Origin of the sequence: Streptomyces sp. ISL-36, assembly GCF_018614205.1 — a bacterium.
GTDB lineage: Bacteria > Actinomycetota > Actinomycetes > Streptomycetales > Streptomycetaceae > Streptomyces.
This window is the reverse complement of record NZ_JAGGOS010000139.1, coordinates 1-55,116: the sequence shown is the minus strand read 5'-3', so window position 1 is coordinate 55,116 and position 55,116 is coordinate 1. Positions and strand designations below refer to the sequence as shown.

At 70.4% G+C, this 55,116-nt stretch carries 56 protein-coding genes and 1 pseudogene (1 of these 57 only partly in view); 17 read left to right on the top strand and 40 right to left on the bottom strand.

Annotation, left to right across the window (positions count from 1 at the left end):
* The 6 genes in view from J7E93_RS31225 to glyA are tightly spaced (at most 22 nt apart) and all read right to left on the bottom strand, a layout consistent with a single transcriptional unit that may run on beyond the window.
* Positions 1–35, bottom strand: the beginning of a protein-coding gene (locus J7E93_RS31225; RefSeq protein ID WP_215073384.1) for an L-serine ammonia-lyase. The gene continues 1,345 nt to the left of window position 1, outside the view; the window shows 35 of its 1,380 coding nt (coding positions 1–35); it begins with the start codon at positions 33–35; its stop codon lies off the left edge, out of view.
* Positions 35–724 carry a sarcosine oxidase subunit gamma gene (locus J7E93_RS31220; RefSeq protein WP_215073383.1) on the bottom strand — a complete coding sequence of 230 codons (690 nt, stop codon included), beginning with the start codon at positions 722–724 and terminating at the stop codon, positions 35–37. Before J7E93_RS31220 ends, J7E93_RS31225 begins: the two co-directional genes overlap by 1 nt.
* Positions 717–3,767, bottom strand: coding sequence for a 2Fe-2S iron-sulfur cluster-binding protein (locus tag J7E93_RS31215; protein ID WP_215073382.1), 3,051 nt, complete (start codon positions 3,765–3,767; stop codon positions 717–719). The genes J7E93_RS31220 and J7E93_RS31215 overlap by 8 nt, the downstream gene beginning before the upstream one ends.
* A complete protein-coding gene (locus tag J7E93_RS31210) occupies positions 3,764–4,060 on the bottom strand; it encodes a sarcosine oxidase subunit delta (RefSeq protein WP_215073381.1) in 297 nt (98 codons plus the stop codon). The genes J7E93_RS31215 and J7E93_RS31210 overlap by 4 nt, the downstream gene beginning before the upstream one ends.
* 22 nt (positions 4,061–4,082) lie before the next feature.
* Positions 4,083–5,303: a sarcosine oxidase subunit beta family protein gene (locus J7E93_RS31205; RefSeq protein WP_215073380.1), complete on the bottom strand. Its 1,221-nt coding sequence runs from the start codon at positions 5,301–5,303 to the stop codon at positions 4,083–4,085.
* Complete coding sequence (glyA, locus tag J7E93_RS31200; protein ID WP_215073379.1) at positions 5,300–6,631, bottom strand: serine hydroxymethyltransferase; 1,332 nt, start codon at positions 6,629–6,631, stop codon at positions 5,300–5,302. Before glyA ends, J7E93_RS31205 begins: the two co-directional genes overlap by 4 nt.
* 94 nt (positions 6,632–6,725) lie before the next feature.
* On the opposite strand from glyA, the gene J7E93_RS31195 reads away from it, so the two are divergent.
* Positions 6,726–7,391, top strand: coding sequence for a GntR family transcriptional regulator (locus J7E93_RS31195; protein ID WP_215073378.1), 666 nt, complete (start codon positions 6,726–6,728; stop codon positions 7,389–7,391).
* 150 nt (positions 7,392–7,541) lie between these two features.
* On the opposite strand, the pseudogene J7E93_RS31190 reads toward J7E93_RS31195, so the two are convergent.
* The 6 genes and pseudogenes from J7E93_RS31190 to J7E93_RS31165 form a co-directional block, all read right to left on the bottom strand.
* Positions 7,542–7,808: pseudogene (locus J7E93_RS31190) on the bottom strand (S1 family peptidase); the annotation flags it as partial.
* Positions 7,809–7,987: 179 nt separating this feature from the next.
* On the bottom strand, positions 7,988–8,167 hold the full coding sequence (locus J7E93_RS31185; RefSeq protein WP_215073377.1) for a hypothetical protein: 180 nt from the start codon (positions 8,165–8,167) through the stop codon (positions 7,988–7,990).
* A gap of 136 nt (positions 8,168–8,303) precedes the next feature.
* Positions 8,304–8,639 carry a DUF3140 domain-containing protein gene (locus J7E93_RS31180; protein ID WP_215073376.1) on the bottom strand — a complete coding sequence of 112 codons (336 nt, stop codon included), beginning with the start codon at positions 8,637–8,639 and terminating at the stop codon, positions 8,304–8,306.
* 45 nt (positions 8,640–8,684) lie between these two features.
* The gene (locus tag J7E93_RS31175) at positions 8,685–8,891 is read right to left on the bottom strand and encodes a hypothetical protein (RefSeq protein ID WP_215073375.1); all 207 of its coding nucleotides are present in this window, start codon (positions 8,889–8,891) and stop codon (positions 8,685–8,687) included.
* Positions 8,892–9,059: 168 nt separating this feature from the next.
* Positions 9,060–9,731, bottom strand: coding sequence for a class F sortase (locus tag J7E93_RS31170; RefSeq protein WP_215073374.1), 672 nt, complete (start codon positions 9,729–9,731; stop codon positions 9,060–9,062).
* 4 nt (positions 9,732–9,735) lie between these two features.
* Entirely contained in the window at positions 9,736–10,431 is a 696-nt protein-coding gene (locus J7E93_RS31165) for a DUF4142 domain-containing protein (RefSeq protein ID WP_251067339.1), read from the bottom strand.
* A 442-nt stretch (positions 10,432–10,873) separates the two neighbouring features.
* Between J7E93_RS31165 and J7E93_RS31160 the strand changes: the two genes are divergently transcribed.
* Positions 10,874–13,360 carry a molybdopterin oxidoreductase family protein gene (locus J7E93_RS31160; protein ID WP_215073373.1) on the top strand — a complete coding sequence of 829 codons (2,487 nt, stop codon included), beginning with the start codon at positions 10,874–10,876 and terminating at the stop codon, positions 13,358–13,360.
* Entirely contained in the window at positions 13,357–13,869 is a 513-nt protein-coding gene (locus J7E93_RS31155) for a hypothetical protein (RefSeq protein WP_215073372.1), read from the top strand. Before J7E93_RS31160 ends, J7E93_RS31155 begins: the two co-directional genes overlap by 4 nt.
* 43 nt (positions 13,870–13,912) lie before the next feature.
* Here J7E93_RS31155 and J7E93_RS31150 read toward each other — a convergent pair whose 3' ends face one another.
* Genes J7E93_RS31150 through J7E93_RS31135 form a run of 4 tightly spaced genes read right to left on the bottom strand, consistent with a single transcriptional unit; the run spans position 13,913 to position 17,832 of the window.
* Positions 13,913–14,740 carry a sugar phosphate isomerase/epimerase gene (locus J7E93_RS31150; RefSeq protein WP_215073371.1) on the bottom strand — a complete coding sequence of 276 codons (828 nt, stop codon included), beginning with the start codon at positions 14,738–14,740 and terminating at the stop codon, positions 13,913–13,915.
* Positions 14,741–14,767: 27 nt separating this feature from the next.
* Complete coding sequence (locus J7E93_RS31145; protein WP_215073370.1) at positions 14,768–15,604, bottom strand: carbohydrate ABC transporter permease; 837 nt, start codon at positions 15,602–15,604, stop codon at positions 14,768–14,770.
* A complete protein-coding gene (locus J7E93_RS31140) occupies positions 15,598–16,476 on the bottom strand; it encodes a carbohydrate ABC transporter permease (RefSeq protein ID WP_215073369.1) in 879 nt (292 codons plus the stop codon). Before J7E93_RS31140 ends, J7E93_RS31145 begins: the two co-directional genes overlap by 7 nt.
* A gap of 36 nt (positions 16,477–16,512) precedes the next feature.
* Entirely contained in the window at positions 16,513–17,832 is a 1,320-nt protein-coding gene (locus tag J7E93_RS31135; RefSeq protein WP_215073368.1) for an ABC transporter substrate-binding protein, read from the bottom strand.
* 358 nt (positions 17,833–18,190) lie between these two features.
* Between J7E93_RS31135 and J7E93_RS31130 the strand changes: the two genes are divergently transcribed.
* The 4 genes from J7E93_RS31130 (at position 18,191) to J7E93_RS31115 (ending at position 22,121) form a co-directional block, all read left to right on the top strand.
* A complete protein-coding gene (locus J7E93_RS31130; protein WP_215073367.1) occupies positions 18,191–19,192 on the top strand; it encodes an SIS domain-containing protein in 1,002 nt (333 codons plus the stop codon).
* A 174-nt stretch (positions 19,193–19,366) separates the two neighbouring features.
* Positions 19,367–20,233 carry a PfkB family carbohydrate kinase gene (locus tag J7E93_RS31125; protein ID WP_215073366.1) on the top strand — a complete coding sequence of 289 codons (867 nt, stop codon included), beginning with the start codon at positions 19,367–19,369 and terminating at the stop codon, positions 20,231–20,233.
* A 57-nt stretch (positions 20,234–20,290) separates the two neighbouring features.
* Positions 20,291–21,388 (top strand): LacI family DNA-binding transcriptional regulator, encoded by a 1,098-nt coding sequence (locus J7E93_RS31120; protein ID WP_215073365.1) that lies wholly within the window; start codon positions 20,291–20,293, stop codon positions 21,386–21,388.
* A 187-nt stretch (positions 21,389–21,575) separates the two neighbouring features.
* Positions 21,576–22,121, top strand: coding sequence for an HAD domain-containing protein (locus J7E93_RS31115; protein ID WP_215073364.1), 546 nt, complete (start codon positions 21,576–21,578; stop codon positions 22,119–22,121).
* Positions 22,122–22,230: 109 nt separating this feature from the next.
* On the opposite strand, the gene J7E93_RS31110 is transcribed toward J7E93_RS31115, so the two are convergent.
* The 6 genes from J7E93_RS31110 to J7E93_RS31085 all read right to left on the bottom strand — a co-directional run bounded on the left by J7E93_RS31110 (position 22,231) and on the right by J7E93_RS31085 (position 27,613).
* Positions 22,231–23,088: an amidohydrolase gene (locus J7E93_RS31110; protein ID WP_215073363.1), complete on the bottom strand. Its 858-nt coding sequence runs from the start codon at positions 23,086–23,088 to the stop codon at positions 22,231–22,233.
* Positions 23,085–23,396, bottom strand: a complete 312-nt coding sequence (locus J7E93_RS31105) for an L-rhamnose mutarotase (RefSeq protein ID WP_215073362.1) — start codon at positions 23,394–23,396, stop codon at positions 23,085–23,087. Before J7E93_RS31105 ends, J7E93_RS31110 begins: the two co-directional genes overlap by 4 nt.
* An 84-nt stretch (positions 23,397–23,480) precedes the next feature.
* Positions 23,481–24,482: an aldo/keto reductase gene (locus J7E93_RS31100; protein WP_215073361.1), complete on the bottom strand. Its 1,002-nt coding sequence runs from the start codon at positions 24,480–24,482 to the stop codon at positions 23,481–23,483.
* Positions 24,479–25,240 (bottom strand): SDR family NAD(P)-dependent oxidoreductase, encoded by a 762-nt coding sequence (locus tag J7E93_RS31095; protein ID WP_215073360.1) that lies wholly within the window; start codon positions 25,238–25,240, stop codon positions 24,479–24,481. The genes J7E93_RS31100 and J7E93_RS31095 overlap by 4 nt, the downstream gene beginning before the upstream one ends.
* Positions 25,237–26,640 carry an enolase C-terminal domain-like protein gene (locus tag J7E93_RS31090; protein WP_251067343.1) on the bottom strand — a complete coding sequence of 468 codons (1,404 nt, stop codon included), beginning with the start codon at positions 26,638–26,640 and terminating at the stop codon, positions 25,237–25,239. The genes J7E93_RS31095 and J7E93_RS31090 overlap by 4 nt, the downstream gene beginning before the upstream one ends.
* Before the next feature lie 301 nt (positions 26,641–26,941).
* Entirely contained in the window at positions 26,942–27,613 is a 672-nt protein-coding gene (locus tag J7E93_RS31085) for a FadR/GntR family transcriptional regulator (protein WP_215073359.1), read from the bottom strand.
* Positions 27,614–27,646: 33 nt separating this feature from the next.
* Here J7E93_RS31085 and J7E93_RS31080 point away from each other — a divergent pair, with 33 nt between their 5' ends.
* Positions 27,647–27,796: a hypothetical protein gene (locus J7E93_RS31080; protein ID WP_215073358.1), complete on the top strand. Its 150-nt coding sequence runs from the start codon at positions 27,647–27,649 to the stop codon at positions 27,794–27,796.
* Here J7E93_RS31080 and J7E93_RS31075 read toward each other — a convergent pair whose 3' ends face one another.
* From J7E93_RS31075 to J7E93_RS31050, 6 genes are all read right to left on the bottom strand, one after another.
* Positions 27,797–29,257, bottom strand: a complete 1,461-nt coding sequence (locus J7E93_RS31075; RefSeq protein WP_215073357.1) for a polysaccharide lyase 6 family protein — start codon at positions 29,255–29,257, stop codon at positions 27,797–27,799.
* Positions 29,258–29,322: 65 nt separating this feature from the next.
* Positions 29,323–30,639: an alpha-L-fucosidase gene (locus tag J7E93_RS31070; protein WP_215073399.1), complete on the bottom strand. Its 1,317-nt coding sequence runs from the start codon at positions 30,637–30,639 to the stop codon at positions 29,323–29,325.
* 253 nt (positions 30,640–30,892) lie between these two features.
* Positions 30,893–31,759 carry a carbohydrate ABC transporter permease gene (locus J7E93_RS31065; protein ID WP_215073356.1) on the bottom strand — a complete coding sequence of 289 codons (867 nt, stop codon included), beginning with the start codon at positions 31,757–31,759 and terminating at the stop codon, positions 30,893–30,895.
* Complete coding sequence (locus tag J7E93_RS31060; RefSeq protein ID WP_215073355.1) at positions 31,756–32,751, bottom strand: carbohydrate ABC transporter permease; 996 nt, start codon at positions 32,749–32,751, stop codon at positions 31,756–31,758. Before J7E93_RS31060 ends, J7E93_RS31065 begins: the two co-directional genes overlap by 4 nt.
* The gene (locus tag J7E93_RS31055) at positions 32,748–34,073 is read right to left on the bottom strand and encodes a sugar ABC transporter substrate-binding protein (RefSeq protein WP_215073354.1); all 1,326 of its coding nucleotides are present in this window, start codon (positions 34,071–34,073) and stop codon (positions 32,748–32,750) included. The genes J7E93_RS31060 and J7E93_RS31055 overlap by 4 nt, the downstream gene beginning before the upstream one ends.
* Positions 34,074–34,483: 410 nt before the next feature.
* The gene (locus tag J7E93_RS31050; RefSeq protein ID WP_215073353.1) at positions 34,484–35,494 is read right to left on the bottom strand and encodes a hydroxyacid dehydrogenase; all 1,011 of its coding nucleotides are present in this window, start codon (positions 35,492–35,494) and stop codon (positions 34,484–34,486) included.
* Positions 35,495–35,767: 273 nt separating this feature from the next.
* Here J7E93_RS31050 and J7E93_RS31045 point away from each other — a divergent pair, with 273 nt between their 5' ends.
* The 3 genes from J7E93_RS31045 (at position 35,768) to J7E93_RS31035 (ending at position 37,983) form a co-directional block, all read left to right on the top strand.
* Entirely contained in the window at positions 35,768–36,628 is an 861-nt protein-coding gene (locus J7E93_RS31045) for a fumarylacetoacetate hydrolase family protein (protein WP_215073352.1), read from the top strand.
* A gap of 162 nt (positions 36,629–36,790) precedes the next feature.
* Positions 36,791–37,318, top strand: a complete 528-nt coding sequence (locus tag J7E93_RS31040) for a GDSL-type esterase/lipase family protein (protein ID WP_251067338.1) — start codon at positions 36,791–36,793, stop codon at positions 37,316–37,318.
* A gap of 203 nt (positions 37,319–37,521) precedes the next feature.
* Positions 37,522–37,983 carry a hypothetical protein gene (locus J7E93_RS31035; RefSeq protein ID WP_374105454.1) on the top strand — a complete coding sequence of 154 codons (462 nt, stop codon included), beginning with the start codon at positions 37,522–37,524 and terminating at the stop codon, positions 37,981–37,983.
* Between the two features lie 121 nt (positions 37,984–38,104).
* On the opposite strand, the gene J7E93_RS31030 is transcribed toward J7E93_RS31035, so the two are convergent.
* On the bottom strand, positions 38,105–38,716 hold the full coding sequence (locus J7E93_RS31030) for a DUF998 domain-containing protein (protein ID WP_215073351.1): 612 nt from the start codon (positions 38,714–38,716) through the stop codon (positions 38,105–38,107).
* A gap of 239 nt (positions 38,717–38,955) precedes the next feature.
* Between J7E93_RS31030 and J7E93_RS31025 the strand changes: the two genes are divergently transcribed.
* Entirely contained in the window at positions 38,956–40,302 is a 1,347-nt protein-coding gene (locus J7E93_RS31025; protein ID WP_251067337.1) for an NAD(P)/FAD-dependent oxidoreductase, read from the top strand.
* A 24-nt stretch (positions 40,303–40,326) separates the two neighbouring features.
* Here J7E93_RS31025 and J7E93_RS31020 read toward each other — a convergent pair whose 3' ends face one another.
* From J7E93_RS31020 to J7E93_RS30995, 6 genes are all read right to left on the bottom strand, one after another.
* Positions 40,327–41,664, bottom strand: a complete 1,338-nt coding sequence (locus tag J7E93_RS31020; RefSeq protein WP_308368845.1) for a tryptophan dimethylallyltransferase family protein — start codon at positions 41,662–41,664, stop codon at positions 40,327–40,329.
* A gap of 104 nt (positions 41,665–41,768) precedes the next feature.
* Positions 41,769–43,118, bottom strand: a complete 1,350-nt coding sequence (locus J7E93_RS31015; RefSeq protein WP_215073349.1) for a cytochrome P450 — start codon at positions 43,116–43,118, stop codon at positions 41,769–41,771.
* Positions 43,119–43,126: 8 nt separating this feature from the next.
* Positions 43,127–43,720 (bottom strand): ATP/GTP-binding protein, encoded by a 594-nt coding sequence (locus tag J7E93_RS31010; RefSeq protein WP_215073348.1) that lies wholly within the window; start codon positions 43,718–43,720, stop codon positions 43,127–43,129.
* Positions 43,695–44,078, bottom strand: coding sequence for a DUF742 domain-containing protein (locus J7E93_RS31005; protein WP_215073347.1), 384 nt, complete (start codon positions 44,076–44,078; stop codon positions 43,695–43,697). The genes J7E93_RS31010 and J7E93_RS31005 overlap by 26 nt, the downstream gene beginning before the upstream one ends.
* On the bottom strand, positions 44,075–44,476 hold the full coding sequence (locus tag J7E93_RS31000) for a roadblock/LC7 domain-containing protein (protein WP_215073346.1): 402 nt from the start codon (positions 44,474–44,476) through the stop codon (positions 44,075–44,077). Before J7E93_RS31000 ends, J7E93_RS31005 begins: the two co-directional genes overlap by 4 nt.
* The gene (locus J7E93_RS30995) at positions 44,473–45,648 is read right to left on the bottom strand and encodes an ATP-binding protein (RefSeq protein ID WP_215073345.1); all 1,176 of its coding nucleotides are present in this window, start codon (positions 45,646–45,648) and stop codon (positions 44,473–44,475) included. The genes J7E93_RS31000 and J7E93_RS30995 overlap by 4 nt, the downstream gene beginning before the upstream one ends.
* Positions 45,649–46,058: 410 nt before the next feature.
* On the opposite strand from J7E93_RS30995, the gene J7E93_RS30990 reads away from it, so the two are divergent.
* Entirely contained in the window at positions 46,059–46,388 is a 330-nt protein-coding gene (locus tag J7E93_RS30990) for an antibiotic biosynthesis monooxygenase (protein ID WP_215073344.1), read from the top strand.
* A gap of 809 nt (positions 46,389–47,197) precedes the next feature.
* Positions 47,198–47,638, top strand: a complete 441-nt coding sequence (locus J7E93_RS30985; protein WP_215073343.1) for a hypothetical protein — start codon at positions 47,198–47,200, stop codon at positions 47,636–47,638.
* A gap of 238 nt (positions 47,639–47,876) precedes the next feature.
* Here J7E93_RS30985 and J7E93_RS30980 read toward each other — a convergent pair whose 3' ends face one another.
* Complete coding sequence (locus J7E93_RS30980) at positions 47,877–48,287, bottom strand: Fur family transcriptional regulator (protein WP_215073342.1); 411 nt, start codon at positions 48,285–48,287, stop codon at positions 47,877–47,879.
* A gap of 254 nt (positions 48,288–48,541) precedes the next feature.
* On the opposite strand from J7E93_RS30980, the gene katG reads away from it, so the two are divergent.
* Positions 48,542–50,773: a catalase/peroxidase HPI gene (gene katG, locus J7E93_RS30975; RefSeq protein WP_215073341.1), complete on the top strand. Its 2,232-nt coding sequence runs from the start codon at positions 48,542–48,544 to the stop codon at positions 50,771–50,773.
* Between the two features lie 134 nt (positions 50,774–50,907).
* On the opposite strand, the gene J7E93_RS30970 is transcribed toward katG, so the two are convergent.
* Positions 50,908–51,336, bottom strand: a complete 429-nt coding sequence (locus J7E93_RS30970; RefSeq protein ID WP_215073340.1) for an ATP-binding protein — start codon at positions 51,334–51,336, stop codon at positions 50,908–50,910.
* A 108-nt stretch (positions 51,337–51,444) separates the two neighbouring features.
* On the opposite strand from J7E93_RS30970, the gene J7E93_RS30965 reads away from it, so the two are divergent.
* The gene (locus tag J7E93_RS30965; RefSeq protein WP_215073339.1) at positions 51,445–51,621 is read left to right on the top strand and encodes a hypothetical protein; all 177 of its coding nucleotides are present in this window, start codon (positions 51,445–51,447) and stop codon (positions 51,619–51,621) included.
* Between the two features lie 47 nt (positions 51,622–51,668).
* On the opposite strand, the gene J7E93_RS30960 is transcribed toward J7E93_RS30965, so the two are convergent.
* On the bottom strand, positions 51,669–51,968 hold the full coding sequence (locus tag J7E93_RS30960; RefSeq protein ID WP_215073338.1) for a hypothetical protein: 300 nt from the start codon (positions 51,966–51,968) through the stop codon (positions 51,669–51,671).
* A gap of 256 nt (positions 51,969–52,224) precedes the next feature.
* On the opposite strand from J7E93_RS30960, the gene J7E93_RS30955 reads away from it, so the two are divergent.
* Entirely contained in the window at positions 52,225–53,241 is a 1,017-nt protein-coding gene (locus J7E93_RS30955; RefSeq protein WP_215073337.1) for a LacI family DNA-binding transcriptional regulator, read from the top strand.
* A 44-nt stretch (positions 53,242–53,285) separates the two neighbouring features.
* Here the strand turns inward: J7E93_RS30955 and J7E93_RS30950 are convergent, their stop codons facing one another.
* Both J7E93_RS30950 and J7E93_RS30945 read right to left on the bottom strand, forming a co-directional pair.
* A complete protein-coding gene (locus J7E93_RS30950; RefSeq protein WP_215073336.1) occupies positions 53,286–54,137 on the bottom strand; it encodes a carbohydrate ABC transporter permease in 852 nt (283 codons plus the stop codon).
* A complete protein-coding gene (locus J7E93_RS30945) occupies positions 54,134–55,099 on the bottom strand; it encodes a carbohydrate ABC transporter permease (protein ID WP_215073396.1) in 966 nt (321 codons plus the stop codon). Before J7E93_RS30945 ends, J7E93_RS30950 begins: the two co-directional genes overlap by 4 nt.
* Positions 55,100–55,116: the final 17 nt, after the last annotated feature.

Below are 55,116 nucleotides of genomic sequence, written 5' to 3'. Positions count from 1 at the left end.
CCGACCGAGTACAGATCGAACGCGCTCAACGCCATCAGGGGACCTCCGGGGCGCGATACTCGCTCATGGCGTCGATGAGCCAGCGCGCCAGGTAGTCGGCGAACGAAGAGCGAGGGAACAGCCGGTACGTCGGTACGTCGTCGACCTGCCAGAGCAGCACGGCAACAGGTCCCACCGTGGTCGACACCGCCTGGCCGGGGCCGAAGGCCCGGGGATGCAGGTCCAGCGGGCAGCCCTTCTCCAGCACCGCCCGGGCGGCCGGGCCGCTCAGTTCCAGCGTGGTGCGGTTCGCCGAGACGTCCACCACCGAGCCCGGGTCTGCGCCGAGCGCCTCCCGCAACTCCGCGGCGACGGCGGCATTGTCGGCCTGGGACAGCACGAGCCACTCGTCGGGGCCGAGCCAGAGGACCGTTTGCGGACCCCACGTGGTGGTGTGGCCGCACTGGCGCGGGAGCGGGGCGCCCAGGGTCTTCTCGATGCGGTCGGCCGCTTCGGAAGCGGGATCGACGCGCAGGTTCACCATGGTGAGGAACGGCCACTCGGTGAGCGTGACGCCGCGGGCGCCGGTGACGCCGGCGGCGCGCATCCGCTCCGCCAGATGGGCCAGGGGGCTGGTGCGCAGGGCCACCGCGTCCGCGCCCGTCCCGGCGCCCCGGCCCGCGCCCGCGCCCGTCCCTGCGCCTGCGCCTGCGCCTGCGCCTGCGTCGATCGTCGGCTCAGCCATCTCGCTTGGTCCCTTCGGGGTCGTAGAGGACGAAGTCGGCGACTTCGACGGGCACCAGGTCCTCGCCCACCGGAGCGAGCAGGGTCTCGCCGATCCGGGCGCGCCCGTCGGCCACGAGGGCGAGGGCGAAGGGGCGGCCGAGGGCCGGGCTGTGGTAGCTGGAGGTGACGTGCCCGAGCATCGGCACCGGTCCGGCCTCGGGGGTGAGGGGCACGCCCGGCGCGATGAGCTGCGTGCCCTCCGGCAGCCGGGTGGTGCGATCGCTCGGCAGCAGGCCGACCAGCTGCTTGCGGTCGGCGCGGGACGTGTCGGCGCGGGAGTGGGACCGCTTTCCGATGAAGTCCTTCTGCTTGGAGACCACCCAGGACATGCCCGCGTCCTGTGGGGTGACGGTGCCGTCGGTGTCCTGGCCGACGATGATGTAGCCCTTCTCGGCGCGCAGGACGTGCATGGTCTCGGTGCCGTACGGGGTGATGCCGTACGGCTGCCCGGCCTCGTACACCTGCTCCCAGACGGCCAGGCCGTACCAGGCCGAGACATTGATCTCGTAGGCGAGTTCGCCGGAGAAGGAGATCCGGCAGATGCGGGCCGGGACACCGGAGGCCAGGGTGGTCTCGCGGAAGGCCATGAAGGGGAACGCCTCGGCGGACAGGTCGAGGTCGGGCGCGAGCCGGCCGACGACCTGGCGCGACCTGGGACCGACGACGGCGATCGTCGTCCACTGCTCGGTCACCGAGGTGCAGCGGACGTCGAGTTCGGGCCACTCGGTCTGCAGCCACTCCTCCAGCCAGTCCAGGACGCCGGCCGCGCCGCCGGTCGTGGTGGTCATGAAGTAGCGGTTGTCGTCGAGGCGCAGCGTCACACCGTCGTCGAAGATCATCCCGTCCGGCTTGCACATCACGCCGTAGCGGGCGAGGCCGGGCTTGAGCTTCTTGAACGCGTTGGTGTAGACGCGGTTGAGGAACTCGCCCGCGTCCGCGCCCCAGATCTCGATCTTGCCGAGGGTGGAGGCGTCCATGAACGCCACTCCGTCACGGGCCGCACGGCACTCGCGGGCCACTGCGGTGTCCATGTCCTCGCCGGGCCGGGGGTAGTGCCGAGGGCGCTTCCACTGCCCGACGTCCTCGAACTCCGCGCCGTGCGCCACGTGCCAGCTGTGGACGGAGGTCGTGCGCTCGGGATCGAACAGCTCGCCGCGCTCGCGCCCGGCCAGGGCGGCGAACGCCACCGGCGTGTACGGCGCGCGGTAGGCCGTGGTGCCGATCTCGCCGGGGGATGCTCCCGCGCCGAGCGCCTCGGCGATCACACCGATCGCGTTGACGCCGGACGTCTTGCCCTGATCGTTGGCGGTGCCGAGGGAGGTGTAGCGCTTGACGTGCTCGACACCGCGCATGCCGGCGCCGGTGGACCGCCAGACATCGGCGACCGTGACGTCGCGCTGCAGGTCGACGAAGTGAGTGTCCCAGCCGCCGGGACCGCTGCCGGGACTGCCGCCGGATTCGCTGCCGGGACCGCCGTCGGATTCGCTGCCGGGTTCGCCGTCGGATTCGCTGCCGGGTTCGCCGTCGGATTCGCTGCCGGGTTCGCCGTCGGATTCGCCGCCCGGGCTGGTGCCCGGGCTGATGCCGGGGCTTGTGCCGGGCGCGGGCACCAGCCACAGTGCGCGCACCAGGCCGGCTCCGGACCGCGCGTCGCCGGACGGCGGTACGGGAACCGGGAACCCGGCGTCCGTCGCGGCCAGCGCACCGGCCCGCGCCCCCTCGGCGAGACAGCCGTCGAGGTCGTAGGTCCCGCGGGCAGCGCCGACGACGTGCTGGTTCCGTACGGTGCCTTCGGGGACGAAGGCGACCAGGTCCTCGTCCCAGCGCAGTCGCCCCTGGCGCTGGCTGTGCAGGTGCACCACCGGGCTCCACCCGCCGGAGACGGCGAGCAGGTCGCAGCCGAAGGACTCCGGTTCGCCGGTGAGTCGACCGTTCTCGTCGAGGGCCTGGACGGTGACGCCGGTGAGGCGGCCGACGCCCGCGGTGTCGACCACGGCACTGCCCGTCAGGACCCGCGCGCCAGTCGCCGCGGCGACCTCGGCGGCCCGGGGGGAAAGCTCGGGGCGCGCGTCCACGACGCCGGCGATGTCGATGCCGGCGGCGTGGAGGTCGGCGACCGTGTCGTAGGCGCTGTCGTTGGTCGTGCTCACCACGGCCCGCGAGCCCGGAGCCACGGCGTACCGGTTGAGGTACGAGCGCACGGCCGCGGCGAGCATCACGCCGGGCCGGTCGTTGCCGGCGAAGACCAGCGGACGCTCGTGCGCGCCGGTCGCCAGGACCACCTGGCGGGCCCGGATGTGCCACAGGCGCTGGCGGGAGACGCCTGCGGACGGTGCGGGGGCGTCGGCTCCGAGGTGGTCGGTACGCCGCTGCAGGGCCAGCACATAGTTGTCGTCGTAGCTGCCGAAGGCCGTGGTGCGCTGCAGGACGACGGCCTCGGGGGCGGCGTCGAGCACCGCGCGGGCTTCGGCGACCCACGCGAGGGCGGTCTGCGCGCCGGCCCTCTCGGTACGGCAGGAGAGCAGTGAACCGCCCGGCTCGGGCTGGTCGTCGAGGAGGATCACCCGGGCGCCGGAACCGGCGGCAGCGGCGGCGGCGGCGAGGCCGGCCGGGCCCGCGCCGACGACCAGGACGTCGGTGTGGACGTACTTCTTGTCGTAGACGGCGGGATCGGGGGTCGGGTCGAGTCGGCCCATCCCGGACAGCGTCGTGGCGCAGAGGCCGTCGTACAGCTCCACCGTCGTCGCCGGGAGCATGCCCTCCGAGCACGGGCCGTCGATCTGCAGCAGGGCGTTGGGCTCCTCGACGCCTGCGGCGACGATGCCGCGCGGGCGGCCGCGGTAGAGCGAGGGGGCGGCCTCGGTGATCCCGTTCGCCAGCAGGGCCGAGGCGACGGTGTCTCCGGGGTGGCCGGTCAGTTCCCGCCCGTCGACAGTGAACCGCAGCACGGTGCCGCGGTCGATGCGGCCTCCTTGCCGGAGCCGGAATTGCTGGTCGGTCATCGGTTCCCTCCGGCCTGGGGCAGTTCGGGGCGCGGCTCGTCGAGCCGGTAGGCGGCGAGCACCTCGTTGGTGACGGTGTCGCGCAGGACGTTGAACCAGCGGCGGCAGCCGGTGCTGTGCATCCACCGCTCCGCGAAGGGGCCCTTGGCGTTGTCGCGGTAGAAGACGTACTCGGCCCATTGCCGGTCGTCGAGGTCCGAGGGGGTCTCGGGGTAGGGGACGTGGGCCTGTCCCCCGTAGTGGTACTCGGTCTCGTCACGGGGACCGCACCATGGGCAGCTGATCAGCAGCACGTGTCCTTCTCTCCACAGGCTCTCAGTGGGCCACGGCTGCGGCGCCGTGTTCGTCGATCAACGCACCCGTCGCGAAACGGTCGAGGGCGAAGGGGGCGTTCAGCGGATGCGGCTCGCCCGTGGCGATGGTGTGGGCGAAGGTCCAGCCGGCGGCCGGGGTGGCCTTGAATCCGCCGGTGCCCCAGCCGCAGTTGACGTACAGGTTCTCGACGGGGGTGGCGCCGATGATCGGGGAGGCGTCCGGGGTGACGTCGACGATGCCGCCCCAGGTGCGCAGCACGTGCGCGCGGGCGAAGACCGGGAACAGCTCGACGGCGGCGGCCATCTGCTGCTCGATCACATGGAACGAGCCGCGCTGCCCGTAGCCGTTGTAGGAGTCGACCCCCGCGCCCATCACCAGTTCGCCCTTGTGCGCCTGGGAGACGTAGACGTGCACGTGGTTCGACATCACCACGGTGGGGTGCACCGGCTCGTGCAGCTCGGAGACCAGCGCCTGCAGCGGATGGGACTGCACCGGGAGCCGGACGCCGGCCCGCTCGGCCAGCACGCTGCTGTGTCCTGCGGCCGCGAGGCCGACCCTCCCGGCGAGGATGCGCCCGCGGTTGGTCTCGACACCCACGACCCGGTCGCCGTCCTTGAGGAAGCCGGTGACCTCGCAGCCCTGGATCAGGTCGACGCCCATCTCGTCGGCCCGGCGGGCCAGTGCCCAGGCGACATGATCGTGCTTGGCGATGCCGGCCCGGGGCTGGAAGGTGCCGCCGAGGACCGGATAGCGGGTGCGGGGCGAGACGTTGAGGATGGGGCAGACCTTGGCGACCTCGTCCGGTTCGAGCCACTCGGCGTCGACCCCGTTGAGGCGGTTGGCGTTGGCGCGGCGCACGCCCTCGCGGACGTCCTGCAGGGTGTGCGCGAGGTTGAGGACGCCGCGCTGGCTGAACAGGAAGTCGTACTCCAGTTCCTCCGGGAGCCGCTCCCACAGCTTGAGCGCGTGCTCGTACATCGCCGCGCTCTCGTCCCACAGGTAGTTGGAGCGGATGATGGTGGTGTTGCGCGCCATGTTGCCGCCGGCCAGCCAGCCCTTCTCCAGGACGGCGACGTTGGTGATGCCGTGGTTCTTGGCGAGGTAGTAGGCGGTGGCCAGGCCGTGGCCTCCCGCGCCGACGATGACGACGTCGTACGAGGAGCGCGGCTCGGGGTTGCGCCAGAGGAAGTCCGGATGCTCCGGCAGCTGCTCGGCGGTCATGCCGCGTCTCCGTTCTGCGGGGACAGGTGGGGATAGAGGGGGAAGGCGCCGGCGAGCTTCTCGACGCGGTCACGCAGCAGGCCCGCGCGCTCGTCGTCGAGCTGCTCGTCCTTCAGGGCCTGGGCGATGATGTCGGCGACCTCCCGGAATTCCGTCTCGCCGAAGCCCCGGGTGGCGAGGGCCGGGGTTCCGATCCGCAGCCCCGACGAGACCATCGGCGGACGGGGGTCGAACGGCACCGCGTTGCGGTTGACGGTGATGCCGATGCGGTGCAGCCGGTCCTCGGCCTGCCGCCCGTCGAGCACGGAGTTGCGCAGGTCGACGAGGACCAGGTGGACTTCGGTGCCGCCGGTCAGCACCGTGATGCCTGCCTCGGCCACGTCGTCGGCAAGCAGCCGTCCGGCGAGGATGCGGGCGCCGTCCAGGGTGCGCTGCTGGCGCTCCTTGAACTCCTCGCTCGCCGCCACCTTGAAGGCGACCGCCTTCGCCGCGATGACGTGCTCCAGCGGGCCACCCTGCTGACCGGGGAAGACCGCGGAGTTGATCTTCTTGGCCAGGTCGGCGCGGCTGAGGATGACACCGCCGCGGGGGCCGCCGAGGGTCTTGTGGGTGGTGGTCGTCACGACGTCGGCGTACGGCACGGGGCTCGGGTGGAGGCCCGCGGCCACCAGTCCGGCGAAGTGCGCCATGTCCACCAACAGGTACGCGCCCACCGCGTCGGCGATCCGCCGGAACGCGGCGAAGTCCAGTCGGCGGGGGTAGGCGGACCAGCCGGCGACGATCATCTTGGGCCGGTGGGCGAGGGCGAGCTGTTCGACCTCGTCCATGTCGATGCGCAGATCGGATTCGCGTACGTGGTACGGCACGACGTTGTAGAGCCGGCCGGAGTAGTTGAGGCGCATGCCGTGGGTCAGGTGACCGCCGTGCGCCAGGTCGAGGCCGAGGATCGTGTCGCCGGGTTCGAGCAGCGCGAACATCGCGGCCGCGTTGGCCTGGGCGCCCGAGTGCGGCTGCACGTTCGCGGCCTCGGCGCCGAACAGTTCCTTCACCCGGGTGATGGCCAACTGCTCGATGACGTCGACGTGTTCGCAGCCGCCGTAGTAGCGGCGGCCCGGGTAGCCCTCGGCGTACTTGTTGGTCAGCACCGAGCCCTGGGCCTCCATGACGGCGGCGGGGGCGAAGTTCTCCGAGGCGATCATCTCGAGGGTCGACAGCTGACGGCGCAGTTCGGCGTCCACCGCCGTGGCGACGTCCGGGTCGAGTTCGCCGAGCGGGCGGGAGAGGGCGGAGGTGAGCGTGGTGAGCGACGGGGACGAGTTCGTTGCCATCTGTGCACCATCCTGAGAGCCGACTAATGAGCAACTGATATATCAGCCTCCGCGGTAAGGTATGTGAGTACGCCGAACAGGTCAAGGGGGCCTCATGCAACAGGTGGCGACCGAGCCCCGGGGCGAGGAACTCTCCCTCGCCGAACGCGCCTACCGCGCCATCCGCGACCGGCTCGTCATGCTCGAGATCCGCCCGGGCGAGCCGATCAACGAGGAGCAGTTGGCGCAGTCCCTCGGCGTCGGACGGACGCCGGTGCGCGAGGCGCTCAAGCGGCTCCAGTACGAGCGCCTGATCGCGACCTACCCCCGACGCGGCACCTTCGCCACCGACGTCAACATCATCGATCTCGCCCACATCTCCGAGGTCCGCCAGGAGCTGGAGCCCCTCGCCGCGGCCCAGGCCGCGCGGCGCGCCACGACCGCGGACCGAGCGACCTTGACGGCGCTGCGGGGCGAGCTGGCGAGCGCGGATTCCCGTCGTCACGACGCCGCCGACCTCATGCGCCTGGACCTTCAGGTCCACCGCGCCATCTATGCCGCGACGCACAATCCGTACCTGGAAGACACCCTCGTCCGCCACGACAACCTGGCCACCCGCATCTGGTGCCTGTTCATCGACCGCCTGTCCGACATGGCCGGCCATGTGGAAGAGCACGGACCGCTGATCGAGGCGATCGTCGCCGGTGACCCGGACGCGGCGACGCAGCTCGCCCGGGGTCACGTCGAGGGCTTCGAGCGGGCCATTCGCGCCGCCATCTGAGAACGCGACGGGCCGCCCACCACGGGCGCAGCCGCACTCCGGCCCGGCGCGGCGCCTCGGCGGGCGCCGGAGCCGAGTCGGAGCACGAGCCGGCGCCGCAGTCGGAGCCGGAGCACGAGCCGCCTGCGCGGCTTGCGCCCCCTCCCGTGATCAGGCGGTGTGGAGGGTCAGTCCGTAGCGTCCGAGGATCTCGTTGACGGGCTGGAACCAGGTCTCGCCGCCGGAGGAGCAGTTGCCCCAGCCGCCGGAGGTGACTCCCTGGGCCTGATCGCCGCTGATGAACGCGCCGCCGGAGTCACCGCCTTCCGCGCAGACGCTGGTCTTGGTCATCTGACGGACGGCGCCCTGGCTGTAGTTGACGGTCTCGTTCTTGGCCAGGACGGTGCCGCAGTGCCACTTCGTCGTGACTCCCCGTCGGCCGGCCCCTCATCGACGGCGCGAGGCGCGCCCTCGAACGCCACGGCGCCATGCGCCTGGAGACCCAGCACTTCCCCGACGTCGGCGCGGGGCAGCCCGATCGCCCGGCGGTGGCGGCGCCGGGTCCGCGGCATGCCGAAGGGCGCCCGGACGTGGCGGGCGCCCTTCTTCAGTGGGCCCTACGGGTGGTCGGGGCGCTGTTCAGGCGGCGTGGGGGCGCCCGTCTGCGAGGGGTCTTCCGGCTTGCCGCCCGACTTCTTCGGTGTCTGCGGCTGGGAGGCCTTGACGTGCCTGCTCTCCTGCGGCGTCGCAGCGCCCTTTCCGCTGCGCCGTGCTTCCGGTTGCTGAGCGTCGCCCATGGTCTCGTTTCCTTCCCGGTCTGCTCTGCGATGTCCTTCAGGGGGAGCGGTCGAGCGGCCCCCACCTGCCTTGTTGCTGTCGACCCGGCTCACGGGCCGCACGTTCCGTACGTGCCACCGGGCGGTGTTGTGCCGCTCAGGCGGCCTTGAGCGGATCGTGGCCGATGTCCATCAACCGATGCCGCCACGGGGCGTCGCCGGGCTTCGGGGTCGCGTCCTCGCCCCTCTGCTCCCGGACCTGGTCGACGACCTGCCGCATCAGTTCGATGTCCGCGTCGGAGAGATCGGTACGGCGCTTGCCGAGGATCTCCAGGACCCGGCGGCCGGTCGCGCTGCCCGCCTGATCCGGCACCTCCTCCGTGACTTCGCCGGCGTCCCGCGTGCGGAGCCAGTCACTCAGTTCCCGCGAGGTCATGTTCACGACGGTGTGGAAATCGGTCCACAGCTCCGGTGAGACTGCTGTCGCGGCCATCCTGCCTTCCTTTCCTGCGGCGACGGGGCGCCGCCGTGCTGTCTCTCAGCGGTCGCGGTCGCCGCCTTCGCGCTCGCCCTTGGGCCCCCTGCCTCTCTCGGTCCGGGGTCCCGTGGGGCGCCACTTCGGGTCGTCCGCGAGCCGCTCCTTGGCGTCGTCGTCGGCGTGCCGGTCCGGGATGCCGCGGTCTTCGGCGTCCTTGCGCAGCTCCGCCCGACGCTTGTCGAACTTCTTGCTGCCCGGCTCGGGCATGTCAGCTCACCTCCAGTGATCGGAGTCCGGCCGGTTCAGGCCGCGGAGGATCGAAGTGGACCGTCGCCCAAGGCTCCGGGCCGGTCGAGGAGTGGCCTCGGAACGGAGAGCGGCACCGTCCCTCGCCTCCTTCCTCCTCCTTCGTCCGTCCGTGCTGTCACCTCCCGCCTACCCAGTCACACGGGATGACACGGGAAACCCGGTCAGGTTCCGGAGCTCCGCGGCGCCGGGTGTCATCGGCTCGGGAGTGGGGGTGCCGTAGAGGACGAGGTTGTGGCTGTAGAGGCGGTTGTCCTCGTCGTAGGCCCCGGCACAGGTGACGAGGGCGATGCGGTGAGCGCCGCGGGGGAGGAAAAGGTCGGCGGGGAGGGCGTCTCTGCGATAGGTGCGGCGTGCCGTGATCGTGTAGCGGTACGTGTGCCGGTCTGCTCCGATCACCTCGATCCGTTCGCCGGGGGCGAGGTGGTGCAGGGCCGCGAACGCGCCCAGTCCGGCGGCGGTGTCGACGTGTCCCGCTATGAGCACCGTCCCTTCGGCGGACCCTGCGGCGGCGCCCAGGGCCCACCAGCCGCCGCGGTCCCCACCGTCCGGCAGCCCCAGCCCTCCGTCGGCCGTGGCGGCCACCGGGGTCACCGGAGCGTGGAAGCCGTGCGGGCCGCGGACGGACACCGGCGGCGACTGCCGCGACGAGCCGGCCGCGGGAGGGGCGGAGGCGGCCGGGATGACGCCGGCGTCCGGCGGGGTGTGCGGGGTGCCGTGCCCCGACCAGCCGGCCGCCATGAGCACGCCACCGGCAGCGGTCGCCGCGAAGGCGGCCGCTGCCAGTCGGCGATGGTTCACGGCCTCAGCCCGAGTGCGGGGAGCCCGTGGAGCGTCGTCGGGCGAGCCACCACAGACCGGCGCCCGCGGTGAGGAGGCTTCCGCCCGCGACACCGGCGGCGCCGGCCGTCCCGAGACCCGCGTCCGCGGCTGCCAGGTGGCCACCGGTTCCCGCGCCCACCTTGCGTGGGTCGCCGGCGGCGTTGCAGGTGCCCTTGCGGACCATGTCGAGGTGCGCGGCCACCACGGGGCGGGCGGCGCGGGCGGCGGCGACGACCTCCTTGTTCTTCCCCTTGGAGATCTCCTCGTCGATCATGGCCAGGGTCTTGGTGTGCGCGGCATCCTGATCGGCGAGCCAGGCCTTGTCATAGGCGGCCGTTCCGGCCTTGGCCTGCACCGCCGCCAGCTTCTTCCGGGCCTCGGGTGTCGGCGATGCGGGGAGCTTCACGCCCAGCTTGTCGGCCAGCATCTTCACATCACCGTCGAGCTTGCTGTGATCGCGTACCAGCACGCCGGCCACCTGCTTCACGCAGGCGGTGGTCGCGTTCTTCTGCGCATCGCGGCCGGCGGCGATCTCCGCCAGGTTGCCCTGGTGGGCCGCCTTCGTGAACGCGGTGTCCTGACTGTCGAGGAGGGGCGCGGCAAAAGCTTGTGACGGGCTCATGGACAGACAGGTCGCCGCGGCTATGAGTGCGGTCATCGTCGCCAGTTTCTTCGGCATCGGGTTTCTCCCTTCGCCCTCCGGAGACCGGGGGCATGGAACCAGGGCGCCTCTTAGCACCCGCAGCCATCCATTCCGCGCCGACACGCCCACCGTCTCACTTACAGCCACTACATCGCCACAAAGAGTGACAGGAGCCGAAGAGCGAGAACGCCGCCACGGGCCGCGCACCGCCTCGACGACCGGTCTCGGTGCTCCGTATGGCGGCCCCGATGCATCCCCATGGCGGCAGGGCCGCCTCCGTACGGCGGCAGGCGCATTTCCTCGCCGAGCCGGCACGTCGCCGGCGCCGTCAGCAGCGCGTTCCGCGGAGGTGCACAGGGACGAGCACGGGCCGCCTGCCCCCGTGGGTGCGTCGACAGGAGGCGGTTCTCGCGTGCCTGTTTCCCCCGGCGATCGAGGGTGGGCGTACGCCGCTGAGCAGCCGAAGGCGAGGTACCCGATGGAATCTCCTGTGGACGGCATCGACCGGATCGCGCACCCCTGGGGCGGGCGGACCGCCTACGGGCCCGGCGGCACCTGGCCGGCGCGAGTGGACACATATCTCGCGGACGGCATCACTCCGCACGATGTCGAGCAGTGGGTGCAGTCGGCGTCGGTACTCCATTCGGACGGGGACGCGATGGACATCGCGGTGCGGGCCGGCCGGATCGTCGGCGTCCGCGGACGGGCGGTGGACCGGGTGAACCGGGGCCGGCTGGGCCCCAAGGACCTGTTCGGCTGGCAGGCCAACCACGCCGCCGACCGGCTGCGGACGCCGATGATCCGCGAGGACGGCCGACTGGTCGAGTGCGACTGGGACACCGCCATGGGCCGCGTCGTGGACCGCTCCCGCAAGCTCCTCGCCGCACATGGCCCAGGGGCCATCGGCTTCTACACCAGCGGACAGCTGTTCCTGGAGGAGTACTACACCCTCGCGGTCCTCGCCCGGGCCGGGATCGGCACCAACCACCTCGACGGCAACACGCGGCTGTGCACCTCCACCGCGGCCGAGGCGCTGAAGGAGTCGTTCGGCTGCGACGGCCAGCCCGGTTCGTACACGGACGTCGACCACGCGGACACCATCGCGCTGTTCGGGCACAACATGGCCGAGACGCAGCCGGTGCTGTGGATGCGCGTGCTCGACCGGCTGGAAGGGCAGGATCCGCCGCGTCTGCTGTGCGTGGACCCGCGCCCCACCGTGGTCGCCCGGCGCGCCGACGTCCACCTCGCTCCCCGCGTCGGGACCAATGTCGCGCTGCTCAACGCCCTTCTGCACGAGGTGATCCGGCGCGACCGGGTCGACCGCGCTTTCGTCGAGGCCCATACGGTGGGTTTCGAGGAGCTGAGCAAGCAGGTGGCGGAGTGTACGCCGGAGTGGGCCTCGGCCATCTGCGACGTACCCGCGGCGGCGATCACGGAAGCCGCGGAGCTGCTGAGCGGGGCCGAGCGGCTGCTGTCGACCGTGCTGCAGGGGGTCTACCAGTCCCATCAGGCGACCGCGGCCGCCGTCCAGGTCAACAACCTTCATCTGATCCGCGGAATGCTGGGCCGGCCGGGCTGCGGCGTCCTCCAGATGAACGGCCAGCCGACCGCCCAGAACACGCGTGAGACCGGAGCCGACGGCGACCTGCCGGGCTTCCGCAACTGGCAGAACGACCAGCACGTCGCCGACCTCGCGCGCGTCTGGAACGTCGAACCGGCGACCATCCCGCATTACGCGCCGCCGACCCCGGCCCTGCAGATCTTCCGCTACGCCGAACAGGGTTCGGTACGGATGCTGTGGATCAGCGGCACCAATCCGGTCGTGTCCCTGCCCGAACTCGCCCGCATCCGCGGCATTCTCGGACAGGAGCGGCTGTTCACCGTCGTACAGGACCTCTTCCTCACCGAGACGGCGCGGCTGGCCGACGTGGTGCTGCCGGCCGCCGCATGGGGCGAGAAGACGGGTACGTTCACCAACGCCGACCGCACCGTCCACCTGTCCGAGAAGGCCGTGGACCCGCCGGGGCAGGCCCGCTCCGACCTGGACATCTTCCTCGACTACGCACGGCGCATGGACTTCCGCGACCGCGACGGCGGGCCGTTGATCCCGTGGCGCACACCGGAGGAGACGTTCGAGGCGTGGAAGCGCTGCAGCGCCGGCCGGCCCTGTGACTACACCGGCCTGACCTACGACCGGCTGCGCGGTGGCAGCGGCATCCAGTGGCCCTGCACCGAGGACGCCCCGGACGGCACCGAACGCCTCTACACCCAGGGCATCAGCTGGGCGCATCCGGACGTCTGCGAGAGCTACGGCAAGGACCTGGTCACCGGCGCTTCCGTGGAGGTGGTCGAGTACCGGTCCCTCAATCCGGACGGCAAGGCCGTCATCAAGGCCGCGCAATACGTGGCCCCGCACGAGGACACCAGCGAGGAGTACCCGCTCCAACTGACCACCGGGCGCACTCTCTACCACTTCCACACCCGCACCAAGACCGGTCGTGTGCCGCAGCTCAACGCCGCGGCCCCGGAGGTGTGGGCCGAGCTGAGCCCCACCGAGGCCGCCACGTGGGACCTCCGGGAAGGAGACACGGCCCGGATCACCACCCCGAGAGGGTCGCTGCAGGCCCGCGTACGGATCACCGCCATCCGCGACGGACTCGTCTTCGTGCCCTTCCACTACGGCTACTGGGACACCCCGGGAGGCCATCGTCCCGCCGCGCAAGCGGACGCCCGGGCCGCCAACGAGACGACGGTCACCGACTGGGACCCGGTGTCCAAGCAGCCCCTGTACAAGACGGCCGCGGCCCGCATCGAACGCGTCAGCCGCGGTGACGGCAGCCCTGCTCCCGCGCCGACCACCACCGCTCCCGCGCCGACCACCACCGCTTCCGCGCCGTCCACGCCGGACGGCATCCCGGCCACCGCCGGAGGGCCGCGGGCCCACGCCACGGAGGAACGGCCATGAGCGGCATCACCCTCGCCCTGCGCGCCCTGCACCACGGCGAGCGGCACCTGGAGAAGGAACTCGTCGCCGTCGCCGGGCGCCACCGCACCGAGCACGAGATCCATCACGTGGCCACCGACCTCGCCCGCTGGTCGCACGAACACGCCGACCGCATCGCGGACGCCGCCCGGCCTCACGGGCTCGATCTGAGCGGCGGTGCCGAGGAACGGCCGGGCGAGGGCCTGCTCACGGCCGTACGGGAGAAGACCGCCGAGGTGCTCGGGCACCGCCCCGAGCCCGGCCTGCTGCTCCTGCGGGACCTCCGCTCGCTCCATCTCGCCGCCACCGGAAACTCCCTCTACTGGGAGATGCTCGCCCAAGCGGCCCAAGCGGCCCAAGCGGCCCAAGCGGCCCGGAACGACCGGCTGCTGGCCCTGTCCTCCGACTGCCACCCGCGGACACTGCGGCAGATGCGCTGGACCAACACCATGATCAAGATCCTGTCACCGCAGATCCTCACCAGCCTTTGAGTGGCCGGCGGCTCAAGTGGCCTCGTGCTGAGAAAGCTTCCTATCAGGCGAGGCCGACCCGCGCATGGCACTGCTCGACCGCCGTCCGTGGGTCGCGTGCGTAGGTGCCGTCGCCGAACAACTCGAACGTCATCCAGCGGTCGTACCCTCGTCGTTCGAGCGCCGAGAGGTAGTCGGCCAACGGCAGCTCCCCGTCTCCCCAGGCGAGGTGTCCTGCGGGCCGTCCGTCGATGAGGTGGACGTGTCGGATGCGGTCGCCGAGCGCCTCGAAGGCGTCGTCGACGCTTTCGCCGGCGACAGCCATCGCCACCGTGTCCAGGACGGCTCCGAGGTTTACCGCGCCGATCTCGTCGAGCATGGCCGCGAGGGTGCGGGAGTCGTTGACCAGGTTCGACTCCACGCGCTGCAGCGGTTCGAGCACACACTCCACGCCGAGGGTGCCGGCGTGCGCGGCGATCTCACCGATCGCGTCGACGGAACGGCGCCACGCGGCGCCGGTCGCTTCGTTCTCGTAGCCACGCCCGGGGGTCAACAGAAGCAGTTCCGCGCCGAGTTCGGCGCACAGTTCGGCCGCGTGGCGGAAGTGGGCGATGCTCTCGGTGCGCAGCCAGTCCACGGGGGAGGCCACGTTGACCGGATACATCACCTGCTCGGGGGTGAGGCAGTACGCGGTGAGTCCGCGCGCCTCGATGGAGCGGCGGATCCTCCGGGCGTCGGCGTTGCGGAGCTGCGGGATGTGGAGGTGCGGGGCGATGCCCCACAGTTCGAGCTTCTCGCGCCCGAGGTCCGCCGCGTCGTCGAGGAAGGTGTCGAAGGGCAGATGCTGGTAGGCGAAATTGGATCCGGTGATCTGTCTGGAGGAGAGGGCCATGAGGCTCCTGTCATGGGTGGCGTGCGGTCACTTTCCGATTCCGTCGGCGAGACCCTTGACGATGTAGCGCTGACCGAAGAAGAACAGCAGCACCACCGGGACCGCGGCGATCGCCATTGCGGCGAAGACGACGGGAAAGTCGGTGCCGTGCTTGCTCATGAGGCTGGTCAGTCCGACGGGGAGGGTCTGGACGTCGCTGCCGTTGGTGAACACCATCGCGAAGAGGTACTCGTTCCAGGCGAACAGGACGTGCAGCAGGACGGTGGAGGTGATGATCGGCTTGCACATCGGCAGGATGATCCGCCAGAAGGCGGTCCAGCGGCCGGCGCCGTCGATCTCGGCCGCCTCGTCCACCTCGCGCGGGAGGTCGATCATGTAGGCGCGGATGAGGAAGGTGGTGAACGGGACCCGGAAGGCCGTGTACAGGATGAGCAGCGCCCAGAAGCTGTTGTACAGGCCCATCGCCTGGAACATCTGCACGAGCGGTACCAGTGCCACGGTGGGGGTGAGCATGAGTCCGCCGAGGATGACGGCGGTGAGCGCCTTGTTGAGCGGGATGTTCACCCGGGTGAGGCCGTAGGCGGCCCAGGCGCTGATGAAGACGGTCGCGATCGTCGAGGTCACCGTGACGAGCACACTGGCCGTGAGGTAGTCGCTCACCCCGCGGTTCCACGCCTTCCGGTAGTTCTCGAAACTCCATGTCTCCGGGATCGCGAAGGGGTTGTCGAAGAGTTCGGCGTTGGTCTTGAACCCGTTGAGGACCATCCACAGCAGCGGATAGAGCACGACCACCACCAGGCCGAGCAGGAAGGCCCACACGAACAGGCGCGCGATCACGCCGAGGAAGCCGAGACGAGTCACCATTCCACCCTTTTCCTACGGGTGATCCACAGCTGCGCCATGGCGATGGTGAGCGTGATCACGAAGAGCACGGTGCCGATCGCCGCGGCCGACCCGAAGTCGTTGCGGACGAAACCGTTGCGGTACAGCCAGGTGCCGAGGACCTGGGTCGAATTGTTCGGGCCTCCACTGGTCATCACCATGACCTCGTTGAACACCTGGAACGCGCCGGAGACGGTCACCATCATCATGAGGCCGGTCATTTCGCGCACCAGTGGCAGCGTCACCTGGAAGAAGCGGCGGACGGGTCCGACGCCGTCGAGGGCGGCCGCCTCGTAGAGCTCGGAGGGGATGCGCTGGATCGCGATGGCGAAGAGCAGGGTGCTGTACCCGAAGCCCTGCCACTGGCTCATGGCGATGATCGCGAACATCGCCGTGCTCTCCTGTCCCAGCCACGACTGGGCGAACTCCCCCAGTCCCACGGCGTCGAGCACATGGTTGAGCAGGCCGATGTTGGGCTCGTAGACGAAGTAGAAGAGCAGTCCGGCGACGGTCAGGGAGATCGCCGAGGGTATGAAGTAGACGGCGCGGAGGGCGCGCTGCCATCGCTCGCCGCGAACGCTCTCGACGAGCGCGGCGAGCAGCAGCGCACCGAAGACCTGGAACACGATGGACAGAGCCGCGTACCAGAGGTTGTTGGCGAACGACGACCAGAAGACCGGGTCGCCGACGAGTCGGCGGTAGTTCTCCAGGCCGACGTACTCCTGGTCACCGCTGTAGATGTCCCACGTGAGCGTGGAGAACCCGAAGTTCTGCACGAGTGGCAGGTAGACGAACACTCCGAGCATGGCGAGGGCCGGAACGACCCAGGCCAGCCCTCGTGCTCTTCCGTACATGGTGCGCACCGGCATGTTTCCCTTCGGCAGCGCGGACTACTTGGCCGACGTGGAGGCCCGGCGCACGCTCTCGAGTACCTTCTCGGGAGACTTGCCGCCGCTGATCAGCGCCTCGCCGCCGGCCAGCCAGGCGTCGGCGACCTCGGGAGCGGTGACCATGTCGAGCCATCCGACCAGGCCCGGCGCCTTGTTGACCTGCTCGATGCCCTCGAAGACGGCCTTGCTCGACGTCTGCGGTGTGACGGCCCCGACCACCGCGCTGGGCTGGCCGTACGGCGGTGCGGAGAGGGTCGCGGCGTTCTTCGGCTCGGTCACGAACTTCATGAAGTCGACGGCGAGGGCCGCGCGCGGCGATCGCGCGTTGACGAAGTAGCCCTCCGGTGCTCCCTCGATCACCTTCGGGTCCCCCTTCGCGCCCTGCGGGGCGGGCAGGGGGAAGATCCCCAGGTTCTCGGGCTTGAGGGAGCCGCCCGCGGTCGTGCTGTCGAACTCGAGGATCTCCTGGTAGTACATCGCCGCCTTGCCGCGGCCGAACGCCTCCTGCGCGGAGGTGTAGAGGACGCCGTTGGTGCCGCCTCGGGTGTCGGTGCACGAGTCGACGAGGGTTTTGAACTGCCGCAGAGCCGTGAGGTAGCCCGGGTCTTCGAGGGTCGCCGTCTCGGGATGGTTGTCCGCCTCACGGGCGGTGGCCGGCACGTTGTACGCGAAGAGCTGCTGCAGGTAGTGCAGCGCGGGCCAGCCGTCCTTGTTGCCGAAGGCGATGGGTTCGTATCCGGCCTCGCGGAGGTCGGCGCAGCTGTCGATCAGCTCCTCGAAGGTGGTCGGAACCTCGACACCGGCCTTGTCGAACGCGGCCTTGTTGTAGCCCATGAACTTGCCGTTGTTGTAGAGGGGTATGCCGTAGTACTTGCCTTCGTGGGCGAAGGCGGACAGGGACGACCTGCTGAAGGTCTTCCCCCACTCGGTGTCGGGGCCGATGACCTCGGTGAGGTCCGCCGCCCGGCCTCCGCGGACGAAGTTGTCGGCCCAGTTCCCGGTCCAGGTGAAGTAGATGTCGGGGAGGGCGTCGGAGGCGGTGAGCGTCTTGGTCTTGTCCTTGATGCTCTGGTCGGTCTCCTGGATGAGCTCGACCTTCACCCCGGGGTGCTTCCGCTCGTAGGCGGCGGCGAGGTCCTCGAAGTAGGGGCTGAGCGGGTCTCCCGCGAACTTGGTCAGGATGCTCAGGGTGCCGGAGTACTGCGGCGCGGCGCCGACATCGGCTGCTGGTGCCTGCTTCGGCCCGGCGAAGCAGCCGGTGAGGGCGAGCACCGAGGCCCCGAAGAGTGCCGCGTACCTCGTCGTTGCACGAGCGCGCATGGGCTTCCTTTCGCTCGGGATGGGACCGCCGGTGCCGCCGGGCACCTCGGATCCGCCGCGGATTCCATGACGTGGACCGCTTGTGTGCGGCGACTGTACAGAGAATCTGATACCGGTACCAGAGCTGTACCGGAGAACTTCCGCGGAGCTGCCGGGGCCCGCCCCTGGATCACCGACGGAAGAACTGCGAGTCGGCATGAATCTGCAGGTAGAGGCGGTATACCGCACGAAGTCCGGGCCTGTGGGCGCGCGTACGGTGTTGACGGTCCTGATCTCTTGTGCCAGCGTGAGGGCCGCGTGATACCGGTATCAGGTCGCTCAGCGCCGCCGGCCGCACCCTCCTCGAAAGGACCCGAAGATGCTCGGATTCAACGAGCCGGAAGTTCTCTCCCAGCTGGCGAGCACGGTGGCCCTGCGCCCCCGCATCGAAGAGCTCGCCGACCGCCTCGTGGACGAGGGGTTCGACCATCTCTTCCTCGTCGGCGCCGGCGGCACCTACGCCCAGATGTGGCCGTACGAGCACCTCGCCCGGCGCAGTTCGACACTCCCCGTGCGGGCCGTGATCGCCGCGGAGCTGGTCGCCTCCGGCGATGCCACGCTCGGCGAGCGTTCGGTGGCCGTCTTCACGTCCGTGTCGGGCACGACGGAGGACAGCCTCGCCGCCATCGAGTTCTGCCGGTCCAAGGGAGTCCGCACGGTCGCCTTCACGGGTTACGCCGACTCCCCCATCGCCAAGAACGTCGACGTCGCCCTGGTGTCGGAGCCCAAGGCCTGGCCGTTCGACCCGCAGATGCTGTTCTTCATGGGCAGGTTGCTCGCGCGGCGGGGCGAGTTCGAGGGCTACGAGAAGCTCGCCGACGAGCTCGCCGGCATTCCGCGCCTCATGGTCGACGTGGCGAAGCAGGCCGATGCGTCCGCGAGCGCCTTCGCCGAGGCCCACAAGGACACCGACTACCACTTCCTCGTCGGCGGCGGGAACCTGTGGGGATTCACGTACCTCTACTCCATGTGCATCCTCGAGGAGATGCAGTGGCTGCGCACCACCCGCGTGCACAGCGCCGAGTTCTTCCACGGCTCCCTCGAACTGCTCGAAGAGGACACGAGCGTGGTCATCTTTCAGGGGGAGGACGAGACCCGGGCGCTGACCGACCGCGTCGAGGCCTTCGCCAAGCGCATCTCCCGCGACGTGACCGTCTTCGACACGCGTGACTACGCGCTGGAAGGCATCAGTCCCGAGTTCCGCGGCCTCCTCGCGCCGCTCGTGCTCGACACCGTGATGGGCAGGGTGAGCAAGCACCTGGAGCGGGTGCGCGACCACTCGCTGGACCTGCGCCGCTACTACCGCGTCATGGACTACTGAGCCGACGAGCCCGCCGTCCCGGTCCGTCCCCGTCCGTTCCCCGTCCGTCAGGGGCGGCGGGCCGCCCTTTCGTCGGGGGCGGCGGGCTCCACCCCCTCGGCACCGCGCGCCCCGTCCGGGCCCCGCGCTCCATGGCGCCCCGCCCCGCACCGCCCCTCGCACAGGAGAACCCTCATGAGAGTCCTCGGCTTCGGCGACAACATCGTCGACCGGTTCGTCGACCGCGGTATCGACTATCCGGGTGGCAACAGCGTCAACGTGGCCGTGTACGCCCGGCGGCTGGGCGTCGAGGCCGCCTACCTCGGGGTCTTCGGCGACGACGACCTCGGCCGTTTTCTGCGCGAGTCCATCGCCGCTCAGAACGTGGCCATGGACCACTGTGTCGTACGCGCGGGCGAGTCCGGCCTGTCCACCCTGCGCGTCGACGACGGCGAGCGCGTGTTCCTCGGCTGGAACGGCGGCGGCGTCACGGTACGCGAACCGCTCCTGCTCGACGCCGAACTGTCCGCCTACGTCTCGTCGTTCGACCTCGTGCACTCCAGCGTGTACTCCCGGAGCGAGAGCGAACTGCCCCGGCTCGCCGCGTCCGGCCCCCTCGTGATGTTCGACCTGTCGAGCGAGGACGAGTACCGCGCCTCCTCCTACCTCGACCGCGTCTGCCCGTACGCGGACCTGGTCCTGCTGTCCTGCTCGCACCTCGACGAGGCCGCGACGCACGCTCTCCTGGCGGAAGCCGTGAACCGGGGTGCCGGAATGGCGCTCGCCACCCGTGGCGTCGACGGAGCGATCGCCCGCACGGACCGGTACAGCGTCACCGCGCCCGCGCGGGATTCGGGTGGGGTGAAGCCGCTCGTCGACACCATGGGCTGCGGCGACGCGTTCCTCGCCGGTTTCGCGGTCTCCCTGGTACGCGAGGGATGGTCCGCGGACACCCCGCTCCAGCGGAAGGTCGTCGAACGCGCACTGCGTGACGGAGCCGACGCCGCGTACGAGCAGTGCTTCGTCGAGGGGGCCTTCGGCCACGGCCGGCCCGTCGGGTGACCGGCTGTGTCTAGCATGTGGCGAGCCCTCGACCAGGAGAAGTGAGGTACGGATCCCATGCCAGCAGACCGGGGCCGCCCGCCGGCGCCGCCGACGATCTCGGAGGTGGCCGCCGAGGCCGGCGTCGGCCGCGCGACCGCGGCGCGCACCCTCGGCGGGTACGGGTACGTCAGCCCCGAGTTGAAGGAGCGCGTGCTCGCGGCGGCCGAGAAGCTCGGTTACCGCGCGAACGCGCTGGCGCGGAGCATGTCGACCGGGGTGAGCCACACCCTGGGGGTCGTCGTCGCGGACATCGGCAACCCCTTCTTCGCGGGCATGGTCCGCGGGATCTCCGACGCCTCCCGCGCACGGGGCTTCGACACCATCGTGCTGAGCACCTACGAAGACCTCGACGAGGAGATCGCGGCGACCAACGTGCTGATAGACAAGCGCGTGGACGGCGTCATCATCGCGTCGGCCGCTGTCGGCCGCGGCGAGGTCACCCACATCCGCACGGCCCTGGAGCGCGGTGTCCCGGTCGTGCTGGTCGACCGCGCGATCGGTTCCCTCGATCTCGACACCGTCGTCATCGACAACAGGGACGTGGCGCGTGAAGCCGTCGAGACGCTCATCGCGGCCGGACACCGCCGCATCGGTTTCGTCTGGGGGCCACCGGTGGCGCAGGCGCCGACGACCCGGCGCGCACTGCTCTCCGCGGCGGCCCGCAATGTGTGGACGGACGGGGAGCGACTGCGTGGATACCTCGACGCGCTGGACGACGCGGGCATCCCCTTCGACCCGGAGCTGGTGATGGTCGGGCCCAAGACCGAGGAGCACGCGACCGAGGAGGTCGTCCGCATGCTCACCCTGCCCCACCGCGCCACCGCGCTGTTCTGCACGGAGACCGACGCGATGACGGGGGCGCTGCGCGCCGTGCGGGCGCGGAAGTTGTCCTACCCCGGCGACCTGTCGCTGATCGGCTTCGACGACAGCGCCTGGGCGGCGGTCATGGACCCGCCCCTCACGATGATCGAACAGCCGGTGCACCAACTCGGCGCGAAGGCGGCGGAGGTGCTGCTCGACCCGCTCGAAGGAGCGGAACCCCGCCGCGAGACGCACACGCTCCACGCACGCCTCGTCATGCGCTCCTCGGTCGCCCCGCCGCCCGCGCTCTGACCAGCGGCGGGGGCGGCCCGCCGATCCGACGGCCGAACGGATCCGGCCGGTCGGCCCGCGGATCCGTTCGGCCGCCCCGCCGGGGATCCGTCCGACGACGGGCCGGGCATCACGGCGAGCGCGCGCTGTCCTCGCCCGACGTTCTCATCGACTCGGCGTCGGCAGGACGACTCACTATCGTGGTGTCGTGACCGGTTCGGTGCAGCGACCACTGCTCTTCCTCGATGTCGACGGGCCACTCATCCCGTTCGGCGCGCCGTCGCGGGAGTATCCGACGTATCGGAGCGGTACCGAGCCGCGGGAGAGCGACGCGCATCCGCTTCTGGCCAGGATCGACCCCGCCCACGGGCCCCGGCTGGCCGCGCTGCCATGTGATCTGGTCTGGGCGACGACATGGATGGCCGACGCGAACGAGTGCGTCGCGCCACGGATCGGCCTGCCGGAGCTGGCCGTGGTGAGCTGGCCGGAGCCGTCCGACGTCGATGAGCGGGACGAGCGCGCCGGCCTGCACTGGAAGACCCGCGGCCTTGTCGACTGGGCGGCGGGGCGTTCGTTCGCCTGGGTCGACGATGAGATCACCGACGCTGATCGTGCCTGGGTCTCCACCCACCATCGGGGCGCCGCTCTCCTCCACCGTGTCGATCCGCGTCGAGGCCTCACCGATCCCGACTTCGTCGCTCTCCACACCTGGCTGCGGCGGACAGCCGGACCGCACCGTCCGAAGGACACGTGATCGAGGTGATCTAGGCGTTCGAGGTGATCTAGGCGTTCGAGAAGGTTGACGAGCTCGATCACGACGGCTCCGCTTCCTCAGAGCCTGCCTCGGGCGCCTCGGCAGGCGCCTACTCCCCCAGCCGGTAGGTGTCCATGGCTGTGCCGCCGAAGACCGCGGCCCGCTCGGGCGGGCTCAGGGCATCGGCGAGTTCCGTGGCCGTCGCGAGCGTTCGCGCGTACGACGCCGCGAGAGTGCAGACGGGCCAGTCGGAACCGAACATCAAGCGGTACGGGCCGAACGCGTCGAGCAGGGTGTCGGCGTACGGGCGCAGGTCGCGCACGGTCCAGGTGTGCCAGTCGGCCTCGGTGAGCAGCCCGGAGAGTTTGCAGACGGTGTTCGGCAGGCGAGCGAAAGCGCGGAGGTGCGTCGCCCAGGGCTCGACGTGCCCGGTCGCGACCGGTGGTTTCGCCGCGTGGTCGAGGACGAAGGTCAGCTCCGGCAGGGCTGCGGCGGCCGCGCCCGCGGCCGGCAGCTGGTGCGGCAGGATCACCAGGTCGTAGGCGAGATCGGCGTCGGCCACCGCCTTGAGGCCGCGTCGGACGTCGGGCCGCAGCAGCCAGGCGGGGTCGGGTTCCGACTGGACCTGGTGCCTCATGCCCACCAGGTGTTCGCCGCCCGGCAGCGCCCGCAGCGCGGCCAGCGCGGCGGCGACGTCGGGGGCGGTCAGGTCCGTCCAGCCGACCACGCCGGCGACGAGGCCGCTGTCGCGGGCCACGCTCAGCATCTCCGGTGTCTCCTCGGGCACGGTCACCGTCTGTACGAGCACGGTGGCCGTCACTCCCGAGGCATCCGTCTCGGTCCGCAGGTCGCTCTCCGAGAAGGTGCGGCGCAGCGGGGCGAGCGCGGGTCCGGTGATCCAGTCCTGGTCGCGTACGGCGAGGTCCCACAGGTGGTGGTGCGCGTCGACGACGGGCGGCGTGTTCACAGCTGCCACACCACCGGCAGTCCCGCGTCAGCGCCTTCGCCGGAGTAGTCGTGCACGACGTCGAGCAGTTCGGCCATGCGGGCCTGCCATTCGACGTTGACCGGCAGCTTCTCCAGCTCGGCCAGGAGCCGGGCGTAGTCCTCGCAGTCGAGCAGGTGGAAAAGCTCCGTTCCACTGCGCCAGATCGTCCAGGACGTGCAGCCGGCCTCCCGGATCGCCCGGGTCAGCTCCGTGGGCACCTCGCGGTGCGCCTGCTCGTACTCGGCGATGCGGTCCGCCCGGACGCGGGTGTGCAAGGTGATTCTCATGGGTCCACTCCAGAGAGGTCGGCGGCGGCCAGAAGGACGTCGAGGGCTCGGGGCCCGGCGCTGGCGCCGGCGATCGTGACGGGCTCAATCGCCGCCGGGTACGGGGGCGCCGGCGGCCAGGTGACGCTCGCGGCGGAGCTCCTCCCACAGGGCGGCGGGGATGTCACGGCCCAGCATGTCGGCGGCATCCGCGGCCTCCTTCTCGCTGCGCAGACCGAGCAGGACGCCCGCCACGGCGGGATGACCCAGCGGGAACCGGGCCGCCACGGCTCTCAGCGGCACGCCATGGCGCTCGCAGATCTCCCGCATCCGTACGGCCCGCCGCAGTGTCCCTGCCGGCGGAGCGGCGTAGTCGTAGGTGGCCGCCGGGTGCGGATCCGCCAGCAGGCCCGAGTTGAACACTCCGCCGGCGACGACCGACACTCCGCGTGCTCGTGCGGCGGGCAGCAGCTCGGCCAGGCCGCTCTGGTCGAGCAGGGTGTAGCGGCCGGCGAGCAGCACGACGTCGACATCGGTCTCGGTGACGAAGCGGGTGGGCACCGCGGTCTGGTTCATCCCGACACCGATGGCCTGCACGACCCCTTCGGTACGCAGTCGTTCCAGGGCCGGGTACGCCTCGCGCAGGGCCTGTTCGGTGTGGTCGTCGGGATCGTGGAGGTACACGATGTCGACGCGGTCGAGTCCGAGCCGTTCCAGGCTCGCTTCGAGGCCGCGGCGGACGCCGTCCGCGCTGAAGTCCCACACCCTGCGGTACGCGGCGGGGACGGCGAAGCCGTTGGCGAGATCGTCACCGGTCGCGCCGGGGGCGGGGACGAGGAGGCGGCCGACTTTCGTGGAGACGGTGTACGCGTCGCGGGGCCGGTCCCGCAGGAACGCGCCGAGCCGGCGTTCGGACAGGCCCAGGCCGTAGTGGGGTGCGGTGTCGTACGAGCGGATGCCGCGGTCCCACGCGGTGCCGAGGGCCCGGGCGGCGTCCTCGTCGGTGACGACCTCGTAGAGGTTGCCGATTCCCGCCGCGCCGAATGCCAGGCGGGTCGTCCAGGCAGCGGTCCGTCCGATGGTGACGCGGTCCGTACCGGTGCTCATGTGCCCGCCGGCCGCAGTCGGAGCCCGGCCATGCCGCCGTCGACCGCGAGGGCGGTGCCGGTCACGGAGCCGGCGGCCGGGGAGGCGAGGTAGACGACGGCCGCCGCGACCTCGTCGGCGCTCACGAGCCGTCCGGTGGGCTGGCGGGCGCTGAGCGCCGCGCGTTCGGCCTTCGGGTCCTCGGCCGCGTCCAGCAGGCGGCCGATCCAAGGGGTGTCCACCGTACCGGGGTTGACGCAGTTGACGCGGATGCCTTCCCCGACGTGGTCGGCCGCCATGGCGAGCGTCAGGGAGAGCACGGCCCCCTTGCTCGCCGAGTACAGCGCCCGCCGTGGCAGGCCGGCGGTGGCGGCGATGGAGCAGACGTTGACGACGGCGGCGCTCTCCGAGCGGCGCAGATGAGGCAGCGCCGCCCGTGTGGTGCGGACGACTCCGAGAACGTTGACGTCGAGGACGTCGTGCCACTGGTCGTCGGGGTTGTCCTCGACCGTCCCGGCCGCGCCGATGCCCGCGTTGTTGACCAGGATGTCGATGCCGCCGAGCGCGGCGGCGGCGGCCTCGACCGCTTCGCGCACCGAGGTGTCGTCGCCGACGTCCGCGCGGAAGGCGGTGAGTGCCTCGGGCGTCGCCTCCGGGTTCAGGTCCAGGACGGCGACGGCGACGCCGTGCGCGTCCAGCATCCGTGCGACGGCGAGTCCGATGCCGGAGGCGCCGCCGGTGACGACGGCCCGCAGGCCGGCGAGCGGGGAACCGCTCATGCCGTCACCTCCGCGACCCCGCCGCGGCGCGCGGCGCCCGGCACGGAGACGGCCCTGCCCTCGCCCTCGCCCTTGGCTCCGGAGCCGGCTCCCCCTCCTGCTTCTGCGGGTCCTGCCAGGTCGTCGGCCCAGAACGTGCCGTCCGGGTACGCGAAGGTGGCCAGCGAGGCGGCGTGCATGTCCGCGGAGAAGCCGGGCGAGACAGGGGTCGTGTAGTGGCCGTCGCGTACGGCGGCGGGGTGGGCGAAGTGCTCGTGCAGGTGATCGACGAACTCGATGACCCGGTTCTCGGTGGTTCCGCTGAGCGCCACGTAGTCGAACATCGCCAGGTGCTGCACCAGTTCGCAGAGACCGACCCCGCCGGCGTGCGGGCAGACGGGAACGCCGAACTTGGCCGCCAGGAGCAGAATGGCGAGGTTCTCGTTCACCCCGCCGACCCGGGCCGCGTCCAGCTGGACGATGTCGACGGCGTTCGCCTGCAGCAGCTGCTTGAAGACGATGCGGTTCTGGACGTGCTCGCCGGTGGCCACCTTGACGGGGGCGACGGCGGCCCGGACGCGGGCGTGTCCCAGGATGTCGTCCGGACTGGTGGGCTCCTCGATCCAGTACGGGTCGAACTCGGCCAGCGCCCGGGTCCACTCGATCGCCTCGGCCACGTTCCACCGCTGGTTGGCGTCGACGGCGATGCGGACGTCCGCGCCGACCGCGGCGCGGGCCGCGCGGCAGCGGCGGACGTCGTCCGCCAGGTCGGCGCCCACCTTCAGCTTGATCTGGGTGAAGCCCGCGGCCACCGCCTCCTTCGCCAGCCGGGTCAGCTTCTCGTCGGAGTAGCCGAGCCAGCCGGGCGACGTCGTGTAGGCGGGGTAGCCGTCGGCCCGCAGTGCGCTCTCGCGCTCGGTCCGCCCCTCCTTGCCGCGCCGCAGCAGGTGGAGCGCCTCCTCGGGGGTGATCGCGTCGGCGATGTAGCGGAAGTCGACCTGGGAGACGAGCCATTCGGGGTCGGCGTCGGCCAGCAGCTTCCACAGCGGCTTCCCCTGCCGTTTGGCCGCCAGATCCCACACGGCGTTGACGACGGCGCCGACGGCCATGTGCATGACTCCCTTCTCCGGCCCGAGCCAGCGGAGCTGGCTGTCGCCGATCAGAGCACGGCTGATCAGGCCCGGGTCGGCGCAGAGTTCCGCCACGGAGCGGCCGATGATGTGCGGGCGCAGCGCCTCGGCCGCGGCGACCTGGACATCGTTGCCACGCCCGATGGTGAAGGTGAAGCCGTGTCCCTCGATGCCGTCGGGGTCGTCGGTGCGCAGGACGAGGTAGGCCGCGGAGTAGTCGGGGTCCGGGTTCATCGCGTCGGACCCGTCGAGTTCGCGGGAGGTCGGGAAACGGACGTCGTAGGTGTCCATCGCGATGACCCGCGTGATGTCAGTGGACAACGGGGTTCCTTTCACACCTGGGTTGCTGCTCGGTGTTCGGGTTCACCTGCTCGGGCACCGCGGAGCAGTCTCAACCATGAGCACAGATCGGGTGATTGGCCTGTTGGGCGAGAACGATACGGCGCGTCCGAGAGCCGAGGCAAGTAGACATCGGATGTTTCTGGCCTCAAGGGAGTCGCGATCACTCCCCGGTCACAGGGCCCCGATCTGTCGGCGCTCGATGGCCGCGCCGACCGGATCGGGGCACCCCGCCGGTCGACGACGGCAGGCCTCACAGGGCGCTGTCGAGCCACCGCACGACGTTGGAGATGTGGATCGTCGCCCAGGCCTCCGCCGTGCGCGTGTCGCGCGCGGCGAGCGCGTCCAGAATCGCGCGGTGTTCCGACAGGGTCCGGGCCACGGCCGACTCCTCGGTGATGCCGCGCCACAGGCGGGCCCGCACGGTGGCCCCGGAGATGCTGTCCAGCAGCGAGCACAGCAACGGGATCCCGGAAGCGGCGGCGATACGACGGTGGAACTCCAGGTCGCTGGCCACCAGTTGGTCCAGACTCGGCGCCTCTCCGAGACGGTCGAGCAGCTCGCCGAGCTCCTGGACCTCGTGGTCGGTGATCCGCTCCGCCGCCAGGGCCGTCGCCGCAGGTTCCAGGATGCCGCGCACCTTCAGGGCCTGCAGCGCCTGGTCGTCCTGATGGAAGTCGAGGACGAACGACACGGCTTCCAGGAGCAGGGGCGGCTCGAGGCTGGAGACGTACGTTCCGTCGCCCTGGCGCACGTCGAGGATGTTCAGCAGGGACAGCGCCTTCACCGCCTCCCGCAGCGAATTGCGGGACAGTCCCAGCTCACCGGCGAGGTCGGCCTCCTTGGGCAGACGGTCACCCGGGCGCAGCGCGCCGGAGACGATCATCTCCTTGATCTTCCCGATCGCCTCGTCGGTAACAGCCAAGACGTCCTCCAGTCGCGGCGCAATACATCGGATGTGTCTGTCGTCGCCAGCCTAACGCAGCGCGAACCGGCGCCGGCCTGGCCCGCCCAGCCGTACGAGGTGGACGAGCCGTACGAGCCGTACGAGCCGTACAAGGTGGACGAGCAGCGCCTCACGTGCCGGCTGTCCCTCACCCGGGTGTGATCAACGGGCGTGGGGCCCCACGTCGGCCGGTGTCAGGGGCCGTCGCCTCGGGGCACGCGTCGCGTACTCGTCGGCGCCGACGTCCCGCAGCCTGCCGCGCGGGTCGCCGTCGATGTCGTGGGTGACGGGCGGCTGCCGGAGTGTGGCCGCTCCGATCGCCCGGCTCGTCCGGGAGAGGCGGTACACCCCGTCGGCGCCCCGCACCAGCCGGGGGTCGGCCCGTTGGAACCCGCCCGCGGGGATGTCGCCGTCGCCCGCCGCCCCGAAGAGGATGTTGCCCTGCCAGGTGAAGCGGACCATGTTCGCCATCTCGACCAGGTCACCGGCGTCGCCGACCAGCAGGTTGTCGGCGATGGTGACGTCGCGGGGCTCGTGCGGGCGGTGGCTCTCCCCCGAGAGCGTGCCCGCGTTGCCCAGCAGCGTGTTGTGGGCGATGAGGACACGGTCGGGTGCGTCGTTGCCCCGGCGGTCGGAGGAGGACTCGCCGGGGACGTGGTCGCGTGCCGTGCCGCTGCCGATCACCATGGCCCGCCCGGACAGACCGGCGAGGTAGTTGTTGACGACGACGTGGTCGTTGCCGTAGATCCGCAGCCCCTCCTTGCCGCCGATCAGATAGTTGCCGTCGACCAGGGTGCCGTTGCCGTGCCGCAGCACGATGCCGCCGAGGCTGTTCCTGATGGTGTTGTGCCGGATGATGTTGTCGGAGCTCTTCACGGAGATGGCCTCGGGGTCGCCGTCGGCCCGCTCGAACAGGTTGTACTCCACGACCGCGTGCGCGCTGGTCAGGGCCCGCCCGCTGACGCCGAGGCGGATCGGCTCGCCGCCGTTGGCGCCGGCGAAGGTGTGGTCGGAGAAGTGGTTGCGGTGCACGTGCACGCGCTGGGCCATGGCCTCGCTGCCCGCGCCCTCGATTCCGAGGTAGATGCCGAGCGTCGTCTTGCCGTGGAAGTGGTTGTGGTCGATCTCGGTGTCGTCCCCGCGCACCATGACCCAGTGCAGGCCCTCGATGTCGGCGAGCCGGAAGTCGTTGCGGCTCAGCCGGATGTGCGAGCAGTTCGCCGGGATCTCCAGGGTCGTGCTCTGACGGAAGGAGAAGCCGCTGACGGTGATGGAGCTGGAGTCGTCGAAGACGAAGCTGTGCTCCCCGTGGAGCACGACGCCGCCCCGTGACCGGGCGGCGATCGTGACGGGCTCGCTCCTGGAGCCGTGCCTGCCCCGGACGGAGAGAGGCTTGGCCGAGGGGACGGTGTACTCGCCGTCGGCGACGACGATCCGCGTGCCCGGTGTGGCCGTGTCGATCGCCTTCTGAAGCTCGTCCAGGGATCCGACGTCGAGGGTGCGGCGGCCCGGGTGGTGGGCGGAAGTGTCCCCGACGGTGTTCGCGTGCGCCGGCCCGGACAGGGGCAGAGCGGCGACGAACGCCCCTGCCGCGGTGCCGGTGAGGAACGTGCGTCTTTGCATGGTGCCTCCGTGATCAGTCGATGTCGCCGGGGTGGGAATGGGGCGGGGCGGAGGGTGATGGGGCGTCAGACGGTCGGGAGGTGCTCGGACGGGTCAGTCAGGTGGAGTTCGATGACGGGCACGGGGGTGTCGGGGCGCTGCACCGGGAGCCGGAGGGTGAGGGTGCCGGCGGGCTGGCCGCCCATCTGGGTGTTGATCGCCGGGCGATCGGGGTCGAGGTGCACTCGGGTGATCTCGGAGGCGTCGTTGAGGAGTTGGGCGTAACGGACCCGGCCTTCGAGCCCGGGCAGGTGCAGATGGCGCAGCGGCCAGGCGAAGAGGTGGACGTAGAGCCGGTCGCCGCGCTGGGTGTAGCGGCAGTCGGCGGGCGGGGTGTACGACGAGGGGCCACAGCCGCGTACGGACCGCTCGTGCAGGTCCATCCAGCGCCCGACCTCGGCGAGGACGGCGGTGTCGCGCGGGTCGAGGTCGCCCCGGCCCGTGGGACCGACGTTCAGCAGGAGGTTGCCTCCCTTGGACACGCCGTCGACGAGCATCCGGATGATCAGGTCGGCGCTCTTGTGGTCGAGGTTGTCGCGGTCGTAGCCCCAGCTTCCGTTGAGCGTCTGGCACGCCTCCCACAGGACCGGCCGTCCGTTGTCGGTCATCGGGGCGGACGGCTGGTACTGCTCGGGGGTGACGAAGTCCCCGGGCAGGCCGGCCCGGTCGTTGACGAGGATGTCCGGCTGGAGTGCGCGGACCGTCTCCATCAGCCCGGCGGAGTCCCAGTCGGCCGGACCCTTGCCGCCCCACCATTCGCGGCCCTCGTAGGAGAAGTCGAAGAAGAGGTAGTCGATTCGCCCGTAGTCCGTCAGCAGCTCGCGGACCTGACCGTGGAGATAGCGCTGGTAGTCACGGATGTCCCGGTCGGCCGCGGCGGCCTTGAACTCCTCGTCATCGCGGCGCGGATGGGCGCCGTCGACGGGGAACGACGGGTGGTGCCAGTCGATCAGCGAGTGGTAGAAGCCGACCTTGAGGCCTTCGGCGCGGCAGGCCTCGACGAACGGCCCGACGAGGTCGCGGCCGTGGGGCGTCCTGGTGACCTTGTAGTCGGTGAGGCGGCTGTCCCAGAGACAGAAGCCGTCATGGTGCTTGGTGGTCAGCACGACGTACCGCATGCCGGCGGCCTTCGCCGTCCTGGCCCACCGGACCGGGTCGTAACGGTCCGGGTCGAAGTGGTCGAAGTACACCTGGTACTGCTCGTCCGTCAGCTTCTCGCGGGTCTTGACCCACTCGTGGCGCGCGGCGAGGGAGTACAGGCCCCAGTGGACGAACATGCCGAAGCGGTCGGTGGTGAACCACCCCGTGTCCGGTGCCGGCAGCGGGTCCGGGGCCCCGGCCATCGCAGGCGGGGGCGTCGGAGTCGGCGTCGGCGTGGGAGGGATGTCGGCTCGCATGGTCATGGGGCATCTTTCCTTGACGTCGGTGGTGGTGGGGGTCGAGGCCGGTCAGCTCGTCGGCGACGTGGTGCAGCGGTTCGAGGTGGGCGGCGTCGCCGTGTAGCTCTCGCCCAGGCCGTACGCGCCGGTGCCGGCCCTGACCGGAGCCACCCCGGCGAGGGCCCGCCGGGGGCGCGGTGGCCGGGCGGTTGCCGGGTCAGCCCTTCAGGGCGCCGCTGGACAGGCCGTGGACGAAGGAGCGCTGGAAGAAGAGGAAGACGACGACCGACGGCAGCAGGGCGAGCAGGGACGCGGCCATCACCACACCGGGGGTGACGAGGGGGTCGACCCGCAGCGTGCGCAGGGCGAGCGGCAGCGTGTACGAGGAGGAGTCCGTGGCGACGAGCAGGGGCAGCAGGTACTGGTCCCAGATCATCGTGAAGCCGAAGACGCCGATCACGCCGAGCGCGGGCCTGCACATCGGCAGGATGATCTGCGCGAAGATCCGCAGGTCTCCGGCGCCGTCGATCCGCGCGGCCTCCTCCAGCTCACGGGGCACCTCCTTCATGAACTCGGTCATGACGAGGATGGAGAACGCCCACGCGCCAAGCGGGACGACCATGCCGGCCAGTGAGCCGATCAGATTGACGTGGACGACGGGCAGATCGGCGAGGACCACCGAAAGCGGGATGGCCAGGATCTCCTCCGGCAGCATCAGCGTCGCCAGGATCGCGACGAACACGAGCGTCATCCCGCGGAACCGCTTCCTGGCCAGGGCGTAGCCCGCCAGGACGGAGACGGCCACCTGCAGCAGCAGCCCGAACCCGACGACGAAGAACGAGTTGAGGAGGTACTTCAGGACGCCCTGGTCGAACGCGACCGTGAAGTTGTCCACGGTGGGGTCGGAGGGAACGATGCTGAGCTGGGTCGGGTCCTTGACGTGGTTGAACGCGCTCACCAGCAGGGCCAGCAGCGGTCCGGCGAACACCAGCAGGACGAGCAGGTAGGTGACGGCCTTCAGGGCGCGGCCGCCGGCGCTCCTGCTCTCGGTCAGCCCCAGCGCGGTCTCGGTCGGCGCGCTCATGCGTTGCCCCTCCGTCGGAACAGGTGGACGCCGACCGTGAGGACCAGCGTCGCAAGGAACAGCAGGACCGCTCCGGCCGCGCCGACGCCGAGCCGGTTCTGTTCGAGGCCCAGCTTGTAGATCATCGTCATCACGACCTCGGTCGAGCCGTCGGGGCCGCCGTTGGTGAGCAGGAAGACCTCGGTGAAGACGCGCAGGCCCCGGATGGCCGCGAGGACGAAGAGGATGGACAGCACCGCCCGCAGTCCGGGGACGGTCACATGACGGATGCGCTGCAGCCTCGACGCGCCGTCGACCTTCGCGGCCTCGTACAGGCCGCGGTCCACGCCGGCGAGCCCGGCGAGGAAGATCATCATGTCGTAGGGCGCGCCCCGCCAGATGCCGGTGAGCATGATGGAGGCCAGGGAGGTGTCGGGGTCGTTGATGAATCCCGACGGGCCGAACCCCACCAGACCGAGGAGGGAGTTGAGCATGCCGTCCTCGGTGGGGTGGTACATGATCCGCCACAGTTCGGCCACGACCGCGATCGGCACGACGACCGGCAGGAACGCCGCCGAGCGTACGAAGCCGAGCCTGCGGCCCTGTCCCTCCATGAGCAGCGCCAGGGCGAGGCCGAGCGCCATCGATCCGGCGGTCTGGCCGACCGCGAGGACGACGGTGTGCCAGGCGGCCTCCCGGAAGCCGTCCGAGGACAGCACCTTCCCGTAGTTGTCGCCGCCGGCCCACTGGTTGCCCAGATAGGGCTGCACGTCCTGGAAGGACATGGTCAGCGCGCTGGCCATGGGGATGAACTTGAAGTACAGGAAGAGGATGAGGGCCGGGGCCAGGAACAGCCACGGCGTCCACCATCTGCCCGAACGGCGGTTCCTCACGCTCCGGCCGGCGGACGGCCTGCCCGCCTGTGTCGCCGGCGGTGCCGGACGGGCCTCCGCCCCGGTGGTGGCGCCGGCCGCCGTGCGGGCGGCCGACTTCACGTGGCCGACACGCGTCATCCGGCGATTCCCTGCTCCTGGAGGATGTCGGCGAGCTTCTTGTCGAGCTCACGCAGCTTCTCGCCGGTGTCCAGGGAACAGTCGGCCATCAGCGCGTTGACCGTCTCGGCCGTGGTCTGCCGTACCGGGGTCCAGTTGGGGATGGACGGCGCGTAGCGTCCTGAGGTCCGGTAGACCTCGGCGTACGTCTTCCAGCGCGGGTCGGGGCGCACTTCGGAGACGTCCACCGTCTTGTTCACGGGCAGCTGGACGGTGGAGCCGTCCTTGCCCTGCATACCGAGCTTCTGGCCCTCCGCGGAGATGGCGTAGCCGGCGAAGGCGTCCTGTCCCGCCCGGTTCTCCGAGCCCGCCATCAGATAGACGCTGCTGCCTTCGGCGAGCACGGTGGCGTCCTTCGGCCCCTTGGGCATGGGGACGACCTCGTACTTGTCCTTGCCGAGCGACCCGTCGAAGCGGGGCATGAGGTAGGGGCCGACGACGAACATGCCGGTCCTGCCCGCCTCGAACGTCTCGTTCGTCGGCGGGGTGTCCATGGTGACGGCACCGGGCTGGAGCACCTTGTGCTCGCAGCCGAGTGCGCGGAACCACCGCACGGCCTCCGTCGACTCCTTGCTGGTCATCGACGGCTTGTACGTGCCCTTGTCCGTCGCGGTGATGAAGTCTCCGCCGGCGGCCCAGAGGAAGTTGGAGAAGTACCAGGAGGCGTAGCCGCGCTTGGTCGACAGGGGGGCGGCGAGGCCGTAGGTGTCCTTCTTGCCGTTGCCGTCGGGGTCCCCGGTGGTGAAGGCGCCTGCCATGGCCAGCAGGTCGTCCCAGCTCCGCGGGGTCTCGAGGTGCAGCTTCTCGCGCCAGTCCTTGCGGATCAGCAGGGCACCGGCCTGGGCGGAGTACGGGATGCCGTACTGCTTGCCGTCGACGCTCTTGCCGGAGTCCAGCCCCTGCCCGATGAGTTCCTGGCTGCCCTTGATCCTGCTCAGGTCGATCTCCCTGAGCAGGCCCTGGCTGTGCATGGCCCCGAGCTGGGTGACGTCGTTCATGACGATGTCGGGCAGGTTGCGCTGGGCGGCGCGCTGCTGGAGCTTCGTCTCGAAGTCGTCGAAGATCGCCGTGACCTTCACCTTGTGGCCGGTGGCCTTCTCGAAACCGGCGACGAGCCTCAGCGTCACCTTCTCGCCGGGCCCGCCCGGTGTGGTCCTGGTCCACAACTCCAGCTGCGCCGTGGAGTCCTGCTTCGCGTCCACCCCCGCGGGACTGGACGTACAGCTCGTGAGGACCAGCGCCGAGGCGAGACAACCCGCACCGATCCATCGCGTTCTCTGCATGACAACTCCTGTTCGCCGCCTCAGCAGCCGGCCTGGATAGCGCTTGCCGGGGACGCTAACGCGCGGCCCATCGAGGGTCAATAGTCCGATGACTGAAAAGACTTGCGGGGTGAGGCGACGGGCTCGGGTGGGCTGCTGCCGCCCGGGCCGCCGCTGCGTCATCCCCGTGCCACCACCCCAACTGACCTGCCGATATCAACAGAGAACGAGGTGATGGAGGATCAGGAAGTGTCTCCGAGTGCAAGATTCCGGGCGTGGGCACAGTCGGGTTCCCTTAGAGGTTGCCATCGGAGCGCCGGTCATACATCCGATGTATATCGGGACGTGCGGAGTCCCTTACGTCAGCGAATCAGCCACGCCGAGCGAGGCCAGTGCAGGTGCGGGGCAGGGACTGGGGGCGGGAGGCCTCGCTACGCCCGGGTCGAGGCCTGGGCCGGTTCGACGGCGTGCCGCAGGGGTTCACCGCGTACCAGTCGGTGCAGTTCGTCGCGGACCAGCTCGCCCAGGCGGGCCCGTTCCCTGCCCATGGCGCCGGCGAGATGCGGGGTGAGCAGGACGTTGGGCAACGTGAACAGCGGCGAGCGGGGTTCGGGGGGCTCGGGCCAGGTCACGTCGAGGACCGCGGTCAGGTCGGGCCTGTCGCGCAGGACACCGATCACCTCCGGCTCGGCCAGCACGGCACCACGCGCCGTATTGATCAAGGTGGCTCCCTCGGGGAGCAGCGACACCAGTCGTTCGCCCACCAGCCCCTCGGTCTCGGGCAGCAGAGGGGCGTGGACACTCACCACGTCGCAGGACGTGAACAGTTCCTCGATGCCGGTCAGTCGGACGCCCAGCTCCCGGGCGGCGTCCGGTCCGGTCACGGGATCGCAGGCCAGCACCTCGACGTCGAAGTGCCGCAGCCGCTCCGCGACGAGCCGGCCGATCTGGCCCAGGCCGAGCAGCCCCACCCGCGACCCGTAGCCCCCGGGCACCCGTGGATCGCGCGGGAAGCTGCGGCTGACGGCCACCTCGCGGGTGAGCCGGTGAACCTGTTTGAGGCCCAGCAGGATCTGCGCGAGGCTGAACTCGGCGACGGGGACGGCGTTGGCCGCGGCCGCGGACACCACGGGGATGCCGCGGGCCCAGAAGTCCGGCGTCGTCAGGTGCCGCACCGAGCCGGCCGCCACCAGTACCGCGCTCAGCCTCGGGGCACGCGCGAGCAGACCGGCGTCGAGCACCGGCGCTCCCCAGCCGGTGAGCAGGACGTCGACTCCCTCCAGTACGCCGGGGTCACGGCGGAGGGCGTCGCTGGTGAGCGCGGGGGCCCGCCAGTGCACGACGCGACCGATGTCCTCGAGGACACGCGCCGGATAGACATCGGCTCTGCGCTCCTCCTCCATGACCAGCAGGGCGGTGAGCATCCTCGTCGAATCCGCCATCGGCGCGTGCCTCCTGAGGTGTGGTGGTGTCGGCGCCGGCCGGCCTCGTCCGTCGCGCGTCGAGCACGAGGAGCGAGCAGCACCGGCGCGCCACACGATACATCGGATGACCAGGTCGAGCGATCGGTCGAGCCGCATCTTTCTCATGTGTTCAACCGGGCTAGAACACTGGGCATTTGCCTGCGTCGCCCTGACGAACGGCTGGACAAAGCGCCGGATGGTTGGTTGCATTCCCCGTCGATACATCCGATGTGTAGCCGAGGGATGGGTACCATGCGTGTGCTGAGAGTCGGTGAGGCCGGGGCGGAACGGACCGCGGTCCTGGACGGATCGGGTGGGCTCCTCGACGCGTCCGGTGTCGCCGAAGACATCGACCACCGCTCCCTGGCCGACGGCGTGCTCGACCGCCTCGCCAGGGCCGCGGCCGAGGGTGCCCTGCCCGCCCTGGGGATCCGGGGCGACCGCGTACGCATCGGGGCGCCGGTGGCCCGGCCCGGGAAGGTGGTGTGCATCGGCCTCAACTACCGCGACCACGCCGAGGAGACGGGAGCGGCGATCCCCGGTGAGCCGGTCGTCTTCATGAAGGACCCCTGGACGGTCGTGGGCCCGTACGACGAGGTGCTCATCCCCCGCGGCAGCGTCAAGACCGACTACGAGGTCGAGCTGGCCGTGGTGATCGGCAGGACGGCGCGTTACCTGGAGAGCGACGAGGAAGCGCTCGCGTGCGTCGCGGGCTACGCCGTCTCCCACGACGTGTCGGAGCGCGAGTTCCAGCTGGAGCGCGGCGGTCAGTGGGACAAGGGCAAGAGCTGCGAGACCTTCAACCCGCTCGGCCCGTGGCTCGTCACCCCGGACGAGATCACCGACCCGCTGAAGCTCGCCCTCCGGCTGTCGGTGAACGGAGTCGAGCGTCAACACGGCTCGACCGCGGACATGGTGTTCCCGGTCGCCGGCATCATCCGCTACCTGAGCCGGTTCATGGTGCTCCACCCCGGCGACGTCATCAACACCGGAACCCCGGCCGGGGTCGCCCTCGGCCGCCCGGCACCACAGCCCTACCTGCGTCACGGCGACGTCGTCGAGTGCGGGATCGACGGACTCGGCACCATGCGCCACGCGTTCCGACAGGCCTGAAACAGTACGGGACACGGCCCAGCGTCCGGGTCCCGGAGACGAACGGAGGACACACGCGTGCAGTTCACCCGGGACGACCGGCTGCTCTTCATCGGGGACTCGATCACCGACACCGGCCGCGATCGCGAGGACCCCGCGTCCCTCGGCGACGGTTAGGTCCGGATGATCGCCGAGGCTCTACGGGCCTCCTCGGCACCGGGCCGGGAACCGGCCGCGATCCTCAACAAGGGGCTCAACGGCAACCGCGTCAACGACCTGGAGGCGCGCTGGACCGCTGACGTCATCGAGGCCAACCCCTCGGTGGTCACCGTCCTGATCGGCATCAACGACACGTGGCGCCGCTACGACCGCGGCCTGCGCAGCCCCGTACCGGAGTTCGCGGCCTCCTTCGACCGTATCCTCACCCGCGCCGAGGAGAAGCGCGGGCCGCGCCTGTTCGTCATGACGCCGTTCCTCTTCCCGGTCACCACCGAGCAGCGGACCTGGTTCGAGGACCTCTCGCCGCGTACGGAAGCCGTCCTGCGCACCGCCGAGGCCCACGGCGCGACGGTGGTCCGCACGGACCTGGCCCTGCTCCGTGCCGCCGAGGAACACGGCCCCGCCGCCGTCGCGCCGGACGGCGTCCATCCGAGCCCGCTCGGCCACGGCGTCATCGCGGAGGCGTGGCTGGCGGCGGCAATGGCGGTATGAACGTCTCGGGACGGCCTGCGCGCGGCCGTTCCCCCTGAGAGGCGCGCTTCCTCTCCCCTCCCGCTTCCCTGTCACATGGGGCACCGCACCCGTCCACTACGCCATTCGGGGCAATGTCACCTGAGTCGCGTCATGCATCCGGTGCGACCACCTCTCCCTCGGGACGCCGTGCACCGCGGCATGTGACGACAGGGAGATGGACCGTGACCGATTCGACGCCCAGCGCAGCGATGAAGTGGCTGGCGTCAGCCGCGCCCGACCCCGGGGCCTGCTACCGGGAATGGCAGCGCAACCCCTTCAGGCCCGTACTGCTGCCGGCAGGAAAGCGATGGGACGTCCTCCTCGTCCCGGGCCGACTCGGCTACCCGGCGTTCGACCCGCTCACCCGCCGCGTCGACGCCCCGGGCCCCGTGCTCGCCGACGTGGGCGGCACCCGCACCGCCTTCTTCGTGCCCCCCGGCACGGCGGACCACTGGGTCGGCACGGGGATGCGCGGCGCGGGCCTGGGAACATGGATCATCGTCCCGCGCCCCGGCCGAGCCGCCGACGGAATGCGCTGGCTGGTACCGCCGGACGGCACCGGCACTCTCAACGACCCGGCCCTGCTCGAACAGGCCCTGCACGAGACAGCGGCCCGACTCGGCCCGGAGAAGGGCCGGAGCTGAACCCGGCCTTCACGCCTCGTCCGTACGCGGCTGTCGGCGGGTGCGGTGTTCACCTCCCCGCTGTCCGGTCCAGCGCCGTCCAGTCCAGGATCTGCACCGCCGCCCCGGCCGCCTCCATGCATCAGGCACCCGGCGGAGCGGGTTCCTCCTTGGCGGAGTGGCGCAGGCAGGAGGCGACGACCACGAAGGGCCACAGGGACTGAACGGATGTCACAAGGCGTTCGGCGACACCCGCGGCGCCCTGATGCTGCATCTCGATCAGAAACCACGCCGCGCCGACGCACATGAGGGCGGTCGCGGCGAGGGAGGCTACGGGCCGGAGGGCCCAGGGCGCGGCCGCTCCGCCGCGATCGGCGGCCAGGAGCGGCCACACCGCCAGGAGGGCGAAGCCGACCGCGGCGACCGAACCGTGGCGCAGGGAGCCTCCGCTGCTCGGCGCCGGGAGCAGAGCCACCACCAAGGCCGTCACTCCGCCGCCGCCCAGGGCCACGCGCCCGGCGAGCGCGGCCGAGCGCAGCCCCCAGGCGGTCAGCAGGTGGCAGACGCCCAGGGCGAGCAGCGCTCCTGTCATCACCCAGGACCCCTGGGCCCCGTAGGCCGCCAAGACGCTGATCGTCTGGGTGACCGGGTCGTAGGCGGGCCCTTCGAGCAGCGCCGCGATCGTCCAGCCTCCGGTCAACAGGAGCGGCGCACACCCTGACGAAAGCAATGTCCACCTCGGCACGAGTCGCATCGGACCACCATAAAAGCCCTCGTCATTCCCCCCACCGCGCACACGCAGGGGCCCGATCGCCGATCAGCGCGCGGGGCCGCTGCCCTCACCGTGTCGGCTGCCCGGGCCGTGGGACCTCCGCCGTGATCACCGATCGGTATCGTGAGCCATCCGGCCCTCGTCGCCGGTGTGAGCAGCGGGTCGGCTGGGAAGTCAATGCCCGTCACAAGAACGGATGGTGTGCTGTGGAGGGGGATCACTTGGGCGGGTCAGGCGCTGTCGACGTTTCCGATGCTGCGACTGCTGCGACCGTATGCGTCATCGGCGCGGGTCTGTCGGGGCTGGCGACCGCACACGCGCTCTCGGCCAGGGGGGTCGACTTCGTCTGTCTGGAGAAGGCAGCTGACGTCGGAGGGATCTGGCGCCAGCCGGGGGCCGGCGAGCGGGGCCCGGCCTATCTGTCGCTGCACCTCAACAGTGCCAAACAGCTCACGGGTTACGCCGACTTCCCGATGCCGTCCGACCTGCCCCTGTACCCCCGGCACAGCGACGTCGCCGCCTATCTGCGGTCCTTCGCCGAGTGGGCCGGACTGCTGCCCCGTATCGAACTGCGTACCGATGTCCTCTCCGTACGTCAGGACGGCGACGGCAGCTGGACGGTCGTCAGCCGGAACGCGCGAGGGGAGACGGCGGAGCGACGTTTCGCGCACGTGATCGTGGCCTCGGGCCACAACACGGAGGCGGCGCTGCCCGATCCCCTGCCACCGGGTTCCGACTCCTTCGCAGGAAGGATTCTTCATTCGATGGACTACCACGACGGCAAGGACTTCGCCGGGCAGCGCGTCGTCGTCGTGGGCCTGGGGGCGTCCGCCGTGGACATCGCCGCGGATCTCTCCCGGCACGCCGAACGGACCACGCTGTCGGTCCGCCGTGGGCTGCACATCGTGCCCAAGCAGCTCTTCGGCATGTCCGTGGACCTGATCGCCGATGCGCCGTGGTGGAACACCATGTCCTTCCCCGAGCAACGGCGCTTCGTCGAGCAGGCGCTGCTCGTGGCACGGGGCAGGCTGACGGACTACGGCCTGCCCGAGCCCGACCACGCGATCTTCTCCTCGGCCGTGACCATCTCCGACGAGATCCTCAGCCGGATACGGCACGGCGCGGTGCATCCGAAGCCCGCGATCGAGTCCCTGGACGGCAGCCGCGTGTCCTTCACCGACGGGACCTCGGTGGAGGCGGACGCCATCGTCTACTGCACCGGATTCCGCATGGCCTTCCCCTTCCTCCCCGACGGGTGCCCGGCAGGTCCGCGGCAGGGCGCGGTCGAGCTGTACAAGCGTGTCGTCGCACCGGACCGGCCCGGGCTGTACTTCGTCGGCCTGATCCGCCCCGTGGGCTCGATCACACGCCTCGTGGAAGCCCAGGCACGGTGGGTGGCGGGCATCGTCGACGGCGACATCATGCTGCCGTCCACGGATGTCATGCGCGAGGAGATCAGCACGTACCTGAGCGGTATAGACGAGCGCTACGGGCTGACCGAGGGCGCCTCCATCCAGGTGGACGTCGGCCCCTATCTGGGAGAACTGCGGGAGATGCAGGACGCGTAGGCCTGTCCTGCGGATGTGCCCGTCTCAGCGGACGGCTTCGATCCGCGGGGACGGCGCGGCCACCGGCGGCCTGACCCGGTACGCCTCCGAGGAGATGTACGCGGTCACCCGCGGTGGCCTGCCCTGCTGGTGGGCGAGCCCCACGTAGGCGATGAGCCCCACGCCGTCCTGCGGCCGGCGCGAGGTGACGGCGGACAGGGACCGGACGAGCGGGGCGGGGTCCACGCCGTACCTGCCGAGTACGGCCACCGCCCGATCGAGGGCCTCACCGTCGTGCGGGGCGTAGTCGCGGACGGGGACGTAGAGGGTGAAGCCGCTCGGGCGGCCGGACGCCGTCTCGGTGAAGGCGTGGCAGGACTGGACGGGCCGGCGGCCGAGCCGCGGGTCCCCGTCCCCGGCTTCGAGGCCGAAGGCGTCGGCGTCGATGCCGGCGTCAGTGCCGATGGGGGTCTCGATGCCGGTGTCAGGGTCGATGCCGGTGTCGTGACCGGCGGCCATGCGGATGAAGCGCGTGATCTCCGTCCGCCCCGGTCCGCCGTCCACGCGGGACAGGCCGGCCGCCTCGGCTGCCGAGAGGTCGTGGTGCGCCAGGTAGACCTTCACCCGGGGTTCCTCCCAGTCGCCCAGGTCCAGGGCGAAGAACAGGTGGCGGTCGCCCTCGGGCAGAGCCGTGAACGCCTGCCGGTGGCCGAGCCGGTTCAGCGCCTCCCGCACCGTTTCGGCGGAACGTTCCTGCCCGGACGCGGCGGGGTTCAGATACACCTTGACCCTGGGGACGCCGCCGGGGACGAGCTCCAGGGCGCACCAGAGCGCCAGCGGGCCCTCGGGGTTCGGCGGGAAGAACAGGTCCTCCAGCTCGTCCAGTCGTGCGGTACTGAATCCCCAGCGCTGCGCCATCTCGCGGACGACCCGCAGTCCCGTGCGCCCGTTCTGCGCCAGGCCGGCGGCACCGCATCCCGGTTCCAGCAGCACGCGCAGGGTCGGGTCCGCGTTCGGCACGAAGGCGAGCGAGAACTCCACCGGCGTGTGGTCGTCGGAGAGGAAGGAGGGGTAGGGGGGCGGCAGATCCAGGGACCGCTCGGCGACGGGACCCAGCGCCGTGAGGACGGTCCGCGCGTAGGCCGCGGAGTCGGCCCCGTCCAGCCCCGCGACCTCGCAGAGCCGCAGCACCTGTCTCTCCGTATGGCCGCCCAGTGTCTCCCCGTCGGGCGTCTTCGGGACACCGGGCCGGAACGCGGTCACCGGCCTTCCCGTCTCGGACCGGGGCGCCCAAGAAGATACCCGCCCGGCGGGGCGGGTATCGAGGGGGTCCAACTCGGTGGAGTGGCGCATGAAAGCGGCGTCGGCGGATATGTGGTCCACGACACCTCCTTTGCCTCGTAAGCAGCACGGAATAACGCGTTGCTCACTACCCTCGCGGTTGAACGTTCATGCGGGGGTGGGGGTGTCGGTGGGTGTTCGGTCGATCACCTCGTCAGCCAGTTGAGGAACTGACTCCACTTTCCGGTGCGTTCGCGCTGAGGTCCCGCCTGCGCCTGGCGGGGGGCCGTGGGCGCGTCGGGGCGGGTCTGCGGGTCGGGCCGGCGTCCGGAGTCGACCGGAGTGAACCGGGCGGGCAGGGTGGCAAGGCCCCGGTTGAAGGGGCCGGGGCGCCAGGTGAGGCTGTCCTCCGGCACGGCCAGCTCGACGTCGGGGAGCCGGTTGAGCAGGTTCTCGATGGCGGTCACGGTGATCTGCCGGGCGGGGTCCTTGGACGGGCAGGCGTGCGGGCCCGCGCTCCACGCCAGGTGGGCCCGGTTGCTGCCGGACTGACGCGCGGCCGTCAGAGCCGGCCCGGTGTTGGCTGCCGCGAAACTGACCAGGACCAGATCGCCCGCCTGCAGCTTCTCCCCCGCGAACTCCATGTCGCTCGCCGGATAGTGCGGCGCGAGGTTCTGCATGGGCGGGTTCTCCCACAGCGTGTCGTCGATGGCTTCGTCGATCAGGCCGCCCTTGTGGGCGTACGCGTCATGGGTGAGTATCCGGTGCAGGGTGTTGCCGATGAGGTTCCGCAGCGGTTCGTTGCCCGCCACCAGCAGCAGGGCGAGCTGATGGACCATCTCCTCGTCGGTCAGCCTCGCCTGATGCTGCATCAGCCACGAGGTGACGTCCTCGCCCGGTGTGGCCCGCTTGAGCGCCACGAGTTCGCCGACGGCTCCGAACAGCACCTCGACGGCCTTCTCTGCGTTGACTCCGTCGAACATGCCGGTGATGCCGAACACCACCCGGTCGCCGATGTCGGCGGGGCAGCCGAAGAGCTCGTTGAACACGAACAGCGGCAGCTGCTTGGCGTAGTCGCCGAGCAGGTCCGCGGAGCCACGCGAACCGAACTGGGAGAGGAGGTAGTCGGAGACCTGCTCGGTGCTCCGGGTCAGCCTGCGCGTGTCGATGCGGGCCATGCTGTCGGTCACCGCCTGACGCAGCCGCAGATGTTCCGCACCGTCGCTGAACATGCAGTTGGGCCGGTACGCCAGCACAGGCACGACCGGGTTGTCCGGACTGATCCGGCCGTCCTTCAGGTCCCGCCAGCGGCGCGCGTCCTTGCGGAAGGAGCCGGAGTCCTGCAGCAGTTGCAGCGCCGTCGCGTAGTCGGTGACGAGGGTCGCCTCAACCCCCGGAGCGAGCTCCACGGGTGCGGTCGGGCCGAAGTGGCGCAGGTAGGAGTAGTACGCCTGCGGGTCGGCCGCGAACTCCGGCCCGTGCAGCGGCACCCGGCCGCCGGCACCGTGGGCCGGGCACCCGGGCGGGGGCACGGGAGCGGTGGGGTGAACGTCCATGAATGCTCCTAGTGAGCGCGGTCCAGCAAATGGCGGACGAGTGTGATCAGTGCGTCGGCGGACGACTTCTCGTCCCGCGCGTCGCAGGTGACGACGGGGGTGTCGTCGAGCAGGTCGAGCGCCTCGCGCAGCGCCCGTACCTCGCGATCCGGCGTGCCGTCGAAGCGGTTGACGGCGATCGCGTAGTCGAGGCCGTACTGCTCGATCAGGTCGATCACGGCGAAGGAGTCCGCCAGCCGCTCGGGATCGACCAGCACGAGCGCCCCGAGCGCACCGCGCGCCATGTCCTCCCACATCTGCACGAAGCGCTGCTGGCCGGGCGTCCCGAACAGGTACAGCACCACGCGGTCGCTGATGGTCAGACGGCCGAAGTCCATGGCCACCGTGGTGGTGGTCTTGCCCCGGACCCCCTTGAGGTCGTCGTACGATTCTCCGGCCCGCGTCATCGTCTCCTCGGTGGACAGCGGAGGGATCTCCGATATCGCACCGATGAAGGTGGTCTTGCCCACCGCGAAGTGACCGACGACCAGGATCTTCACGGCGGTCTGCGTAGCTCCGCCACGGACGTACGCCTGCTCATCCAAACTTGGTGCGGAGTCCATGCAGCACCTCCTCGAGGATCTGTTTGTCCGCCGGCAGGGCGCGCTGCACGGGAGGCCGGGTGATGAGGTAGCCGCCCTCGGTGAGGGCGGAGAGAAGGATCTTCACCACACCCATGGGCAGCCGCGTGTGCCCCGCGATCTCGGCGACGGAGAGATAGCCGGCGGTGCACAGGTCCAGCAGGCCCTGCTCCTCCGGGGAGAGCCGGGTCGGACGCTGCTGGTGGTCGCCGGCGGCGGTCACCAGGGTGATCAGGGACAGCTGCTCCTCGTCGGGCAGGCCGCGTCCCTTGGTGATGACGTACGGGCGGACTAATTCCGCGGCCTCGGGCTCCCGGTCCTGCTCGTCGTAGCCGCTCATGAGCGGGCACCGAGGTTCTCGCGCGGCGGCGTGGTCAGGACCTTGCCCAGCTGGCTGACGAGCTGCTGCATCCGGAAGGTGATGTCCTGCATGTCGACGTCCGGTGAGGCCGAGACGCCGAGATAGGCGCCCTCCCCCGCGGAGATCAGGAAGACCCAGCCGCCGTCGAACTCGACCAGCGTCTGCCGCCACCGCAGGTGGCCTTCGCCGACGAAGAAGCCGAGCGAGCGACTGAGCGACTGCACGCCGCTCATCGCGGCGGCGACCGTGTCCGCGTTGTCCTTGTGGAAGTCCTTCGTCCGGGCCATCAGCAGACCGTCGGCGGAGATGAGGACGGCATGCAGCGCGCCGGGAATCTCCAAGGCGCTGTCAAGCATCCATGACAGATCGTCGTTCACGAGACCTCATGCCCTTCGCTGCTCGCATCACGTGTGCTGCTCGTCGGATCCGACGCGTCCGAGGGCGTGGCCCGTCCGGACTGCGTGCCCCGCTGGAAGGCCCCCATGACCGCCGCGGTTTCCGCACCGGAGCGGGTCGACGTGGGCGTGCGGGCGTCCGAGGTGGTGCCGGGCACGATGGCCATCGGCCGCTTGCGGCGGCGCCTCGGGAGCCCGTCGACGGTCGAGGAGGCCGTCACCGCGGGTTCGGGGCCGTTCGGCTCCGTCGGGGAGACGGCGGGGACGGCCGGCGCCGGGGCCTTCTTCTCCGGCATCCCGGTGAGCAGTTCGTGCGGAAGGAGGAGCACCGCGCGGACGCCTCCGTACGGCGAGTCGGAGTCCACGGACGCCTCGAAGCCGAAGCGCTCGCAGAGCACGCCGATCACCGCGAATCCGAACTGCGGCGGGCTGCCGAGGCCTGAGACACCGGAGACCCGCTCGGTCGACAGGAGCTTCGCGGCCTTGGCCCTCTCCTCGTCGTTCATGCCGACACCGGCGTCGTCGACGACGATGCAGACGCCCTTGGGAACGGTACGGATGTTGATCTCGACCACGGTGTCCGGGCTGGAGTAGCTGGTGGCGTTGTCGAGCAGCTCGGCGAGGGCCAGCGCCACGGGTTCGACGGCTCGACTGGTGATGCCGAAGTCGACCTGCGACAGGATCTCCACGCGCCGGTAATGGCGGATCCTGCCCTGCGCGCTGCGGACCACGTCGTAGATGGAGGCGACCTCACGCTGTCGCCCCAGCCAGCCGTCACAGAGCACGGCGATGGACTGAGCGCGCCGGCCGAACTGCGAGTTGGTGTGGTCGATCTCCAGGAGGTCCTCGAGAATGACGGACTCGCCGTACTTGTTCTGCAGACCGGAGATGATCAACTGCTGCTCGGCGGCCAGGCCCTGAAGCGTCCGCATCGCGGACTTGAGGACCGTCCTTGTGGCGTCCTGGGCGCGCTCTTTCTCTTCCTCGACGGACTTCGTGTAGCTGTTCTCCAGCTCGGCGTAATGGGTTTTGAGCCCTTCGATGTCCTGCCGCAAAGTCCGCGCCGCCCTGCGTTGGCGAACAATGACGGCTACTGCGCCGAGGAAGGCGACGAGGAGGACCCAGAGCACTGGGTTCTGTATGTGATGCGTCATAAGACTCTCTTCAGGCGACTGACGGCCAGCTGCCGAATTCCGTCAATGCGGGCAGACCGGTGGACCGTCCGTACCGGGAGTACCGCCCGGATGTCCCCCATGGCCGGAGATGTCGCCCGCACCCATCCGCCACTCCGTAAGCGCGATGATCGTATCACCGGGCACGAACACATGACTGATCGTCAATATGGGGATTTCTGGGCGAAATTGACCCCGCTTGGGACCCCGTTCCGCCTCACCGGAAGCGGACGGAGCAGGTGCGACGCCGTGCGAGGACACCGCTGAACGGGCGGTCCGCCGAGGCCAGTTGGGGAGACGGGGCAGGCGAGAACCGGAAGAAGCGCGAGAGCGATCGTGTTGCCTCCCGCGAGAGACACCGTGTTGCACAGGCCCTGTGAGGAGCATCGAGCATGACTGAAATCAGTACGGACGACGACCTGGTCACGTACATCAATGTCTTCACCGTCGCTCCCGAGAATCAGCGACGTCTCATCGAACTGCTCCAGTACATGGCGCGGGAAGTCATGCCGAAACTGCCCGGTTATGTGCAGGCCAATATTCACCGCGGCCTTGAGGGCACTCGCGTGGCCAACTACAACCAGTGGCGCTCGCAGGCGGACCTGGCGGCCGCACGGGAAGACCCGGATGTGCGGGCGTGTATGGAACAGGTGCTGAGCATGGCGACGCTCGACCTCGTACCGTACGAAGTCGTTTCCGTACACCGCCGCGAGGTGTCGTAGCCCGGGAACGTGCGCCGGATCACTCGCCGGCCGGGCGGACGAAGAGCCCCGCCTTCACGGGTGGCGGCGCCGGTGCGGGCGGCGAGCACGATCTCACCCGGATGCCACGACCGCGTCCCCTCGCTCATGTCACCAGGTCTCGACGCCACTCACCGGACCGCCGCCGAGGGCACGCAACAGGGTCGAGCACCCTCCGTGGCCTGCTGCCGAGCGCGTTCCGCCCGGCAGCTCCCACCGCGAGCGGACGGTTCCCGGGCCGTGAGCGCGGGGCGGTGCCCATGCCGCCTACGGAGCCGTCCGGGATGCCGGCGCCGACCCCTCGGGCACGATGCCGGAGAAGGGCGCCTCCCGGATCGCGGTGTTCTCCGTCCATCCGAGTCCGTGCCCCTGACCGGCGGCTCAGGGCGCCCCTTCGTGCCCGCTCCGTCGGACACCGCGTGCTCGCTGCCATCGGCGGTCGGCCGGGTTGCCTCACACATCCACGAACGAGTACCGCACATCCGTAAACGAGCGGGACGGCGTCGAGGCGTCCCGCTCGCCGTGCCGAGCGGCCGACGCGGTGACCGTGGCGGCGGCTCAGCTTTCTACGTCCTTTGCCCCTTCGACCGGACCGCCTCACCGACGACTTCGGCGCGCCGAGTCCGAGCGACCGCCTTCCACAGGTGCCTCACCTGTCGGGGGCGGTGTTTTCTGCGACGCCACCCGGACACCCGCCCACCCAATTCGCCAGCTTCCGCCTCCCTTTGATCCCCTCGATCTCTGAGGAATAGTCGGCGGTTCCAGCGGCCACGGCGTGATGGGGCGTTGACATGAATCGGTATGTCCGAGCGGCTGTGTGGCTGGCCTCGGCGGCGGACGATCCCGGTGGGTGCCTGCGGGAGTGGAGCATCGGTCCGCGTGGTGTCGTCCTGCTGCCGGCGGGCCGGCGGTGGGACGCCCTCTCGGTCCCCGAACGCGTGGGGCACAGTCTTCTCTCCGCCCTCGCACGCAGAGCGGCCCGGCGGCGACCGGGCCCGGTCATCGCGGACCGGCGGGCCCAGCAGCTCGTCCTGCTCCTCGCTCCCGGCAGCACCGCGCCCCCGCTCGGGCGCGGCGCCCGGTACCTGACGAACGGGACATGGCTCGCGGTCCCCGCGCTCGACCGGCCCGTCTCCGGACTGCAGTGGCTCGTCCGGCCCGACGACCACGGGACCCTCTTCACGCCCGCCGACGTCTACCGCGTGCTGGACGCACGCAGAGCCGCATGGTGAGCGCCCCACGGCACCGGCAGCGGTGGATGCGAACGGCCGGCGCACGCCTGCGCTCCTTCCACCTCCGCATGCGCCGGGCGCCGGGCCGGCTCCTGCGCCATGTGGCGTGGGGCGCCCGACATGACTCCTACCGTCTTCGGGAACGGCCCCCCGCCCCGTCGGAATCGAGCCCTTCTGGGCCCGACGACGGTGGATGAGCGGGGTCCCGAGCGTGCCCGGTCGGTGACGGCGACCGGCTTCAGGCGCAGGAGGGGCACACCCCGCGGTAGGTGACCTCGACCTCGGACACCGTGAAGCCGAACCGATCCTCCACCGGGAGGCCGGCCAGCGGATCGCCGGTGGGGTGGACGTCGCGGATCGTGCCGCAGCCGGAGCAGACCAGGTGCTGGTGCGGATGGTGTGCGTTGGGGTCGTAACGCTTCGCGCGGCCGTGGGCGGAGACCTCGACGACCTCACCGAGGGAGACCAGCTCTCCCAGGGTGTTGTAGACGGTCGCCCGGGAGATCTCGGGAAGTCGCTGTGCCGCGCGGGCGTGCACCTCGTCGGCCGTGAGATGGACGTGCTCACCATCGAGGACCTCCGCAACGACACGCCGCTGGGAGGTCATCCGCCAGCCACGCCCTCGCAGTCGCTCCAGCAGGTCACTCATATCGGTTCACCTCTTCGGGTTCGGCGGTGTCCGAAGAACACCGGTGGACGTCCGAACTCCTATGGGATATCGGCTTCGTGCGCTTCTTGACTTGGATTCCGTCCATCGTAGGATCGCTCTTCGTCGATGGCCAAGGGGCAGGAAGACTCCAGTACGGCAGGAGGCGGAGAAGTGACCGCGCTCCCGCGGTCCCCCTCTCTTCCCCTGCCCGCAGTTACCGAGCACCGTGATCCGTCTGGTCCGGAAGGATTCCCATGTCTGAGAACCATGATGCAATCGTCGTAGACGCGAAGACGGAAGGCGGAGGTGGCTGCCCGGTGGCTCACGGGCGTGCCCCGCACCCGACCCAGGGCGGCGGAAACCGTCAGTGGTGGCCGGAGCGGCTCAATCTGAAGATCCTCGCCAAGAACCCGGCCGTGGCCAACCCCCTCGGCGAGGAGTTCGACTACGCCGAGGCGTTCAAGACCCTCGATCTCCCGGCGGTGAAGCGGGACATCGCCGAGGTGCTGACGACCTCTCAGGAGTGGTGGCCCGCCGACTTCGGCCACTACGGCCCCTTCATGATCCGGATGGCGTGGCACAGCGCGGGCACGTACCGGATCAGCGACGGCCGCGGCGGCGCCGGGGCCGGCCAGCAGCGCTTCGCCCCCCTCAACAGCTGGCCGGACAACGGCAATCTCGACAAGGCCCGCCGCCTGCTGTGGCCGGTCAAGAAGAAGTACGGCCGGAGCCTCTCGTGGGCCGACCTCATGATCCTCGCCGGCAACGTCGCCCTGGAGTCGATGGGCTTCGAGACCTTCGGCTTCGGCGGCGGTCGTGCGGACGTCTGGGAGCCGGACGAGGACGTCTACTGGGGTCCCGAGACCAGCTGGCTCGGCGACGAGCGCTACACCGGCGACCGAGAGCTGGAGAACCCCCTCGGCGCGGTCCAGATGGGGCTCATCTACGTCAACCCCGAAGGCCCGAACGGCAACCCGGACCCGATCGCCGCGGCCCGCGACATCCGTGAGACCTTCCGCCGGATGGCGATGAACGACGAGGAGACGGTCGCCCTGATCGCGGGCGGCCACACCTTCGGCAAGACCCACGGCGCGGGCCCGGCGGACCATGTCGGCCCCGATCCCGAGGCCGCCCCGCTGGAGCAGCAGGGCCTCGGCTGGAGCAACTCCTTCGGCACGGGCAAGGGTGGCGACACGATCACCAGCGGTCTCGAGGGCATCTGGACGGACACCCCGACGACGTGGGACAACAGCTTCTTCGACATCCTCTTCGGCTACGAGTGGGAGCTGTTCAAGAGCCCCGCCGGCGCGCACCAGTGGCGGCCGAAGGACGGCGCCGGGGCGGGCACCGTGCCCGACGCCCACGACGCGTCGAAGAGCCACGCCCCGACGATGCTGACGACCGACCTGTCGCTCCGCTTCGACCCGGCGTACGAGCAGATCTCGCGGCGCTTCCACGAGAACCCCGCCGAGTTCGCGGACGCGTTCGCCCGTGCGTGGTTCAAGCTGACCCACCGTGACATGGGCCCGGTGGTGCGCTACCTCGGTCCCGAGGTCCCGACGGAGACGCTGCTGTGGCAGGACCCGCTGCCCGCGGTGACGCACGAGCTCGTCGGCGCCGAGGACATCACCACCCTCAAGAGCCGGATCCTCGGCTCGGGTCTCTCGGTGTCCCAACTGGTCACCACCGCCTGGGCGTCGGCCTCGTCCTTCCGCGGCAGCGACAAGCGCGGCGGCGCCAACGGCGCCCGCATCCGCCTCCAGCCGCAGATCGGCTGGGAGGTCAACGAGCCCGACGAGCTGGCGTCCGTGCTGCGCACCCTGGAGGGGATCCAGGAGTCCTTCAACGCCGAACAGGACGGCGGCAAGCGGGTCTCGCTCGCCGACCTGATCGTGCTCGCCGGTGCCGCCGCTGTCGAGAAGGCAGCCAAGGACGCGGGCTTCGACATGGAGGTGCCCTTCACGCCGGGTCGCGTGGACGCGTCGCAGGAGCAGACCGACGTGGAGTCGTTCGCCGCGCTCGAACCGACCGCCGACGGGTTCCGCAACTACCTCGGGAAGGGCAACCGGCTGCCGGCCGAGTACCTGCTGATCGACCGGGCCAACCTGCTGAACCTGAGCGCCCCCGAGATGACGGTCCTCGTCGGCGGGCTCCGCGTCCTGGGTGCGAACCACCAGCAGTCGCCGCTGGGCGCCTTCACCACGACCCCCGGGTCCCTGACCAACGACTTCTTCGTCAACCTGCTCGACCTGGGTACGACGTGGCAGGCGACGTCCGAGGACGCGAACACGTTCGAGGGCCGCGACAGCGCCACGGGCGAGGTGAGGTGGACCGGCAGCCGCGCCGACCTCGTGTTCGGATCCAACTCCGAACTGCGCGCACTGGCGGAGGTGTACGCGAGCGATGACGCGAAGGAGAAGTTCGTGAAGGACTTCGTGGCGGCGTGGGACAAGGTGATGAACCTCGACCGGTTCGACCTCGTCTGATCACGTCACGGCGTCCAGGTCGGCCCGCACCGGCCGGCCTGGACGTCTTCCGGCCGGCCTGGACGTCTTCCGGTCGGCCTGGACGTCTTCCGGCCGGCCCTCGTCCTGGAGTGGCGGTCGCGGTGCCGGGCGGATCACACGAGGGAGAAACGCGCCCTGACCCGTTTGCCCAAGGGCTGCGGCTCCACGCTCACACTCTCGCAGAGGGCCACGACGATCTCGACTCCGTGCTGGCCGATCCGCCGGGGATCATGGCCGCGGGGCACGGGCGACGCTTCCCGCCGGTCGAACACCGAGATCTCCAGGACCCCCTCGAACAGCTCGAACAGGAGCCGGCACGGGCCCGGCGCGTGGCGCACCACATTGGTCACCAGCTCGCTCACCACCAGCCGCGCGAGATCGATGCGCTCAGGGGTCACGGGCTCGCGCCCCACGGCCGGCGAGGCGTTGAGGAAGTCGGCCGTGAAGTCACGAGCGGACGTGATCATGCCGTCACCGCCGTCGTAGTCGACGCTCGCGCAGAGCGCGGGTCGTCTCGCGCTGTGCATGACGATCGAGTCCATCACCGCCCCTCCTCCCTCACGCGAGTCGCGCGGTCGCCTCGTCCTGCGCATTTCCCCCCTCGGCCATTCCATACCGTCACCCGCCCGAGAATTCGGGGGGCGCGACCGGTGAGGAGCGCCGGGGCTCCCGACCTGATCACCCGGCTCGGCAACGTACCCATCAATGGCCGGATCAAGCAGTGGGCCGCCACCGCGGCACCGGCCGACCACGCCGCGATCCTGGACCGCTGGGAGGCTTTCAACTACGCCGCACCGGCGCCGCGGTCGCTGTCTTCGCGCTGCTGATCCTGCTCTGTCTGCGCGAGCGCGACGCGGGCCGGTGAACGAGGACGTCAACGCTGGCCGGCGAGGGCGGCAAGGCCCTTGCCCAGGTCCTCCCGGTTCATGACCGGCGAGTAGGTGATCTTCGCGCCCAGCTCGATGAAGAAGGGCTCCGCGGTCTTCGGCATCTCGGAGGGGTCGGCCAGGTCGAAGACGATGTACGCCGTCCGACACCCGTTCTCGGTCGTGAAGTAGGCGGCCTCCGGACGCAGCGCGTCCAGCGCCTTCTCCATCGTCGACGGCATGGTGCCACTCTTGATGGCCTCGTTGGAGATCTGCGTGTCCATCTGAACCTTCAACAACATACGCATGACGGCAGTCCTTTCCCAGCCGGGCAGGCGCGCCGACCGGTGCGCCGTTCACACCCGGGCGCCCGTACCACCAGCCTCTCTCCATCCCGTCGCGGGGACCAGTCGGTGGCCGGGCGGTCGGGTCCGGAACACGCGGGACAGCGCTCAGGTGATCGCCTCGGGAGGAGGCGAGGAGGCGAGAAGGCCACGCTGCCCGGCACGGCGGTGCGGGTAGAGTCACGGGGATGCGAGGACCTGTGCAGACCGGGAGTGACGCGTGAAACGGCCGACGATCGCGGACATCGCGCGGCGCGCCGGGGTCTCCAAGGTGGCCGTCTCCTATGCCCTCAACGACCAGCCCGGCGTGTCCGACACCACCCGGGCCGCGATCAAGGCGATCGCGGAAGAGCTCGGCTGGCGCCCCAACAGCGCCGCCCGTGCCCTCAGCGGCGCCCGGGCCCAGGCCGTCGGTCTCGTCGTGCGACGGCCGGCGTCCACCCTCGGCGTGGAGCCCTTCTTCATGGAGTTCATCAGCGGCATCGAGAGCGTCCTCTCCGACCGCTCGTACGCGCTGATGCTGCAGATGGTCGACAGCCACGAACGCGAGCTGGAGGTCTACCGGCGCTGGTGGGGAGAGCGTCGGGTGGACGGCGTGTTCCTTGTCGACCTGCACACCGACGACCCGCGTGTCACCGCGATCGAGGCCCTCGGCCTCCCGAGCGTCGCCATCGGGCCGCCGCAGAGCTCGGGCAGCCTCACCTCCGTATGGTCGGACGACGGGGCGAGCGTCCTCGAGACCGTGCGGTATCTGGTGGCGCTCGGCCACCGGCGCATCGCGCGGGTGGCGGGGCCCGCGGACTTGGCGCACACCGCCGTCCGGGACACCGCCCTCCGCATGGCCTGTGCGGAGGCGGGGCTGCCCGATCCGGAGGTCGTCCACACCGACTACACCGGCGACGAGGGGGCTCGCGCCACCCGCCGCCTGCTCATCGCCGCGGAACGTCCCACCGCGCTGATCTTCGACAACGACATCATGGCGGTGGCGGGCTTGTCCGTGACGCAGGAACTCGGCCTCGACGTTCCCGCCGATCTGTCCCTCGTGGCGTGGGACGAGTCCCCCCTCACCCAGGTGGTCCGCCCCCCGCTGTCCGCCATGGCCCGCGACATCCCCGCGTACGGGGCGGGCGCCGCCCGGGCGCTTCTGTCCCTCATCGCGGGTGACGAAGTCGCGGACGTAGAGGGCGAGTACGCGCGTTTCGTGCCGCGCGGCAGCACCTCCGCCCCACCCCGCTGACCCCCTCCTCCCCTCTGCCCGTCCCCGCCCGGACCACGCCTCCGCTACTTCGTGGCCCCCTGCGCGAAGCCGTTGTAGATCCAGCGCTGCAGCAGCAGGAACACGACGAGCGTCGGCAGGATGACCAGGATCGCGCCCGCCGAAATGGCCTCCCAGTGTGCTCCGAAGGGCCCCTTGAAGCGGAACAGCGCGGTGGAGATCGTGCCGAGCTCCTCGGAGTGCAGGTAGAGGAAGGGAATGTAGAAGTCGTTGTACGTGGTGATTCCCTTGATGATGACGACGGTGGCGATCGCCGGCTTGAGGAGCGGAAGAATGATCTTCCGGTAGATCGTGAAGGTGTTGGCGCCGTCGAGGCGCGCCGCCTCGTCCAGTGACGTGGGGATCGAGCGGATGAACTGCAGGAAGATGTACACGGAGACGATGTCCGTGCCCATGTAGAGCAGGATCGGGGCCCAGCGGGTGTCCACCAGGCCGAAGCTGTTGATGACCTGGAAGGTCGCGACCTGGGTGGTCACCCCCGGTACGAGGGTGGCGACGAGGAAGAGCGCCATGACGAGCTTCTTCCCGCGGAAGTCGAAGCGGTCGACCGCGTAGGCGGTCATCGAGCCGATGAGCACGGTGCCGCCGATGGAGAAGACCAGGATGAACGCGGTGTTGCCGAAGGCCGCGAGCATGTTGCCGTCGGTGAACGCCGTGACGTAGTTGTCGAAGTTCAGCCAGTCGCCCGGCAGCGACAGCGCTCCCCCTTCGGTGACCTCCCTGGACGTCTTGAGGGAGGTGAGGAAGACGACGGCCAGCGGCAGCAGGACGACCACCACCGCGGCGAGCAGCGACAGATAGGTCAGCGCGGTCCCGACGGGGAAGGGGCGGCGGCGAGTTGTCGGGTCCGGGGTCATACGAGGTCCACCTTGTCGTCGGGCACGAGCCGGCGCTGGATCCAGGTGATCAGCAGGATGATCACCAGCAGCACCACGGCTGCGGCCGAGGCCAGACCGGTCTTGTTGAACTGGAAGGCGAGCTTGACCGTCTGGATGACGAAGGTCGAGGTGCCGGTCGCGCCGCCGGTCATGATGTAGGGGATCTCGAAGACGGACAGGGAGCCGGAGATCGCCAGGATGATGCTGAGGCTGAGTACGGGCTTGATGCTCGGGGCGATGATGTGGCGGAACTGCTGCCACTTGCCGGCGCCGTCCAGTTGGGCCGCCTCGTACAGCTCGCCCGGTATGGACTGGATGGCGCCCAGGAAGAGGACGAAGTTCAGGCCGGTGAAGCGCCAGACCGACACACCCGCCAGGGAGACGTTGGCGGACGTGGGGTCGCCGAGCCAGGGGTGATCGGTGGTCACGCCGAGCCAGGACAGTACGGAGTCGAGGGTGCCGCCGTCCTGGAAGAAGTACAGGAAGACGAAGCCGATCGCGACGCCGTTGATGAGATAGGGGAAGAAGAGGATCCCCTTGAAGAAGTTGCGGAACCTCAGGTTGAAGCTCAGGACCGCGGCGAAGTACAGCGCGACACCGATCTGGAACACGGAGGCGGCGAGGTAGTAGCCGCTGACGAAGAAGACCCGGAAGATCTCGGGGCGGGTGAAGATCTGGACGTAGTTGTCGGCCCCCGTGAAGTTCCGGTCGGGGCTCACCCCGTCCCAGTCGGTGACGCTGTAGGAGATCATGCTCGCCACGGGCACGTAGGTGAACGTGATCAACAGCGCCAGCGGCGCCGCGAGGAAGAGCCACGGGGTGGCCCGCCGGAGCGGGGAGTGGCGCCAGGAGCGCACCCGGGTGCTGTTGCCGCCTCGGCGCTTGACGGGCGCGAGGCGCCGCGCGGCCCCGGGCGCGGGGTCCGGCGCGGCCCCGGGCATGGTGTCCGGCGCGGCCC

Coding starts and splice junctions, on each gene's coding strand:
- J7E93_RS31220 (WP_215073383.1), bottom strand. CDS start 724: ATGGCTGAGCCGACGATCGACGCAGGCGCAGGCGCAGGCGCAGGCGCA.
- J7E93_RS31215 (WP_215073382.1), bottom strand. CDS start 3,767: ATGACCGACCAGCAATTCCGGCTCCGGCAAGGAGGCCGCATCGACCGC.
- J7E93_RS31205 (WP_215073380.1), bottom strand. CDS start 5,303: ATGACCGCCGAGCAGCTGCCGGAGCATCCGGACTTCCTCTGGCGCAAC.
- glyA (WP_215073379.1), bottom strand. CDS start 6,631: ATGGCAACGAACTCGTCCCCGTCGCTCACCACGCTCACCTCCGCCCTC.
- J7E93_RS31195 (WP_215073378.1), top strand. CDS start 6,726: ATGCAACAGGTGGCGACCGAGCCCCGGGGCGAGGAACTCTCCCTCGCC.
- J7E93_RS31185 (WP_215073377.1), bottom strand. CDS start 8,167: ATGGGCGACGCTCAGCAACCGGAAGCACGGCGCAGCGGAAAGGGCGCT.
- J7E93_RS31180 (WP_215073376.1), bottom strand. CDS start 8,639: ATGGCCGCGACAGCAGTCTCACCGGAGCTGTGGACCGATTTCCACACC.
- J7E93_RS31175 (WP_215073375.1), bottom strand. CDS start 8,891: ATGCCCGAGCCGGGCAGCAAGAAGTTCGACAAGCGTCGGGCGGAGCTG.
- J7E93_RS31165 (WP_251067339.1), bottom strand. CDS start 10,431: ATGCCGAAGAAACTGGCGACGATGACCGCACTCATAGCCGCGGCGACC.
- J7E93_RS31160 (WP_215073373.1), top strand. CDS start 10,874: ATGGAATCTCCTGTGGACGGCATCGACCGGATCGCGCACCCCTGGGGC.
- J7E93_RS31155 (WP_215073372.1), top strand. CDS start 13,357: ATGAGCGGCATCACCCTCGCCCTGCGCGCCCTGCACCACGGCGAGCGG.
- J7E93_RS31150 (WP_215073371.1), bottom strand. CDS start 14,740: ATGGCCCTCTCCTCCAGACAGATCACCGGATCCAATTTCGCCTACCAG.
- J7E93_RS31145 (WP_215073370.1), bottom strand. CDS start 15,604: ATGGTGACTCGTCTCGGCTTCCTCGGCGTGATCGCGCGCCTGTTCGTG.
- J7E93_RS31140 (WP_215073369.1), bottom strand. CDS start 16,476: ATGTACGGAAGAGCACGAGGGCTGGCCTGGGTCGTTCCGGCCCTCGCC.
- J7E93_RS31135 (WP_215073368.1), bottom strand. CDS start 17,832: ATGCGCGCTCGTGCAACGACGAGGTACGCGGCACTCTTCGGGGCCTCG.
- J7E93_RS31130 (WP_215073367.1), top strand. CDS start 18,191: ATGCTCGGATTCAACGAGCCGGAAGTTCTCTCCCAGCTGGCGAGCACG.
- J7E93_RS31125 (WP_215073366.1), top strand. CDS start 19,367: ATGAGAGTCCTCGGCTTCGGCGACAACATCGTCGACCGGTTCGTCGAC.
- J7E93_RS31120 (WP_215073365.1), top strand. CDS start 20,291: ATGCCAGCAGACCGGGGCCGCCCGCCGGCGCCGCCGACGATCTCGGAG.
- J7E93_RS31105 (WP_215073362.1), bottom strand. CDS start 23,396: ATGAGAATCACCTTGCACACCCGCGTCCGGGCGGACCGCATCGCCGAG.
- J7E93_RS31100 (WP_215073361.1), bottom strand. CDS start 24,482: ATGAGCACCGGTACGGACCGCGTCACCATCGGACGGACCGCTGCCTGG.
- J7E93_RS31095 (WP_215073360.1), bottom strand. CDS start 25,240: ATGAGCGGTTCCCCGCTCGCCGGCCTGCGGGCCGTCGTCACCGGCGGC.
- J7E93_RS31090 (WP_251067343.1), bottom strand. CDS start 26,640: ATGGACACCTACGACGTCCGTTTCCCGACCTCCCGCGAACTCGACGGG.
- J7E93_RS31075 (WP_215073357.1), bottom strand. CDS start 29,257: ATGCAAAGACGCACGTTCCTCACCGGCACCGCGGCAGGGGCGTTCGTC.
- J7E93_RS31070 (WP_215073399.1), bottom strand. CDS start 30,639: ATGGCCGGGGCCCCGGACCCGCTGCCGGCACCGGACACGGGGTGGTTC.
- J7E93_RS31065 (WP_215073356.1), bottom strand. CDS start 31,759: ATGAGCGCGCCGACCGAGACCGCGCTGGGGCTGACCGAGAGCAGGAGC.
- J7E93_RS31060 (WP_215073355.1), bottom strand. CDS start 32,751: ATGACGCGTGTCGGCCACGTGAAGTCGGCCGCCCGCACGGCGGCCGGC.
- J7E93_RS31055 (WP_215073354.1), bottom strand. CDS start 34,073: ATGCAGAGAACGCGATGGATCGGTGCGGGTTGTCTCGCCTCGGCGCTG.
- J7E93_RS31050 (WP_215073353.1), bottom strand. CDS start 35,494: ATGGCGGATTCGACGAGGATGCTCACCGCCCTGCTGGTCATGGAGGAG.
- J7E93_RS31045 (WP_215073352.1), top strand. CDS start 35,768: ATGCGTGTGCTGAGAGTCGGTGAGGCCGGGGCGGAACGGACCGCGGTC.
- J7E93_RS31040 (WP_251067338.1), top strand. CDS start 36,791: ATGATCGCCGAGGCTCTACGGGCCTCCTCGGCACCGGGCCGGGAACCG.
- J7E93_RS31030 (WP_215073351.1), bottom strand. CDS start 38,716: ATGCGACTCGTGCCGAGGTGGACATTGCTTTCGTCAGGGTGTGCGCCG.
- J7E93_RS31015 (WP_215073349.1), bottom strand. CDS start 43,118: ATGGACGTTCACCCCACCGCTCCCGTGCCCCCGCCCGGGTGCCCGGCC.
- J7E93_RS31010 (WP_215073348.1), bottom strand. CDS start 43,720: ATGGACTCCGCACCAAGTTTGGATGAGCAGGCGTACGTCCGTGGCGGA.
- J7E93_RS31005 (WP_215073347.1), bottom strand. CDS start 44,078: ATGAGCGGCTACGACGAGCAGGACCGGGAGCCCGAGGCCGCGGAATTA.
- J7E93_RS30995 (WP_215073345.1), bottom strand. CDS start 45,648: ATGACGCATCACATACAGAACCCAGTGCTCTGGGTCCTCCTCGTCGCC.
- J7E93_RS30990 (WP_215073344.1), top strand. CDS start 46,059: ATGACTGAAATCAGTACGGACGACGACCTGGTCACGTACATCAATGTC.
- J7E93_RS30985 (WP_215073343.1), top strand. CDS start 47,198: ATGAATCGGTATGTCCGAGCGGCTGTGTGGCTGGCCTCGGCGGCGGAC.
- J7E93_RS30980 (WP_215073342.1), bottom strand. CDS start 48,287: ATGAGTGACCTGCTGGAGCGACTGCGAGGGCGTGGCTGGCGGATGACC.
- katG (WP_215073341.1), top strand. CDS start 48,542: ATGTCTGAGAACCATGATGCAATCGTCGTAGACGCGAAGACGGAAGGC.
- J7E93_RS30970 (WP_215073340.1), bottom strand. CDS start 51,336: ATGGACTCGATCGTCATGCACAGCGCGAGACGACCCGCGCTCTGCGCG.
- J7E93_RS30960 (WP_215073338.1), bottom strand. CDS start 51,968: ATGCGTATGTTGTTGAAGGTTCAGATGGACACGCAGATCTCCAACGAG.
- J7E93_RS30950 (WP_215073336.1), bottom strand. CDS start 54,137: ATGACCCCGGACCCGACAACTCGCCGCCGCCCCTTCCCCGTCGGGACC.
- J7E93_RS30945 (WP_215073396.1), bottom strand. CDS start 55,099: ATGCCCGGGGCCGCGCCGGACCCCGCGCCCGGGGCCGCGCGGCGCCTC.